General features: G+C 49.3%; 53 protein-coding genes and 2 riboswitches (1 of these 55 only partly in view). Of the genes, 41 read left to right on the top strand and 12 right to left on the bottom strand.

Annotated features, from left to right (window positions below; genetic code table 11):
- Nucleotides 1-21: 21 nt before the first annotated feature.
- Nucleotides 22-125, top strand: a riboswitch (SAM riboswitch).
- 86 nt (nucleotides 126-211) lie between these two features.
- The 9 genes from ACZGCQ_RS11365 to ACZGCQ_RS11325 all read left to right on the top strand — a co-directional run bounded on the left by ACZGCQ_RS11365 (nucleotide 212) and on the right by ACZGCQ_RS11325 (nucleotide 8,764).
- Nucleotides 212-1,240, top strand: a complete 1,029-nt coding sequence (locus ACZGCQ_RS11365; RefSeq protein WP_336798761.1) for a methionine ABC transporter ATP-binding protein — start codon at nucleotides 212-214, stop codon at nucleotides 1,238-1,240.
- The gene (locus tag ACZGCQ_RS11360) at nucleotides 1,230-1,880 is read left to right on the top strand and encodes a methionine ABC transporter permease (RefSeq protein WP_029342774.1); all 651 of its coding nucleotides are present in this window, start codon (nucleotides 1,230-1,232) and stop codon (nucleotides 1,878-1,880) included. The genes ACZGCQ_RS11365 and ACZGCQ_RS11360 overlap by 11 nt, the downstream gene beginning before the upstream one ends.
- Nucleotides 1,881-1,899: 19 nt before the next feature.
- Nucleotides 1,900-2,718 (top strand): MetQ/NlpA family ABC transporter substrate-binding protein, encoded by an 819-nt coding sequence (locus tag ACZGCQ_RS11355; RefSeq protein WP_069940047.1) that lies wholly within the window; start codon nucleotides 1,900-1,902, stop codon nucleotides 2,716-2,718.
- A gap of 22 nt (nucleotides 2,719-2,740) precedes the next feature.
- Nucleotides 2,741-3,946: a M20 family metallopeptidase gene (locus ACZGCQ_RS11350; protein WP_481266322.1), complete on the top strand. Its 1,206-nt coding sequence runs from the start codon at nucleotides 2,741-2,743 to the stop codon at nucleotides 3,944-3,946.
- A gap of 183 nt (nucleotides 3,947-4,129) precedes the next feature.
- Nucleotides 4,130-4,274: riboswitch (FMN riboswitch) on the top strand.
- Nucleotides 4,275-4,433: 159 nt separating this feature from the next.
- Nucleotides 4,434-5,474, top strand: coding sequence for a bifunctional diaminohydroxyphosphoribosylaminopyrimidine deaminase/5-amino-6-(5-phosphoribosylamino)uracil reductase RibD (gene ribD / locus ACZGCQ_RS11345; protein WP_481266321.1), 1,041 nt, complete (start codon nucleotides 4,434-4,436; stop codon nucleotides 5,472-5,474).
- A complete protein-coding gene (ribE, locus tag ACZGCQ_RS11340; RefSeq protein ID WP_029342770.1) occupies nucleotides 5,459-6,085 on the top strand; it encodes a riboflavin synthase in 627 nt (208 codons plus the stop codon). The genes ribD and ribE overlap by 16 nt, the downstream gene beginning before the upstream one ends.
- On the top strand, nucleotides 6,085-7,275 hold the full coding sequence (gene ribA, locus ACZGCQ_RS11335) for a GTP cyclohydrolase II (RefSeq protein WP_481266320.1): 1,191 nt from the start codon (nucleotides 6,085-6,087) through the stop codon (nucleotides 7,273-7,275). The genes ribE and ribA overlap by 1 nt, the downstream gene beginning before the upstream one ends.
- Complete coding sequence (ribH, locus tag ACZGCQ_RS11330) at nucleotides 7,272-7,730, top strand: 6,7-dimethyl-8-ribityllumazine synthase (RefSeq protein ID WP_035395821.1); 459 nt, start codon at nucleotides 7,272-7,274, stop codon at nucleotides 7,728-7,730. The genes ribA and ribH overlap by 4 nt, the downstream gene beginning before the upstream one ends.
- Before the next feature lie 212 nt (nucleotides 7,731-7,942).
- A complete protein-coding gene (locus ACZGCQ_RS11325) occupies nucleotides 7,943-8,764 on the top strand; it encodes a DUF6612 family protein (RefSeq protein WP_286949529.1) in 822 nt (273 codons plus the stop codon).
- A gap of 46 nt (nucleotides 8,765-8,810) precedes the next feature.
- Here the strand turns inward: ACZGCQ_RS11325 and ACZGCQ_RS11320 are convergent, their stop codons facing one another.
- Nucleotides 8,811-10,514 (bottom strand): methyl-accepting chemotaxis protein, encoded by a 1,704-nt coding sequence (locus ACZGCQ_RS11320; RefSeq protein WP_481266319.1) that lies wholly within the window; start codon nucleotides 10,512-10,514, stop codon nucleotides 8,811-8,813.
- A gap of 189 nt (nucleotides 10,515-10,703) precedes the next feature.
- On the opposite strand from ACZGCQ_RS11320, the gene ACZGCQ_RS11315 reads away from it, so the two are divergent.
- Nucleotides 10,704-12,062: an alanine/glycine:cation symporter family protein gene (locus ACZGCQ_RS11315; RefSeq protein ID WP_410501966.1), complete on the top strand. Its 1,359-nt coding sequence runs from the start codon at nucleotides 10,704-10,706 to the stop codon at nucleotides 12,060-12,062.
- Between the two features lie 296 nt (nucleotides 12,063-12,358).
- Here the strand turns inward: ACZGCQ_RS11315 and treC are convergent, their stop codons facing one another.
- The 7 genes from treC to ACZGCQ_RS11280 all read right to left on the bottom strand — a co-directional run bounded on the left by treC (nucleotide 12,359) and on the right by ACZGCQ_RS11280 (nucleotide 21,711).
- The gene (gene treC, locus ACZGCQ_RS11310; RefSeq protein WP_481266318.1) at nucleotides 12,359-13,999 is read right to left on the bottom strand and encodes an alpha,alpha-phosphotrehalase; all 1,641 of its coding nucleotides are present in this window, start codon (nucleotides 13,997-13,999) and stop codon (nucleotides 12,359-12,361) included.
- Nucleotides 14,000-14,020: 21 nt separating this feature from the next.
- Nucleotides 14,021-15,460, bottom strand: a complete 1,440-nt coding sequence (gene treP, locus ACZGCQ_RS11305; protein WP_481266317.1) for a PTS system trehalose-specific EIIBC component — start codon at nucleotides 15,458-15,460, stop codon at nucleotides 14,021-14,023.
- A gap of 184 nt (nucleotides 15,461-15,644) precedes the next feature.
- On the bottom strand, nucleotides 15,645-16,352 hold the full coding sequence (gene treR / locus ACZGCQ_RS11300; protein WP_481266316.1) for a trehalose operon repressor: 708 nt from the start codon (nucleotides 16,350-16,352) through the stop codon (nucleotides 15,645-15,647).
- 181 nt (nucleotides 16,353-16,533) lie between these two features.
- Complete coding sequence (locus ACZGCQ_RS11295) at nucleotides 16,534-19,347, bottom strand: sensor domain-containing protein (protein WP_481266315.1); 2,814 nt, start codon at nucleotides 19,345-19,347, stop codon at nucleotides 16,534-16,536.
- Between the two features lie 168 nt (nucleotides 19,348-19,515).
- Nucleotides 19,516-20,490, bottom strand: a complete 975-nt coding sequence (locus tag ACZGCQ_RS11290) for an ABC transporter permease subunit (protein ID WP_481266314.1) — start codon at nucleotides 20,488-20,490, stop codon at nucleotides 19,516-19,518.
- The gene (locus ACZGCQ_RS11285) at nucleotides 20,483-21,349 is read right to left on the bottom strand and encodes an ATP-binding cassette domain-containing protein (RefSeq protein WP_029342758.1); all 867 of its coding nucleotides are present in this window, start codon (nucleotides 21,347-21,349) and stop codon (nucleotides 20,483-20,485) included. Before ACZGCQ_RS11285 ends, ACZGCQ_RS11290 begins: the two co-directional genes overlap by 8 nt.
- The gene (locus tag ACZGCQ_RS11280) at nucleotides 21,343-21,711 is read right to left on the bottom strand and encodes a GntR family transcriptional regulator (protein WP_029342757.1); all 369 of its coding nucleotides are present in this window, start codon (nucleotides 21,709-21,711) and stop codon (nucleotides 21,343-21,345) included. Before ACZGCQ_RS11280 ends, ACZGCQ_RS11285 begins: the two co-directional genes overlap by 7 nt.
- 156 nt (nucleotides 21,712-21,867) lie before the next feature.
- Here ACZGCQ_RS11280 and prfA point away from each other — a divergent pair, with 156 nt between their 5' ends.
- The 27 genes from prfA (at nucleotide 21,868) to mreB (ending at nucleotide 45,839) form a co-directional block, all read left to right on the top strand.
- The gene (prfA, locus tag ACZGCQ_RS11275) at nucleotides 21,868-22,926 is read left to right on the top strand and encodes a peptide chain release factor 1 (RefSeq protein WP_023469516.1); all 1,059 of its coding nucleotides are present in this window, start codon (nucleotides 21,868-21,870) and stop codon (nucleotides 22,924-22,926) included.
- On the top strand, nucleotides 22,926-23,774 hold the full coding sequence (prmC, locus tag ACZGCQ_RS11270) for a peptide chain release factor N(5)-glutamine methyltransferase (protein ID WP_481266313.1): 849 nt from the start codon (nucleotides 22,926-22,928) through the stop codon (nucleotides 23,772-23,774). Before prfA ends, prmC begins: the two co-directional genes overlap by 1 nt.
- An 8-nt stretch (nucleotides 23,775-23,782) precedes the next feature.
- Nucleotides 23,783-24,769, top strand: coding sequence for an L-threonylcarbamoyladenylate synthase (locus tag ACZGCQ_RS11265; RefSeq protein WP_481266312.1), 987 nt, complete (start codon nucleotides 23,783-23,785; stop codon nucleotides 24,767-24,769).
- A gap of 17 nt (nucleotides 24,770-24,786) precedes the next feature.
- Nucleotides 24,787-25,302, top strand: a complete 516-nt coding sequence (locus ACZGCQ_RS11260; protein WP_023469513.1) for a low molecular weight protein arginine phosphatase — start codon at nucleotides 24,787-24,789, stop codon at nucleotides 25,300-25,302.
- A gap of 5 nt (nucleotides 25,303-25,307) precedes the next feature.
- Nucleotides 25,308-25,748, top strand: coding sequence for a ribose 5-phosphate isomerase B (gene rpiB, locus ACZGCQ_RS11255; RefSeq protein WP_029342752.1), 441 nt, complete (start codon nucleotides 25,308-25,310; stop codon nucleotides 25,746-25,748).
- Complete coding sequence (locus ACZGCQ_RS11250) at nucleotides 25,748-26,287, top strand: TIGR01440 family protein (RefSeq protein ID WP_481266311.1); 540 nt, start codon at nucleotides 25,748-25,750, stop codon at nucleotides 26,285-26,287. Before rpiB ends, ACZGCQ_RS11250 begins: the two co-directional genes overlap by 1 nt.
- A 111-nt stretch (nucleotides 26,288-26,398) precedes the next feature.
- On the top strand, nucleotides 26,399-27,658 hold the full coding sequence (gene glyA, locus ACZGCQ_RS11245; RefSeq protein ID WP_481266310.1) for a serine hydroxymethyltransferase: 1,260 nt from the start codon (nucleotides 26,399-26,401) through the stop codon (nucleotides 27,656-27,658).
- A 75-nt stretch (nucleotides 27,659-27,733) separates the two neighbouring features.
- Complete coding sequence (locus ACZGCQ_RS11240) at nucleotides 27,734-28,402, top strand: response regulator transcription factor (RefSeq protein ID WP_481266309.1); 669 nt, start codon at nucleotides 27,734-27,736, stop codon at nucleotides 28,400-28,402.
- On the top strand, nucleotides 28,399-29,754 hold the full coding sequence (locus ACZGCQ_RS11235) for a sensor histidine kinase (RefSeq protein ID WP_481266308.1): 1,356 nt from the start codon (nucleotides 28,399-28,401) through the stop codon (nucleotides 29,752-29,754). Before ACZGCQ_RS11240 ends, ACZGCQ_RS11235 begins: the two co-directional genes overlap by 4 nt.
- Nucleotides 29,755-29,829: 75 nt before the next feature.
- Entirely contained in the window at nucleotides 29,830-30,858 is a 1,029-nt protein-coding gene (locus ACZGCQ_RS11230) for an ABC transporter permease (protein WP_481266307.1), read from the top strand.
- Nucleotides 30,855-31,523 carry an ABC transporter ATP-binding protein gene (locus ACZGCQ_RS11225; RefSeq protein ID WP_481266306.1) on the top strand — a complete coding sequence of 223 codons (669 nt, stop codon included), beginning with the start codon at nucleotides 30,855-30,857 and terminating at the stop codon, nucleotides 31,521-31,523. Before ACZGCQ_RS11230 ends, ACZGCQ_RS11225 begins: the two co-directional genes overlap by 4 nt.
- Before the next feature lie 153 nt (nucleotides 31,524-31,676).
- On the top strand, nucleotides 31,677-32,636 hold the full coding sequence (locus tag ACZGCQ_RS11220) for a hypothetical protein (RefSeq protein ID WP_481266305.1): 960 nt from the start codon (nucleotides 31,677-31,679) through the stop codon (nucleotides 32,634-32,636).
- A gap of 72 nt (nucleotides 32,637-32,708) precedes the next feature.
- Nucleotides 32,709-33,338, top strand: coding sequence for a uracil phosphoribosyltransferase (gene upp / locus ACZGCQ_RS11215; protein ID WP_058704132.1), 630 nt, complete (start codon nucleotides 32,709-32,711; stop codon nucleotides 33,336-33,338).
- A 132-nt stretch (nucleotides 33,339-33,470) separates the two neighbouring features.
- The gene (wecB, locus tag ACZGCQ_RS11210) at nucleotides 33,471-34,604 is read left to right on the top strand and encodes a non-hydrolyzing UDP-N-acetylglucosamine 2-epimerase (protein WP_481266304.1); all 1,134 of its coding nucleotides are present in this window, start codon (nucleotides 33,471-33,473) and stop codon (nucleotides 34,602-34,604) included.
- A 777-nt stretch (nucleotides 34,605-35,381) separates the two neighbouring features.
- A complete protein-coding gene (locus tag ACZGCQ_RS11205) occupies nucleotides 35,382-35,600 on the top strand; it encodes an AtpZ/AtpI family protein (RefSeq protein ID WP_023469502.1) in 219 nt (72 codons plus the stop codon).
- The gene (locus tag ACZGCQ_RS11200; RefSeq protein WP_336798748.1) at nucleotides 35,555-35,983 is read left to right on the top strand and encodes an ATP synthase subunit I; all 429 of its coding nucleotides are present in this window, start codon (nucleotides 35,555-35,557) and stop codon (nucleotides 35,981-35,983) included. The genes ACZGCQ_RS11205 and ACZGCQ_RS11200 overlap by 46 nt, the downstream gene beginning before the upstream one ends.
- Before the next feature lie 8 nt (nucleotides 35,984-35,991).
- Nucleotides 35,992-36,735 (top strand): F0F1 ATP synthase subunit A, encoded by a 744-nt coding sequence (gene atpB, locus ACZGCQ_RS11195; RefSeq protein WP_029342742.1) that lies wholly within the window; start codon nucleotides 35,992-35,994, stop codon nucleotides 36,733-36,735.
- Between the two features lie 75 nt (nucleotides 36,736-36,810).
- The gene (gene atpE, locus ACZGCQ_RS11190) at nucleotides 36,811-37,023 is read left to right on the top strand and encodes a F0F1 ATP synthase subunit C (protein ID WP_023469499.1); all 213 of its coding nucleotides are present in this window, start codon (nucleotides 36,811-36,813) and stop codon (nucleotides 37,021-37,023) included.
- Nucleotides 37,024-37,150: 127 nt separating this feature from the next.
- Complete coding sequence (atpF, locus tag ACZGCQ_RS11185) at nucleotides 37,151-37,684, top strand: F0F1 ATP synthase subunit B (RefSeq protein WP_023469498.1); 534 nt, start codon at nucleotides 37,151-37,153, stop codon at nucleotides 37,682-37,684.
- The gene (locus ACZGCQ_RS11180) at nucleotides 37,684-38,217 is read left to right on the top strand and encodes a F0F1 ATP synthase subunit delta (RefSeq protein ID WP_029342740.1); all 534 of its coding nucleotides are present in this window, start codon (nucleotides 37,684-37,686) and stop codon (nucleotides 38,215-38,217) included. The genes atpF and ACZGCQ_RS11180 overlap by 1 nt, the downstream gene beginning before the upstream one ends.
- Before the next feature lie 19 nt (nucleotides 38,218-38,236).
- Complete coding sequence (atpA, locus tag ACZGCQ_RS11175; protein WP_023469496.1) at nucleotides 38,237-39,745, top strand: F0F1 ATP synthase subunit alpha; 1,509 nt, start codon at nucleotides 38,237-38,239, stop codon at nucleotides 39,743-39,745.
- Between the two features lie 42 nt (nucleotides 39,746-39,787).
- A complete protein-coding gene (atpG, locus tag ACZGCQ_RS11170) occupies nucleotides 39,788-40,639 on the top strand; it encodes an ATP synthase F1 subunit gamma (RefSeq protein ID WP_047394533.1) in 852 nt (283 codons plus the stop codon).
- Between the two features lie 36 nt (nucleotides 40,640-40,675).
- Nucleotides 40,676-42,094: a F0F1 ATP synthase subunit beta gene (gene atpD, locus ACZGCQ_RS11165; RefSeq protein ID WP_029342738.1), complete on the top strand. Its 1,419-nt coding sequence runs from the start codon at nucleotides 40,676-40,678 to the stop codon at nucleotides 42,092-42,094.
- Nucleotides 42,095-42,120: 26 nt separating this feature from the next.
- Complete coding sequence (locus ACZGCQ_RS11160; protein WP_029342737.1) at nucleotides 42,121-42,534, top strand: F0F1 ATP synthase subunit epsilon; 414 nt, start codon at nucleotides 42,121-42,123, stop codon at nucleotides 42,532-42,534.
- A 315-nt stretch (nucleotides 42,535-42,849) separates the two neighbouring features.
- The gene (locus tag ACZGCQ_RS11155) at nucleotides 42,850-43,083 is read left to right on the top strand and encodes a DUF1146 domain-containing protein (protein WP_029342736.1); all 234 of its coding nucleotides are present in this window, start codon (nucleotides 42,850-42,852) and stop codon (nucleotides 43,081-43,083) included.
- A gap of 251 nt (nucleotides 43,084-43,334) precedes the next feature.
- Nucleotides 43,335-44,639, top strand: a complete 1,305-nt coding sequence (gene murA / locus ACZGCQ_RS11150; protein WP_481266303.1) for a UDP-N-acetylglucosamine 1-carboxyvinyltransferase — start codon at nucleotides 43,335-43,337, stop codon at nucleotides 44,637-44,639.
- A gap of 219 nt (nucleotides 44,640-44,858) precedes the next feature.
- Nucleotides 44,859-45,839, top strand: a complete 981-nt coding sequence (mreB, locus tag ACZGCQ_RS11145; RefSeq protein WP_029342734.1) for a rod shape-determining protein MreB — start codon at nucleotides 44,859-44,861, stop codon at nucleotides 45,837-45,839.
- Nucleotides 45,840-46,106: 267 nt separating this feature from the next.
- Here the strand turns inward: mreB and ACZGCQ_RS11140 are convergent, their stop codons facing one another.
- Nucleotides 46,107-46,976, bottom strand: a complete 870-nt coding sequence (locus ACZGCQ_RS11140; RefSeq protein ID WP_481266302.1) for a glycoside hydrolase family 18 protein — start codon at nucleotides 46,974-46,976, stop codon at nucleotides 46,107-46,109.
- 180 nt (nucleotides 46,977-47,156) lie between these two features.
- Here ACZGCQ_RS11140 and ACZGCQ_RS11135 point away from each other — a divergent pair, with 180 nt between their 5' ends.
- Nucleotides 47,157-48,356, top strand: a complete 1,200-nt coding sequence (locus tag ACZGCQ_RS11135) for a multidrug efflux MFS transporter (RefSeq protein WP_481266301.1) — start codon at nucleotides 47,157-47,159, stop codon at nucleotides 48,354-48,356.
- 44 nt (nucleotides 48,357-48,400) lie between these two features.
- Here ACZGCQ_RS11135 and ACZGCQ_RS11130 read toward each other — a convergent pair whose 3' ends face one another.
- Complete coding sequence (locus ACZGCQ_RS11130; RefSeq protein ID WP_481266300.1) at nucleotides 48,401-51,259, bottom strand: sensor domain-containing protein; 2,859 nt, start codon at nucleotides 51,257-51,259, stop codon at nucleotides 48,401-48,403.
- 226 nt (nucleotides 51,260-51,485) lie between these two features.
- Here ACZGCQ_RS11130 and ACZGCQ_RS11125 point away from each other — a divergent pair, with 226 nt between their 5' ends.
- Nucleotides 51,486-52,274 carry a flagellar hook-basal body protein gene (locus tag ACZGCQ_RS11125; RefSeq protein WP_214808006.1) on the top strand — a complete coding sequence of 263 codons (789 nt, stop codon included), beginning with the start codon at nucleotides 51,486-51,488 and terminating at the stop codon, nucleotides 52,272-52,274.
- Between the two features lie 12 nt (nucleotides 52,275-52,286).
- Nucleotides 52,287-53,069, top strand: a complete 783-nt coding sequence (locus ACZGCQ_RS11120; protein ID WP_481266299.1) for a flagellar hook-basal body protein — start codon at nucleotides 52,287-52,289, stop codon at nucleotides 53,067-53,069.
- Between the two features lie 52 nt (nucleotides 53,070-53,121).
- On the opposite strand, the gene ACZGCQ_RS11115 is transcribed toward ACZGCQ_RS11120, so the two are convergent.
- Both ACZGCQ_RS11115 and ACZGCQ_RS11110 read right to left on the bottom strand, forming a co-directional pair.
- Complete coding sequence (locus ACZGCQ_RS11115; protein ID WP_481266298.1) at nucleotides 53,122-53,970, bottom strand: NAD(P)-dependent oxidoreductase; 849 nt, start codon at nucleotides 53,968-53,970, stop codon at nucleotides 53,122-53,124.
- A gap of 101 nt (nucleotides 53,971-54,071) precedes the next feature.
- On the bottom strand, nucleotides 54,072-56,612 hold the full coding sequence (locus tag ACZGCQ_RS11110) for a HAMP domain-containing sensor histidine kinase (RefSeq protein ID WP_481266297.1): 2,541 nt from the start codon (nucleotides 56,610-56,612) through the stop codon (nucleotides 54,072-54,074).
- A 249-nt stretch (nucleotides 56,613-56,861) separates the two neighbouring features.
- Between ACZGCQ_RS11110 and ACZGCQ_RS11105 the strand changes: the two genes are divergently transcribed.
- A protein-coding gene (locus ACZGCQ_RS11105; protein WP_481266296.1) for an AI-2E family transporter crosses the window boundary here: on the top strand, nucleotides 56,862-57,671 show its 5' portion. The gene runs 348 nt beyond the window's last position; the window shows 810 of its 1,158 coding nt (coding positions 1-810); the start codon lies at nucleotides 56,862-56,864; the stop codon falls past the right edge of the window.

Genomic DNA, 57,671 nt, shown 5'->3' with positions numbered 1-57,671 from the left:
CATACGAATTTCATACCGCAATACTTATCCAGAGAGGTGGAGGGACTGGCCCTGCGAAACCTCGGCAACAGACTCATTATGAGCACTGTGCCAATTCCATCAGACAGATGTCTGAGAGATGAGTGGAGTGGATTCTGCCACTGTGCGGATCCAGGTCTCTTCTTGTTTCTCAAGAAGGGACCTTTTTTGTTGAATGAAGGGGGAAAACGGAATGATCGCATTTCATCAAGTCAAAAAAACGTACGTCACGAAGGATCAGACGATCGCAGCGCTCGACGGTGTCGACCTGACGATCGAAAAAGGCGAAATCTTTGGTGTCATCGGCTTTAGTGGTGCCGGAAAAAGTTCACTGCTCCGCTGTGTCAATCTGTTAGAACGACCAACATCAGGAACGGTGACGGTCGATGGGGAAGATTTAACGCAACTGTCTCCGAAAAAATTACGCCAAGCAAAACAACGGATTGGAATGATCTTTCAGCACTTCAATCTATTGAATGCGAACACAGTCTTTACGAATGTCGCAAAGCCACTCGTTCTCGCAGGCGTCAAGAAAGACGAGATTCGACGCCGGGTGACGGAGTTGCTCGAATTCGTTGATCTCGCGGACAAGGCGGATCATTATCCGGATCAATTGTCCGGTGGACAGAAACAGCGTGTTGGCATCGCCCGGGCACTGGCGACGCAACCTTCCGTCCTCTTATGTGACGAAGCGACATCAGCACTTGATCCCCAGACGACGCATCATATTCTCCAGTTATTAAAACGCATCAATGCCGAGTACGGGATCACGATTCTCTTGATCACCCACGAGATGGGCGTCATCCGGGAGATTTGCGACCGGGTCGCCGTCATTGAAGCTGGAAAGTTGATTGAGTCAGGAACGGTCTTCGACGTCTTTTCGAATCCAAAGACCGAGACGGCAAAAAACTTCGTCCGGTCCGTCATGCATGACGAAATTCCAGCATCGATTCGTCAGTTAATCGAGTCGCGAAATGCACATCCAATCTATAAGATTCATTTTCTCGGACATCACACGGGGCAGCCGCTCTTATCGCAAGTCGCGAAACGCTTCGATGTCGATGTCAACATCTTGCACGGGAGCATCACAGAGTTGCAGGATACGCCGTTCGGCACCTTACTCGTCGAGTTGATCGGTGAGCCGGCTGAAGTAAAACGAGCGTTACACTATATCGATCAGGCACAGGTGACAGTCGAGGAGGTGCTTGCCCATGCTAGTTAATTACAGTGATATCTGGACGGCATTTTTGCAGACGATGACGATGGTATCCGTCTCACTCTTATTCTCGACTTTGATTGGCTTACCACTCGGTATCCTACTTGTCGTCACGCGAAAAGGTGCATTGCTCGAGAACGTCCCGCTGTTCACGTTCTTCAACAGTATCGTCAATATTTTCCGCTCGATTCCGTTCATCATTTTACTCGTCGCGATCATTCCATTGACGCGCTTGATCGTCCAGACATCGATCGGAACCGAAGCCGCCATCGTCCCGCTCGTCTTTTACGCCGCACCGTACATGGCGCGTCTGATCGAGAGCTCGTTACTCGAAGTCGATAAAGGTGTTCTGGAAGCAGCAGAAGCGATGGGTGCGACACCGTTTCAAACGATTTTCCGCTTCCTCCTACCGGAAGCACTCGGTTCACTGATCCTGAACTTAACAATCGCGACGATCGGCTTGATCGGGGCGTCAGCGATGGCAGGTGCGATTGGAGGCGGTGGTCTCGGTGACTTAGCGATCACCTATGGTTATCAACGATTCGACACGAAAGTCATGATCATCACGGTCGGGATTCTCGTCATCTTAGTTCAAGGCTTACAGACGACAGGCAATATCGTCGCACGAAAAATCAGAAGACATTAATCAAGGGAGCGATTCAGCCATGAAAAAAGCAGTAGCAATTGGAGCAACACTAACGACGATTTTATTTGCCGGGTGCGCAGCATCAGGAGAAGACGAAAAGACGATCAAACTCGGTGTCAGCGGTTCGGATACCCAAGTTTGGGACTACGTCGCGAAAAAAGCAGAGAAGGAAGGCATCAAAATCGAGCTCGTCAAGTTCTCCGATTATGTCCAGCCGAACATGGCACTGGCTGAGGGCGAGATCGACGCCAATGCCTTCCAGACGATTTCCTACTTCAACGCCTTCAAGAAGGAACACAAGTTGAAGCTGTCACCGATCGCGACGACCGTCATTGCACCGATGGGGATCTACTCGGATAAATACAAGGACGTCAAAGACATTCCGGTCGGCGGAAAAATCGCCGTTCCGAACGAAGCGACGAACATGGGACGCGCCCTCTTGTTACTGCAAGAAGCCGGTCTGATCAAGTTACCGGACGACTTCGACGGCAACGGTTCAGTCGATAAGATCGTCGAGAATCCGAAGAAACTGAAAATCGTCCCGATCGTTGCCGGACAAACACCGCGCGTCTTACCGGACGTCGCGGCATCGATCATCAACAATGGCATTGCCGTTGACGCTGGCTTCAATCCGATCAAGGACTCGATCGTCCATGAGAACGAGACAGCAAAACCATACATCAATATCATCGCAACACGGACGGAAGACAAAAACAAAAAAGAATTGAAAAAAATCGCGTCGCTTTACCAACAAAAAGATGTCGCGGCTTTCATCAAAAAAGAATACAAAGGTAGTACGATCCCGACGTTCGTTCCACTAAGCGACATCGGCGAATAAATTCAAAAGGAGAGTGGACTATATGACGACACCAGTACGCACGACATGGGTAGAGACGATTGAACAAGACATCGAACAAAAACGAGAATCGTATCTTGAGACGAGTCACCGGATTCATGCGACACCGGAAATCGGGAACGAGGAATTCTTTGCTTCGCGGCTCCATGCGGAACGTCTGACGGCTGAAGGATTTACGGTAGAACTTGGTGTCGCGGGGCACGATACCGCATTCTTCGCGAAGAAGTCGAGCGACCGATCAGGCGCGACGATTGCCTTTCTGGCAGAATATGATGCGTTGCCAGGCATCGGGCACGCATGCGGTCATAATATCATCGGCACGACGAGTGTTGCGGCAGCGATTGCGCTTAGTAAAGTGCTCGATGAAGTCGGTGGAAGTGTCGTCGTGCTGGGAACACCGGCCGAAGAAGGTGGACCGAACGGTAGTGCGAAAGGTAGTTTCGTCAAACATCAGTTGCTGGAAGGGATCGATGCAGCCTTAATGGTCCATCCGTCCGGACAAACACGGATCACGGGTTCTTCGCTTGCGGTCGATCCGCTCGACTTTGCCTTTACGGGTCGTCCGGCGCATGCTGCGGCGTCACCGGAAGAAGGCATCAATGCCCTCGACGCGGTCATCCAACTCTTCAACGGCATCAATGCCTTACGTCAGCAGTTACCGGACGATGTCCGGATCCACGGAATCATCACGCATGGTGGCGATGCACCGAACATCATCCCGGAATACGCAAAAGCGCGTTTCTTCATCCGGGCGACGACACGGGAACGACTGAATGCCGTCACGGAAAAAGTCAAAGCCGTTGCCCAAGGCGCGGCACTTGCGACCGGGGCGACGCTTGACGTCATCGCCTTCCAAAATGAAGTCGATAACCTCGTCTTCAACCGGGCGTTCGACCGTCTGTTCCAAGAAGAAGCAGAAGCGCTCGGTGAAACGGTCCACTTGGACGAACGCCCGGGTCTTGGCTCGACGGATGCCGGTAACATCAGTCAAGTCATCCCGACAATCCATCCGTATATCAAGATTGGACCAGATGATCTCGTCGCCCATACGGAAGCGTTCAAAGAAGCGGCTCGTTCGGAAGCAGGGGATGAAGCATTGATCACAGGGGCAAAAATTCTCGCTCGAACAGCGCTTCGCGTCCTTGCAGATGAACGGACGCGCGGGGCGATTGCTCAAGAATTCCACGACCGGAAGAACGGGTATTTGTAAGCGGAAAACGACGACTGGACACACTGTTATCAGGTGATCCAGTCGTTTTTGCGATGTAGTCGATGACGAATTGGTGAGAGATGACAGAACTGGAGCGAAATCAAAAAAGAGACAAGACAGAAGCATTTGCGCTTTGTTTTCTTGAAAAAGATATGCTAGGCTAAAGTTGTATAACTCAATAATCCAGTTCTTCGGGGTAGGGTGAAAATCCCAACCGGCGGTGATGCGATCAATCGATCGACGAGCCCGCGACCCATGATGTACGCATCATGGCTGACTTGGTGAGATTCCAGGGCCGACGGTAAAGTCCGGATGGGAGAAGAACGAAACGACGCGATTCAAGCTGTTTTCTGAAAAAATGTTTTCAGGAGACGGTCTCTTTCTGCATGAAAAAATGCAGGAAGCGAACCGTGTATTTCGTGAACCCTTCTATACAGATGCCCCTTTTTCAAGGGGTGTCTTTTTTCATTTGAAAGGAGTGAACGCGATGTCACAGATGATGAGTTATGCCATGCAATTAGCACATATGTTACACGGACAAACAAGTCCGAATCCAAGTGTCGGCTGTGTCATCGTCAAACAAGGACGCATCATTGGCTTTGGTGCACATCGGTTTGCCGGTGGTCCGCACGCGGAAGTCGAAGCCTTGCGAATGGCAGGAGAAGCCGCCCGTGGTGCTGATCTCTACGTGACGCTTGAGCCGTGCAATCATCACGGCAAGACGCCACCATGCACGGAAGCGATTCTACAAGCCGGAATCAAACGGGTCTTCGTCGCAACGGAAGACAAACATGCGATCGTCGCCGGTTCAGGAATCAAACGCCTACAAGACGCGGGACTCGAAGTCGAGGTCGGCTTGTTACGACATGAGGCAGAAGCTCTCTACACGGAATTCTGGAAGACAATCGAACAAAAACGTCCGACCGTGACTGTCAAAATCGCTCAGACGATGAACGGGATCGCAGCGACAGGTGAACAACGCTGGATCACGTCAGAAGAAGCACGCGCGAACGGTCGCGCCCTCCGTGGACGCCACGATGCAGTCCTCGTCGGCAGTGAGACGGTCCTCATCGATGATCCGGCACTGACTTTACGCGCGGCGTCAGGCATCGAACCGATTCGAGTAATCGTCGACCGCCGTGGTCGGATCCCGGAGACGGCGCAAGTCTTCCGCGATGGTAAAAATCCAACCTACTGGCTGACGAGTGTTCCGCGGGTCAGTCATGATCAAGTGACGGTCCTCGTCGGTGAATATGAGACGCCAGAAGCGATTTTGAAACGCTTATACGAACAAGACATCCGCAGTGTCTTGATTGAAGGTGGACCGACGATTCAAGCCGCTTTCCTTGAGGCGGATCTCGTTGATCGGCTTGAAGTCTACCAAGCCCCATCGATTTTTGAAGGCGATGCGTGGAATAGTCAACACGATATCGAAGATCGTTTTCAAATCGACCAGGTTGAGACGGTCGGACCGGATCTCCATCTGACGTACATCCGAAAGGAGGAGACGACATGTTCACCGGATTGATTGAAGAAGTCGGGACCTTAAAACGAAAGATTCCGCGACCGAATGGATTAGCGCTTGAAATTGAAGCGCACCGGGTGCTCGAAGGAACGAAGATTGGTGACAGCATCGCCGTCGACGGGATTTGTTTGACCGTCACGTCGATGAGCCCGACTGGTTTTACGGCAGATGCCGTCCATGACACGATCCGGTCAACAGCACTCGGTACGTATCGGGTCGGCAGTCCGCTGCAACTTGAACGGGCAATGCCAGCAGACGGACGCTTTGGTGGCCATTTCGTCAGTGGACACATCGACGGGACGGCACGGTTGATCAGTCGGCGACCGGACGGGGAAGCGATGGTCTATACGTTTGATGTCGGATCGTGGCAAAAGTATTGTATTCCGAAAGGATCGATTGCGATCAATGGCACGAGCCTGACGTTGCAACGCGTCACGCCGGAAACGATCTCGATTTCACTGATTCCGCACTCCCGTCAAGTAACGACGTTTGATCGATTGGCAAGCGGCGCAGTCGTCAATATTGAATGTGACATGATGGCGAAGCACCTCTATCATTTCACACAACACGAGAAGCAGACGGACTGGGCAGCATTCTTAGGAGGCGACATGTAATGAATGGATTCGACTTGATTGAAGAAGCGATAGAAGATTTGAAAAAAGGACGACCGATCATCGTCTGTGATGACGAGGACCGTGAGAATGAGGGCGATCTCGTCATGCTCGCGGAACACGCGACACCAGAAAACATCAACTTCATGATCACGCATGGAAAAGGACTCGTCTGCGTACCAGTCAGTCCGCGGATTGCACAACGACTCGAACTTGCTCCGATGACAGCGAATAATACGGACCCACATGGGACGGCATTCACACTCAGTATCGATCATGAAGACGCGAAAACCGGTATCAGCGCTGAAGAACGGTCGCTAACGATCCAGCGGATGCTAACCGATGGACCGGAACGGTTTAAACGACCAGGTCATATCTTCCCGTTGATCGCAAAAGAAGGCGGTGTCCGGGAACGACGCGGACATACGGAAGCGGGCGTTGATCTTGCCCATCTTGCCGGCAGCGATGAGATCGCCGTCATCTGTGAAATTATTAAGGAAGATGGCACGATGGCACGGGTGGATGATCTACTTCTCTATAAGGAAGAACACGGTTTAAAACTGATTACGATCGAAGCACTCGTCGCCTATCTCGAGCGTCCATTGACGCGGGAAGCGGAAGTGTTGCTTCCGACGACGTTCGGAGCTTTTCGGATGATCGGCTATACGACACAAGACGATAAAGAACACGTCGCTGTCTTGTCCGGTGAAGCGCACGACGGCATGCTCGTCCGGCTGCACTCGGAATGTCTGACAGGAGACGTCTTCGGTTCGAAACGTTGCGATTGTGGTCCGCAACTTGATGCGGCACTCGAACGGATCGAACGAGAAGGTGGCGCCGTCCTCTATTTACGTCAGGAAGGACGCGGCATCGGTCTGATGGCGAAGTTAAAAGCGTATGAATTACAAGAACAAGGACTTGATACTGTCGAAGCGAACCATGCACTCGGTTATCCGACGGACATGCGTGACTATACGGTCGCGGCCAATATGTTGCGCGATCTAGGCGTGACGAAGATCCGCTTGATGACGAATAATCCGGATAAACAACGGGTGCTCGAACAAGAAGGGATCGAAGTCATCGAACGTGTACCCCATCAAGTACCGGCTGAACCAGAAAATCAGCGCTATCTGAAAACAAAACAAACGAAACTCGGGCACTGGCTCGACATCCAAGGAGGACACACATCATGATCTACGAAGGTTTCTTAACAGGAGAAGGACTACGCGTCGCAATCGTCGCAGCACGTTTTAACGAATTGATCACATCAAAACTCGTCGGTGGAGCAAACGACGCTTTCCGCCGCCACGGTGTTGCAGCGGATGCTGTCGATACAGCGTGGGTTCCTGGGGCATTTGAGATTCCACTCGTCGCGGAAAAGTTAGCGAAAAGCGGCAAGTATGACGCAGTCATCACACTTGGCGCCGTCATCCGTGGGGCGACGTCACACTATGATTACGTCTGTAACGAAGTCGCGAAAGGTGTCGCGAGTGCATCACGCGACACAGGCGTACCGATCATCTTCGGTGTCCTGACGACGGATTCGATCGAGCAAGCAGTCGAACGTGCCGGTACGAAAGCTGGGAACAAAGGTTACGAAGCAGCGGTTTCCGCAATCGAGATGGCGAATCTTTTACGGACGATTTAACAAACCAGAAACAGGCTGACGGAAGCTTCCGTCAGCCTGTTTTTTTGCAAAAATCTCACGAGCACTGAACCAAATTTCAAAAAAAGGATAGTAGATTTGAAATTTGAGGGTTCGTTTTGAAGGAGAACGGTAATGGTCTACTAAAGAAACTTTGAAACATTTTCCAATGTTTTTCGTAAATCAGGGTAACGCGTATAAAGGAGGAAATGAATATGAAGAAAACAAGGTGGGTAGCAGCCGGGATTGTCGCAGCATCGATTGGACTTGCCGGATGCCAAGATGGACAGACGGATTCAGGTAGTGGCAGCGGATCTGGTTCGACGAAGTCGGGGGAACTCTCGAACACAGAGCTGTTAAAGAAAGCGACAGCCGCTCAAGAGGACATCAAATCGTTCCACATGGACGGAACAGTCAGCTCTAAAGCAGGTGAGATGGCGATGGATCAGAAGGTTTCAGCAGATATCATTCAAAAGCCACTCGCGATGAAGCAGACGATGACGATGAAAAATCCTGAAGACGGGAAAGACGTGACGATTGAAAGTTACATCGTTGACGATAAAATGTATCTCTCGCAAAACGGACAATGGATCGTTCAAGATGTGTCGGAACTAGGCGAAATGGTCGAAGCGATGGAATCATCGGCATCGACGGAACAAAACTTGCAGCTCCTAAAGAAATACAAAGATAATTGGACAGCGAAAAAAGAGGGCGATGTCTATCAAATCGACGTTAAGCTGAGTGGGGATGACCTGAAAGCCTTCATGAAGGATTCACTCGAACAGACAGGACAGATGGCGCAGATGAAAGATGCGATGGATAGCATCGATTATAAAAAGATGAACTACAAGATGACGTATGATGCGAAGACGTTCTATCCGAAGTCACTCGACATGGATATGGTATTTGCGATTGAAAAAGAGACCGAGTTCAATATGAAGAACGAGTCGACATTCTCGAAATTCAATGAGATTGACGAAATCAAATTACCAGCAGAAGCAAAAGATGCGCAACCGCTCACAGGTGCCGGTCAATAAAAAACAAGCCCCTCTTCTTCTGATCTGAAGACGAGGGGCTTGTCGTTTAGACTTGGAACTGGCGTAAGACCTCTTTTAGTGACTCCGCCTGCTGTTGACTGACGGAAGTCTGGTCATGCACATCCCGGAACGCTTGGACGGAATGATTGATTTGTTCTGACATCGATTGTGTGCCTTGCGCTCCATCGTTGACGGTGACGGCGACATCATGGATGACACCGAGCATGTTTGCTGTCAGTTCCTGGAGTTGACCGGCTTGAGCGGCGAAGTGTTCCGCTGCATCACCGAATAATTGTGCGTCATTTCGATACTGAACGGAGGCGTCTTCGAATAAATCATAGTCCTTAACGACCTTCGTATCGATGAAGGAGAGCATCTCACCGGAAGCAGCGTTTAAATGTTCAACGGACTCGATGACGGAAATCGAGACGTCTTGGATTTGTTCGACGGTATCCCGGCTACTTTCAGCAAGTTTACGAATCTCATCTGCGACGACGGCGAAGCCACGACCGACTTCACCAGCGCGTGCTGCTTCAATCGAAGCGTTAAGGGACAATAGGTTTGTTTGTGCGGCGATTGAGAGAATCGCATCCGATAAGACGGAAATTTCTTTGACGGCTTTCGCACGTGCCATCGCGTCCTCGAGTTTACTTTTCGTCTCGGCAAGGATGTGATTCGCGGTCTGTTTTGCTTCTGTGGCGACGACTTGAAGCGATTCAGCACGCCCGCCGACTTCTTGTGCCCGTTTTCCATTCGCCTCAGCCCCGGAGACGATATCATGAATCGTCGCTTCCATATCGACGGCAGACGAGTTCATCTCTTCAGCTGAAGCCGCTGTCTCCTGCATACCAGCGGATAAGTTTTCAATCGTATGGGAAGTTGACGCCATATCCTGATCGAGTTCGCTGATTCGACCGGAAACGTGACGTGAAGTCGATACGACGTGGGTTGCTGTATCATCAACCTGGACAATGATCGTTCGTAAGTGGGCGATGAATTGATTCATCGACTGGGCGATTTGTCCAATCTCATCATCACGTACGACGTTGAGTTGTGCCGTCAAGTCACCGCCTTGCGTTGCCAGTTCATGCGTTTTCGCCTGCAGTTGACGGAGTGGACCGAAGATTGAGCGTAAAATCAAGATAGTGAAGATGACACCGAGTAATCCAACGACACCAATGATCGTAAATAACATCAGATGTGCCGTATTAGCGGCGCTGGTGATGGCATCCCCATTTATTTTTGCTTGTTGATTATTGTATTTCACGATTTTCGTCAATTGATCAGAAACGGCGAAGTATGAATCCCGGCTGTCCCCTTCATAATAAGTGACCGCTTCTTTTTGCGTTTCCGGTGTACTAAGAGTGAGCAGGCGATCGGTCGTCTCTTCGAACGTCTGCCATTTCTTTGCGAGGTCATCGAATAATTGACGGTCTGATTTTAAGTAAATCGTCTTCTCATATTCAGCAAGATTCGCATTAACGGTCGCTAAACCGTCTTTGACGCGTTTATCATAACCGGCTTTAATCTCTGGATCATTTTCTTGGATGTGTAATAATTCGACACGTCGTAAATCAGATAGAGCGGTATTCGTTTCATGGGACAAATTCAGGCCGGGAATCCAAGACGACGTGATCGTTTGACTCTTTTGGTCAACGCGATTGAGAGAAAATCCGCCGTACAACCCGACGCCGATCAAGCTAAGCAAAAGGAAGGAGGACAATAAGATAAGCTTCGTTTTAATCTTCATGTGATTCGCTCCTTTTTTTGCATGATGAACTATTTATTTTCTTGATTATACCGCCATAAGTAAAAAATTTACTTATTATAGAAAAAAATAAACCTCGAAATAGTTTTATGAAAAAATAGTTTGACAATTATCAGTAAATTCTGAAAAAATGGTAAGGAACTACATATTTCATAAAGGGAGGTAAGACGAATGGGAAATTCATTTAGTGACTGGATCAGTGCGGTGTCCGATATCGTATGGGGACCACCGTTACTCATTCTGTTGGTCGGTACGGGGATTTACTTGACGATTCGCTTAGGATTCATTCAAATTACCAAACTGCCGTATGCGCTGAAGCTTGCGTTTTCAAAGCATCAGGACGATAAGTCAGAAGGTGACATCAGTCACTTTCAAGCGTTGATGACGGCACTGGCTGCGACCGTCGGTACAGGGAATATCGTCGGTGTCGCAACCGCCGTCGTCCTTGGGGGACCAGGCGCGATCGTTTGGATGTGGTTGTCCGGTCTGTTCGGGATGGCGACGAAGTATGCGGAAGCAATCCTTGCCGTCAAATATCGTGTCGTTGATGAAAAAGGGCAGATGGCAGGGGGACCGATGTATTATCTCGAGCGTGGACTGAAGCAGAAATGGCTCGGTGTCTTGTTTGCTGCCTTCGCTTCGATCGCGGCGTTCGGGATCGGAAACGGTGTCCAGACGAACTCGGTCGCCCTCGCGATGAAATCGACGTTCGATGTGCCACTTTACGTGACGGGGATTGCGTTGATGGTACTGACGGGTGTCGTCATTCTTGGAGGGGTCAAGTCAATCGGGAAAGTCGTCAGTCTGTTCGTTCCGTTCATGATTTTTTTCTATGTCGGAAGTGGATTGCTCATTCTCATCATGAACTATGATTTGATTCCGGGTGCGATTTCAACGATCTTCAGTAGTACGTTCTCAAACGAGGCAATCACGGGTGGGGCAATCGGAGCGGCGATTCGTTACGGTGTCGCGCGTGGTGTCTTCTCGAACGAAGCCGGACTCGGTTCAGCTCCGATCGCAGCCGCTGCTGCGAAGACGGACTTCCCGGGGCGTCAAGCACTCGTCTCGATGACGCAAGTGTTCCTCGATACATTAGTCGTCTGTTCGATCACAGGACTGACGCTCGTCATGGGAGGACAACTCGATACGGACTTGCAAGGCGTAGAACTAACGACAGCGAGCTTCGAAGTCTTCCTCGGTCCTGCCGGGAAATACATCGTTACGATTGGACTCGTTATGTTCGCGTACTCGACGGTCCTCGGGTGGTCGTACTACGGTGAAAAATCCATCTATTATCTATTTGGTCAAAAATCAATCCTCCCGTACCGTATCCTGTTCGTCTTAGTTGCCGGAGCGGGTGCGATGACGACGAACTTGAACATGGTCTGGGCGATTTCCGATGTCTTCAACGGATTGATGGCGATTCCGAACTTAATCGGTTTGATTGGATTGTCCGGCGTCGTCATTGCTGAGACACGACTGTTCCGCGAACAGTTGAAACGAGAAGAGGCGAATCGGAAGGTTTCGTAGGATACATGCTCTAAAAACGAGTTCGTGTATGATGAAGTATGAGAAAAAGGAGATCACGTTCCGGGTCATGTACTCGGATGGTGATCTCCCTTTTTTATTTGATTAAAAGAAATTAAGAATGTGATTCCTCGACTCCTACAGGAAGAGAAAGCACAGACAGTGCTTTCGGCAGGGATAGGTAAGACCCGGCAGACCGCAGTGAATGCGGGTGGACGCGGCTTACCTCCCGCCTGTGGAAAGCGAGGATGAAACATTCGTTGTTAGAGATGGTAATCAAGAGAAAAACGAGAGATACATCACTTTTTACGATAAAGCATCAGTGATTCAAAAGGACGTAACGTCAAAGTCTGACTCTCTGTCTGCATCTGCTGATAATTGTGAAGCAACACTGTATAATCCGATCCGTCACGAGGTAACGTGAACGTCGTGTCCGTTCCGTAGAAGTTCGAAACGACAAGCAACTCTTCCTCGCTTGTTGCGCGTTCGTACGCCCAGAGTGACGGGTCGTCTAGTGTCAACAGACGGTACGAACCATCCGTCAACACGTCATACTGCTTGCGGAGCTGAATCAATCGTTTGTAATGGTGGTAGACCGAGTCCGGATCTGCGACAGCCGTCTCGACATTGATCTGATCATACGTCGGCGAGACGGGGATCCACGGCTCGCTTGTACTAAAGCCACCATTCGGTGCGTCCGACCATGGCATCGGCGTCCGCGCATTATCACGCGATTTTTGGCGAATCGCAGCGAGAATCGCTTCTTCCGCTACACCGTTGTTCCGAGCTTCCTGATACGCGTTCAACGTCTCGACATCGCGGTAGTCAGATAGGTCCGTGAAGTCCGGATTCGGCATGCCGATCTCTTCTCCTTGATAGATATACGGTGTTCCTTGTAAGCCATGAAGCGTCGTCGCGAGCATCTTCGCACTTTCGACGCGATACGTGACGTCGTCACCAAACCGGCTGACGACGCGTGGCTGGTCATGGTTGCACCAAAAGATCGCGTTCCAAGCTTGTCCGTTCATGCCAGATTGCCAGTCGGAGAAAATCTGTTTCAGTTGCTTGAAATCAAACGGTGCTGCTGTCCATTTTTCACCGTTCGGATAATCGACCTTCAAATGATGGAAGTTGAACGTCATCTTCAGTTCTTGTTCATCAAGCGACGAATAACGAAGGCAGTGATCAAGCGACGTCGACGACATCTCACCGACCGTCATGAGATCGTGTCCGGCAAAAACTGCTGCGTTCATTTCTTGCAAGTAGTCATGGACGTTCGGTCCGTCCGTATAATACGCACGTCCGTCTCCTGCTGGATCGTTCGGAAGACCTGGCGTCTTCGAGATCAAATTGATGACATCGAGTCGGAAGCCGCTGACCCCTTTATCGCGCCAAAAGCGCATCATGTTGTAAACATCTTCCCGTAAACGTGGATTTTCCCAGTTGAGATCCGCTTGCGTCTTGTCGAACAGGTGCAAGTAATACTTGCCAGCTACCTCGTCAAATGACCAAGCGGGACCGCCAAACTTGGATACCCAGTCGTTCGGCGTATCGCGCCAAATGAAGTAGTCGTGATAGGGACTATCCGGATGACGTCCTTCTTCGAACCAAGCATGTGACGTCGAACAGTGATTGACGACGATGTCCATCATGACAGACAGACCGCGTTGTTTTGCTTCTGCAAGTAACGTCTCAAAATCGTCCATTGTGCCGTAAGATGGATCAATTGCATAATAATCACTGACATCATAGCCATTGTCGTTTTGTGGTGAGGCATAGACCGGCGTCAACCAGAGGTAATCGACACCAAGATCCGCCAGATAATCGAGTTTGGCAGTCACGCCGCGTAACGTACCGGTCGCTTTGCCCTCCGGACTATAAAAACTCTTCGGATAAATTTGATAAACGGCGGATTTGCGCCAATCGGTTGTCGTGATCATGAGATACACACCTTTCTAGAATTACGCTGCTTTTTTCAGGGCAGCTTTTTTTGCGCGTTTCGTTGAAACATAGTGGAACAGGAACGTACAGGCGACAGGGACGATGATCGCGATCACCATGCCGACGATGAACGATAAAATCGAGCCTGGTACGATCGAAATGAAAGCAGGTAGTCCGCCAACACCAATCGCAGGAGCGAGAACGCCACTGACGGCAATGAAAGCTGACGCGATGGCAGAGCCGACGAGTGCTGCGTAAAACGGATACTTGAACCGGAGATTGACCCCGAACATCGCTGGTTCCGTGATCCCGAAGTAAGCAGAGAGTGCCGACGTCGACGCCATATTCTTATCGTTGACGTTTTTCGCAAGGAAAAGCATCGCAAGTGTTGCTGAACCTTGAGCGATGTTCGAAATCGCGATCATCGGCCAGATGAACGTCGTTCCGCTTTGTCCAATCAACTGTAAGTCAACGGCGATGAACATATGGTGCATGCCAGTGATGACGAGCGGCGCATAGAGTGCGCCAAAGAGTAAGGCACCAAGTAACGGAATAGCTTCGAACGTATTGACGACACCGATCGTAATCCAGTCACCGACTTGACGCGTGACCGGTCCAATGACGGCAAGAGCGAGGAAGCCGGTCAACGTGATCGTCGTAATCGGTACGACGAGTAATTGAATCGCATTCGGTACGCGTTGTTTGAGCCAACGTTCAATTGTACTGAGAACATAAGCGGCTGCGAGCACAGGGAGGATTTGTCCCTGATATCCGACTTTTTCAATTTCAAAGAGACCGAAAATGTTGAACGTCGGGATTTCACCTTTTAGAGCACTTTGTCCGTAGTTCCAAGCGTTTAAGAGATCTGGGTGAACGAGCATCAGACCCATGACGATTCCGAGAATCTCACTTCCACCAAAGCGTTTCGTCGCTGACCAACCGACGAGTGCCGGCAGAAAGACGAAGGCCGTGTTGGCCATCATATTGATGAGATCCCAAAGTCCTTGTAAGTTCGGATAACGATCGATCATCGTCTTGCCACCGAACTCGATACCGAATAGATTATTGATTCCCATTAAGAGACCAGCAACGATGATTGCCGGAATGATAGGCATGAAGACATCAGAAAAGACTTTAATTAACTTTTGGAACGGATTCATCTTGGCAGCACCAGACGATTTGACATCTGCGATCGTTGTTGCCTGTAAACCGGTCAGTTGAATGAATTCAGCATAGACTCGGTCGACGTCTCCGGCACCAATGACGATTTGATAGACACCGGCGTTCAAGAACGCTCCTTTGACGAGCGGAACTTCAAGCAAGGCTTCTTGATTAACGAGCTCTTGGTTCTTAAGCGTTAAACGAAGACGGGTGACACAGTGAGCCGCCTGTTCGACGTTCTCCTTGCCCCCGATGTTCTCAATGATTTGTTCTGCAATCTGACGATAGTTTGGTTTCATCTCGATGCTCCTTTTTGGAAGTGACATACTCGACCACTTTTGAAATGAAAACGTTTTCTTATCTGCGCACACTTATCTTAACTTATCTATATAAGTCGGTCAAGAACTTATATAGATAAGTTGAAAAAGAATAAAAAAAGAGAGAATCCGTCATCTACGGATTCCCTCATCTAGTAGCGTATATTCAACGACGGGCAATATCAGTGAACTGAAACTTATCGAGCCGGTGACGCGATTCCGTCCGTTCGAAATGTTGTCCTTCATAGAAATACGTATCGTTCGTGACGACGATGACATGCGTCATATCGTGAAGGTCGAGTCGTTCTTGGTCTTCCATAGTCGCAGGGCGAGCTTCGATTTTTCGTTTCGCGTAGCTGATCTGACGTCCGAGTGTCTCTTCGATGTACTGATAGATCGAACCTTTAGCGATGTCAGTAGTCAGTCCAGGCACGAGTTCTGTCACGAAATGATTGATGTCACGGATGACACGTTCACCATCAATTTGACGAATGCGCTCGACGCGTGTCACGTTCGTTCCTTGTGCCACATGTAATAACGAAGCGAGCTCAGCAGAGGCGGAGAGGACTTCGCAAGACACTACATCCGTTTCAACGGCATGTCGCCCCATCCGGCGATGGGCTTCCGAGAAGCTGACGATCCCATTGAATTGAAACTCAATCGCTTCTTGCGACAGGACGAAGACACCTTTCCCTTGGTGTTTGCGGACGAAGCCTTTTTCTTGCAGGGCATCGATCGCTTTTCGGACCGTCCCGCGGCTCGCTTCGAATTCGTGCATCAATTCCGTCTCAGAAGGTAATTTCGTTTCAGCCGGGAGCGTTCCTTCTTGAATCCGCTGTGCGAGCGCGTGATAGATGTTTAAGTACTTCGGCATATGATCCGTCCTTTACACTCAAATAATGCCTTTAGTGTAGCACGGAACGATTACAGGCATCCAATCGCCTATCACACATGATTTAGAAAAAAGGTAGCAATAAGGGAGTTTACCTAGTCATATAAAGCAATGAACAAAAGTGTCCACTGCTTCATAGGATTTATGAAATTTTCAAATCAGTCTAGATATGATTCAGTCTTTGCATGGCTTCGAATATGTAGTGTGACTCTTTCATATTCATAAAGCGGCATTCGTATTCAGTCAGACCATTCTCCAGTTCAAATGACTGGGTGGGCTGAATGATGATGATGTGATCATCAATTTTTAAGGCAAGTTCGATTTCTTCATGAATCGGCAGGTGAAGTGAGGAATAGAATGAGACGGAATGTAAGGTTCCTTTAGAAATTAGGATATCCGTATAGCCGACATGAATTTGTTTTCCTTTTAATCGGTGAATCGTAATGGAAGCCGTTACGGTTAATTGATGTGCAGTGACGCTCATTGCTTCAACAGCACTGACTTGACGTTCCTTAAGAGTAGACTCGAAATCGGCTTTAGGAAGAGGGCGGCTAAATAAATATCCTTGAATCGTCGTACAATCCAGCTGACGCAAATAATGCAACTGCTCCATTGTTTCTACACCTTCGGCAATCACGTCCATTCCGAATTCGTTAGCCATGAACAATACACTTCGAACGACCGACTGTGTTTTTTTATCATGCGCCAAGGATGTAGCGAATTGTCGATCGATTTTAATCGTATCAATCGGATACTGTTGTAAATAAGAAATAGAAGAATAGCCTTTTCCAAAATCATCAAGTGCAATTCGAATGCCCATGGCACTCAGCATTTCTAAAGATTGATGGATTTTGGCGTTATCAAAAAGTACATCCGTTTCGAGGATTTCGATTTCAAGCATTCCAGGTGAGATATCAAAACGGCGTAATGTTTCCTTGACGGTCTCAGCGAAGTTTCCATACATCAACCGTTTCGGAGAGACGTTGATGGAAACCGGAACAGCCGGAAGACCTGCTAGTACCCATTGATTAATACTACGGCAAGTTTCTTCAAGAACCCAGTCTGCGATCAAGATATGCATATCACTCTCTTCAGACAAAGGAATGAAATCATTCGGAGGAATCCGTCCCCATTCTGGATGTTGCCAGCGTACGAGCGCTTCCGCTCCGACGATGATACCGGACCACGCATTCACTTTCGGTTGATATTCCAAAAACAATTCATCGCGACGAATCGCGGTACGCAGGCTGTTTTGCAGTTGATGTCTGCGATACGTCTCGATATTGTATGTAGAAGAATAGACACTGTAGGAATTCGTCTTCGCACGACCAAGCGCGATATTGGCTGCCTTAATCAATTCATCTGGTTGAGAAGCATCTTCAGGATAACGACTAACCCCGATCGTCATCGAAGGGTACCACTCGTAGGAATCCACTGCGATTTTTTCTTTGGAGCTTTTAAGGAAACTTTGGCAGACAGTATGAATGTCTGTTTCACTGACAAGGTCCGGGAGTAAGACGATATATTCATCTCCATACAAGTGACCGACATAAGTTTCTTTGGATAAATGATGTAACAGACGTGTAGCAGTTTGTGTCAACCAACGATCTCCAATTTTATAACCGAAATCATGATTGATAGAACGCAGTAAATTGTAGCTGACTGTAAAGACGCTGAAGCACTCATATGTATCGATCCAGTGTTGAAGCTGTTCAAGGACAAGCGAGCGGTTCGGCAGACCCGTCACTGGATCATGCATTGCGAGTTGGAAGATTCGTTCTTCCTGATGTTTTAATTGTGTGATGTCTTGGACGACACTTTGATAGGCGATGACGCGATCCATTTCGTCACGTAGGGGTGTACGATGCTCAAGGATCCAAAACAGGGTATCTTCGATTCGAATCCGATAAGCGATTTCAACATCGTGACCCGCCAAGATCCGGGCGTGTGCTGATTCGAGTTTCGTCTGGTCTTCCGGAACGACGATCTCTTGTAGCCATTCGATAGGGCGTGATTTGTATTCAGATAATAATCCGTTGAATAAATTTTCAAAGCCTTGCGTGGAAAAATCGATTTTTTTCTCTGCTAAATTAAACCGATAGATGGCACTTGTAGCAACTTGTTGGAACGTCGAAAGTTTATGACGTTTGTCATGTAGTTGCTGATTTAATTGTTTGCGATCAGATAGATTATAGATGGCGCATGTGATTTCAGCGTTGTCTCCGTCTTCCGGGTTGCGATAGGCGCATCGGCAAAATACATCCTGATAGCCGTCTTGTGAGTGTAGAACACGTGTTTCGATTTCAAGAGGATCAGTGGTTTGTTGAAAGCGGAGAATATCTAGATAAGCTTGAAAAGCATCTATGTTATCCGGATGAATCAATCGTAAGATACTCTTTTTATCAAATCGATCCAGTTGACGATCGGAAATACCGAGTAATTGACCAAAAGAATGAGAAAAGCGTAATAAGTAACCTGCTTGATTGAATGTGGCAGTCGCGATGCCTGGCAGGCTCTCGACGAGCTGATGATCAAAAGTGATCGATTCCATTTTTGACTTTAAGTGACGTGTTTGGGTGATATCTCGAGCAATACCGTACGCTCCAACGATGAGTCCTTGATCAAAAATCGGAATGTTCGCAATCAGCATATCTAAATAATGACCAGACTTGTGACGAACACGAACGATATAGTTCACGCTTTTTCCTTGTAAGACTTCTAGGAAATGTTCGTTCGCAATAGTATGATCATCCGGATGAATGAAATGATTTTTGTGGCGCAACAAATCCTGTTTTGTATAACCAAGTAACAACGTTGTTTTTTCGTTCAGACTCGTCGTGACGCCTGAAAGATCCAATGTATAAACAGCGTCCGGATGATGTTCGATGAAGTTTGCATCGATCGATGTCGTAGACGTTACATCAGAAGAGGATTTTTTTGGAGAAAAAAGTGTTGATAGTCCTTTTTTTAGCGGCAAGGAAATCCCCCCTCGGTAAAGTATTCAAAATATATTATACAATTTTATTATATAACAACTATTTGGTTTTGAAATCGCCATTTGTATGTTTTTGAAATTAATACAAATTAATACAGTTACTTAATAAAAAAACCGGAGTTGAATAAACTCCGGTTTAATCATTTAAAATTAACGACTCCACCCAATCATCCGACGATAAGAGCTAAACGTCGGCCAGGCGAGAATCGCGATTGCGAGCCAGTACAGGAACTGATTCTCAGATGAGATCAGACCGATGATGCCGGCAAGTAGAATCGTCGTATAAATCGAGAAGGTGATGATGAGTGCTGGATGTAGCTTTGGGAAAATCGTGAAACGTCCGAGTCGTTCGTTCGCACCTTTGACATAGAGGCTACTACCAAAAATCAGTAAGACGACCGTTAAGGCTACGTTGAACAACACAGCATAGGTAATGTTAAATTCGGTATTGTACTCGAAGAAGAGCGCAAACGGCGTCGTGATCGTCATCAGGAAGCTTATTGGTTTGTCTAACTCTTCATAGCCGACGCTAAAACCAAGCTGAGCGACGGCATAGATGCTGAAGTACGTGAAGTAGTTCAAGAACAAGAAGAACGTGCCAAGTAAGAGCTGTCCGATGATGTCACCGGCAACCGTTCCGGCGAATAAGAAGATCGTCAAAATCGTCACATCAAATAGAAGGAACAGACCAAAATCTTTTAAGAGTGATGAGAGAGTGACGTAATCAAACGGATCGATACCAAATACTTGCAGTAATAACCAGCTGGCGAAAAAGCCGATGATCGGGAATACAATCAACGTCACAGTACCAATCGCCCATTTGATCCAAAACAGCCAGACCTTCGGAAACGGCAACGCGTGTAAGATCAGACTGCGACCACTTCCACGCTCGGAACCGAGCATCAAAATCGCAAAGACGGCGATCAGAATGGCAGCGAATCCAGTGAAGAACGGACTGACGAGGACAGCTTGAATCGTTTCGGTTTGATAAGATACTTCGTATGTTTCAAAGTCGTTGATGATGGTATAGCTACCAAAACCATAACTGAAGATTGCGAGCAGAATGAAACAAGCGAGTGGCCAAATGCCTTGCTTGATGTGATAGCGGATCAATTGCTTAACCATGTCGTTTCCCTCCAAATGTCCCTAAGAAGTAATCTTCCATCTGCACTGGCAAAGCATCCTTTAAGAGAGGACGCGTCGTTTCAAGATACTGCGCGCCTGCATCGGATAAAACGAGTAACGTCACGACCCGACCCGTTTGGGATAAGACATGGAGATCGGCATGACTGAGCTCTGGAACATCTTCATAGACGACTTGCCATTTCTGCATGCTAGCTTTGGCATCATCGAGTGCCTTCGGTTCGCGGACGAGGTGTTTTTCAATCGTCATGACACGGTCGGCAAGGGAATCGAGTTCTTCGAGTTGATGGGAAGCAATCAGAACGGCTGTTTGACGCTCTGCGAGTAATGAGACGAGTTGTTTCAGATAATCACGTTTATTGATCCGATCAAGTCCATCGGTTGGTTCATCGAGCAATAGAACGGGGGCATTCGTTGCGAACGCGAGTTGGAGAAGGAACAATTGCGCTTGTCCCTTCGATAAAGAAGTGACGCGACGTCCGCGATCGAGATTCGACGAGCGGCAGTAGTTTTCGATATACGTCTTCTCGAAGTTTGGATAAAAGACGTGATAGAAGTTGATCAGTTCACCGAGCGTCATCTGGCGGTAGACGGAAACAGAATCCGGAACGAGGAAAAGGTGCTCCCGCGTCTTTGGAACGTGATGGATCGACTCACCATTCCATTCGACCTTTCCACGGGTCGGCTCGAGCGCTCCGACGAGTGTTTTCAGTAATGTCGTTTTTCCGGCACCATTACGACCAATTAAGGCAGTAATCGTTCCTGCCGGCAGGGTGAAGGATGCATTTTCATAAATCATGGTACGGTCAATTTGTTTCGTCAGATGAGAAACGGTCAACATGAGGAATCCTCCCTTATGTGTAAGATGTGTTGGTATAGTTCTTCGTTTGAGATGGATAATTCGTCGGCAATGGCACAAAGGCGGATGAGTGGATCTTGGATGGCGGCTTGTTTGACTTCATGAAGTGGGATGTCTGAGATGAAGGAGCCTTTGCCGCGCATCGTGACGATGAAGTTGCGGCTCTCGAGTTCCTGATAGGCGCGGGAGACAGTGTTCGGATTGACAAGGAGTGTACCGGCAAGTTCACGGACGGATGGCATCTGTTCGCCGGAGCGGAGTAGACCACGGGCAATCGAGCGGATGATTTGAGCGACCAACTGTTCATAAATCGGTAACGGACTTTTCGGATCAACGGTGAACATTTCTTCACCTCCTTAAGTGTACTAATTCAATTAATACACCAATTATAGGAATTTAAAACCTGTCTGTCAACGTTTCTTTTCAAGAAGACGATGACGCCATCGATCGCAATATTTGCTATACTGACGACAGAAGAATCGCCAGGAAGGATGACCGAGATGTTGGATCGATTGAGTGCGTTAGAGGACCGTTATGAAAAACTGAATGATATGTTGGCTGATCCAGCCATCATTAATGATACGAATCAATTGCGTGAGGTCTCAAAAGAGCAGTCACAACTTGCGCCGACCGTCGAGACGTACCGTGTTTATCGCGAGAAGATGGAAGCTTATCAAGAGGCACGTCAAATGTTGACGGATCCGGAGATGCGTGACCTTGCGAAGGAAGAAGTCGCGATGCTTGAGCCGGAGATCAAAGAGCTCGAAGCTAAGCTGAAAGCTTTACTGTTACCGAAGGATCCGAATGACGACAAGAACGTCATCGTCGAGATTCGTGGTGCGGCAGGGGGAGACGAGGCAGCCTTATTTGCAGGTGACCTTTTCAAGATGTACTCGAAGTTCGCTGAGAAACAAAACTGGAAGATCGAGATCATCGATGCGAGCTACACGGAACTCGGTGGCTACAAAGAGATCATCTTCATCGTCAAAGGAACGGGTGCTTATTCGAAGTTAAAATACGAGAACGGGGCACACCGTGTCCAGCGCGTTCCGTCAACAGAATCCGGCGGGCGGATTCATACATCGACGGCAACGGTCGCCGTGTTACCGGAAGCAGAAGACGTCGAGGTCGAGATCCATGATAAGGATGTCCGCGTCGATACGTTCACGTCGAGTGGACCAGGGGGGCAGTCCGTCAATACGACACAGTCCGCTGTCCGTGTCACGCACGTGCCGACGGGAATCGTCGCCAGCTGTCAGGATGAGAAGTCGCAGATTAAGAACAAGGAAAAAGCGATGAAGGTCTTACGGGCGCGTGTCTACGATAAGATTCAACGTGAACAGCAAGCGGAGTATGATGAAAAACGGAAGTCGGCTGTCGGTACGGGTGACCGTTCAGAACGGATTCGGACGTATAATTTCGCTCAAAACCGGGTGACGGATCACCGGATCGGCTTGACGATCCAGAAGCTTGATCGAATCTTGCAAGGCGAGATGGATGAAGTCATCGATACGCTCGTCATGGAACATCAGGCGCGGGCATCGGAGGCGGCGAACTGATGCGGATCGCGAAACGTCTAAATGATGCAAAAACGATGATGGAACAAGCAGGACGCGAGGGTTCGAGTGCCGAATGGTTACTCATGCACGTCTTGGATGTCGACCGGACCGGACTCCTTGTCCGCCTGTCCGATGAATTGACACCGGAGCAAGATTTACGATTCAGTGAATACTTGCTCGCTCATGTCCACGGGGTACCGGTGCAACATCTAATCGGCTATCAGCCTTTTTATGGACGAGATTTTAGTGTCACACCGGATGTCTTGATTCCACGACCGGAAACGGAAGAATTGATCGTCTTCGTCACGGAGCGTCTCAAACACGAGACGTTCACCGCGGGGCAGATCGTCGACATCGGTACCGGTAGTGGAGCGATCGGAATCACGCTTGCGCTTGAACTCGATCAACCGGTCACGACCGTCGATATTTCACCAACTGCAATCGAGGTCGCAAAGCGTAATCAAGCAGCGCTTGGTGGAGACGTGACATTCCTTGAAGGAGACTTGCTAGCACCACTCGCGGACGATTCCGTGCGTGTGCTCGTCTCGAACCCTCCATATATCGAGGAAGAAGAATTACTCAGTGAGGTCGTATTCGACCATGAACCACACCTCGCCCTGTTCGGCGGAAAAGACGGTCTCGTCTTTTACCGACGTCTCGTCGAGGAGAGTGGACGGGTCCTACGCGACGATTTCCGACTGATTGCGTTCGAAATTGGACACAATCAAGGACCAGAAGTGCAAATGATGTTAAAAGAACGTTATCCAAATGCGGAAACGGGTATTTTAAAAGATATAAACGGTAAAGACCGTATCGTGTATGCGGAACGAAAGGATTGTACAGCGTGAAGACGGAAATGATTGACTTACAGACGATGGATGAAGCAGTTCGGTTATTGCAGGAAGGAGAGGTCGTGGCGATGCCGACCGAGACCGTCTATGGTCTTGCAGGGGACGCAACGAACGAAGCGGCTGTTCGGCGAATCTTCGCCGCGAAGGGTCGACCTTCTGACAATCCACTGATTGTCCATGTCGCATCCGTAGAACAGGCACATCAGTTCGTCACGCACATTCCAGATGTCGCGGCACGTTTGATGGAGGCGTTCTGGCCAGGAGCCTTGACGATCATCCTCGAATCGAACGGCACCGCATCCACACTCGTCACAGCAGGACTAGATACGATCGGATTACGGATGCCAGACCATCCGCTCGCGCTTCAGTTAATCGAGGCAACAGGGTTGGGTCTCGCAGCACCGAGTGCCAACCGTTCCGGAAAACCTTCACCGACGTCATCTGCGCACGTCGCACATGACCTCTCGGGACGCATCGCTGCGATCATCGATGGAGGGGAAACGGGCATCGGGGTCGAATCGACTGTCATCGATTGTACGATGATGCCGCCGGCGATTTTACGACCGGGTGGCGTGACACGCGAACAACTCGAGACAATCATCGGTCCTGTCACACTCGATCCTGCCTTATCGATGAAAGATGTTACACCGAAGGCACCCGGAATGAAATATACCCACTATGCGCCGGAAGCAACACTGTCCGTCGTCGAAGGGGATCTCTCATTCTTACAGCAACTCATCGATGATGCACGACAAACCGGACACAAGACGGGCGTTCTCCTGTTTGATGGCGAGGACGTCGACGCAGATGTTCGCTGCTCCCTTGGTGATTCGATGGAGACAGCGGCACAACGTCTTTACGATTGTTTACGGCGATTTGATCAGACGACGGTGGATCAGATTTTTGTACGAGACCTATCAGAAGAAGGGGTGGGGCTTGCGGTCCGCAACCGCCTCCATAAAGCAGCAGGTGGTCGGGTCATTCGCCCTTGAAGAAGGAGGATACGGAGATGAGCACACGTCGCGTTTTATTCATCTGTACAGGAAATACATGCCGTAGCCCGATGGCGATGGCGTTACTACGCTCGAAGGTCGCTGATCAGGAATTCGATGTCCGTTCAGCAGGACTACGTTCGATGCAAGGATTTGATGCGTCCGAGAACGCCTTACAAGTGTTACGTGAACGCGGTATCGAACTCGAGCACTATACGCAAGTCTTTGATGATGTACTCGGACGCTGGTCCGACATCATCTTGACGATGACGCGTCAGCACAAGCAGGAAGTCGGTGAACGCTATCCGGAACTGAAGGAACGGACGTTTACCTTATACGAATACGTGACAGGGCTTGAACGGGACATCAACGATCCGTACGGCGGATCGATGAACGTCTACCGGCAAGTACGTAATGAACTCGAACCCCTCGTCAACCGTCTTGTGTTAAAATTGACGCAGAACGGAAACGGAAGAAAAGCTCCGGATACACGGAAACTTCCGAAAAAACAACCTAAACAAACGGGGGAATAGTAAAGATGAAAGTAGCAATCGGCGCGGATCATGGCGGTTTTAAGTTAAAAGCAGAAATCAACGATCTCTTACAAGAGCTCGGCATCGACTATACGGACTTCGGTACGCATTCAGCCGACTCGATCGATTATCCGGATGTTGCGATTCCAGTCGCTGAGGCAGTCGCGAACGGAGAGTTTGATCGTGGTATCTTGATTTGTGGAACAGGCATTGGAATCGGAATCGCAGCGAACAAGGTCAAGGGCATCCGCGCAGCACTCGTCCATGATACGTTCAGCGCGAAAGCGACGCGTCAGCACAACGATTCGAACATCCTGACGATGGGCGAACGCGTCATCGGTCCAGGACTGGCTCGTGAGATCGCACAACTGTGGCTTGAAACGGAATTCGAAGGCGGACGTCATGAGAACCGCGTTTGCAAAATCTCAGATTATGAGGTGAAGTAATGGACTTGACACGCATCCAGCACGATTTAGAAGAAGCACTGAACGCTCTGGATGAACGATTTTCCTTAAAAGGGAAATTGCTCGTGGTCGGCTGTTCGACGAGCGAAGTCATCGGCAAACAAATCGGCAAAGCCGGTTCACCGGAAGTCGCGGACGCCTTGTTCGATGTCTTCGACGCCTTTCGTCGGTCGCATCAAGTCGATCTTGCCTTCCAAGGCTGTGAGCATATCAACCGAGCATTGACACTTGAGCGGCAAACGGCAGAACGACTTGGACTTGATCCAGTAACGGTCGTTCCCGTTCCGGAAGCAGGTGGATCGATGGCGAGTGCTGCGTATCAACGCTTCTCGGCACCGGTCGTCGTCGAAGCGGTTCAGGCAGACGCCGGAATCGATATCGGCGATACATTCATCGGCATGCACTTGAAAGCTGTCGCGATTCCAGTGCGCTTGCCGCACAAGGAAATTGGTGAGGCACATGTGACGGCAGCCGTGACACGACCGAAATTAATCGGTGGAGCACGTGCTAAATACGAATGATTGATGCAAGGGGTTGCACACCCCTTGCTTTTTTGATGTTGTTTTTAGGGATGCCGGGAACGAAACATTCGTGTTAAGATAGGTCTATCGAAATGAAATGGGGGAATTCAGATGGAACAAACACCGCTTACGTATCTGAAACAACAAGATGAGGCACTCTTTTCGGCAATGCGCCAGGAACTAGGTCGTCAACGGGATAACATCGAATTGATCGCATCCGAGAACTTCGTCTCGCAAGCTGTCATGGAAGCACAAGGCAGCGTCTTGACGAACAAGTATGCAGAAGGTTACCCAGGTCGTCGTTATTATGGTGGCTGTGAGTATGTCGATCTCGCTGAGAATTTAGCACGCGACCGCGCGAAGGAAATCTTCGGTGCGGAGCACGCGAACGTGCAACCACACTCAGGTGCACAAGCGAACATGGCGGTTTACTTCACGATTCTCGAGCAGGGCGATACGGTCCTCGGGATGAACCTCTCGCACGGTGGCCATCTGACGCACGGTAGCCCCGTCAATTTCTCCGGTGTCCAGTACAACTTCGTAGAATATGGTGTCGATCAAGAGACAGAGATGATTGATTACGACGTCGTCGCGAAATTAGCAGAAGAGCATAAACCAAAATTAATCGTTGCGGGCGCATCGGCGTATCCGCGCGTCATCGACTTCAAACGTTTCCGTGAAATCGCAGACAGCGTCGGTGCTTACTTGATGGTCGACATGGCACACATTGCAGGACTCGTCGCAGCAGGTCTGCATCCGAACCCAGTCGAGCATGCCCACTTCGTCACGACGACGACGCATAAGACGTTGCGTGGTCCACGTGGTGGGATGATCCTTTGTAAAGAGGAGTATGCGAAAGCAATCGATAAAGCTATCTTCCCAGGAATCCAAGGTGGTCCACTTATGCACGTCATCGCCGCGAAAGCTGTTGCGTTCGGTGAAGCTCTTGCACCAGAGTTCAAGGACTATATCAGTCAAGTTGTCACGAACGCCAAAGTTCTCGGTGAGGAATTGACGAAGCGTGGACTCCGGATCGTCTCAGGCGGAACGGACAATCACTTGCTCCTCGTCGACTTGCAACCGCTCGGTATCACAGGGAAACTCGCAGAGCACGCGCTTGACGAAGCTGGTATCACGGTCAACAAAAACACGATTCCGTTCGACCCAGCGAGCCCATTCGTCACAAGCGGGATCCGGATCGGAACGGCTGCGATGACATCACGTGGCTTCAAGGAAGCCGAGATGAAAGAAATCGCTGAGTTGATCGAACTCGTCTTGAATCACCCAGAAGAAGCAGATGTTCTCGCACAAGCACGTGAGCGTGTCGTTGCTTTGACAGGTCGCTTCCCACTCTATCCAGAGCGCGGATGACCGTCATCCCCTTCATCCTTTTCATTATGAGAAGGGGAAGGGGATTTTTTGTTTGTCTAAAAAAGGAGGAGTACGATGTATATTCTAGTCGCAGAAGATGATCCACATATTCAAGCACTCGTCGTATCGACGTTACAAGCCGACGGTCATTCCGTCCGAGCGACAGCGGACGGGAACGAAGCGCTTGCTTGGATCGAGACAATGACGTTTGAAGCAGCCGTACTTGATGTCTTGCTCCCTGGGCAGACCGGTCTAGTCCTGTGTGAGCGGTTACGGCAAAACGGGGACATCCCAATCTTGATGCTGACGGCACTCGGAGAACTGACAGATAAACGGGACGGATTTGCAGCAGGTGCCGATGATTACATCACGAAACCGTTTGATCCGGAAGAACTATTGTTTCGGCTCCACGCTGTTGCTCGGCGCTATCAAAAAGCGGCGCAACCTGTTCTGCATCTCGGAGACGTCACGATCGATAAACGCAGTCAGCTCGTGACGATCCAGTCGACCGATTGGACACTCCCGCGGCGCGAGTTCGAGTTGTTGCATCAGTTGGCGAGTTTCCCGGGACGGGTCTTCAGCCGTGAGGAATTGATCGAGCACGTCTGGGGACTCGATTTCATGGGAGACGACCGGACGATTGACGTCCACATCAAACGACTTCGTGGACGCCTGAAGGAGACGCATCAGGTGAAGATTGAGACCGTTCGCGGACTCGGGTACCGGTTGGAGGTCGAGGCATGAGATCTCTTTATACGAAGATTGTCGGACTCGTCTGTATCGTCTTACTCGCGTCCGCCCTACTTGCTCTTTTGATTAGTAATATTGTCTACTATTCGTTCTGGCAGGGCAGCTATAGTCAAAAAGTCGAGGAAGCGGTCGAGACAGCGGTCGATTATTATGAGACGCACGGTGACGGAAAGACGGAATCGTTTTACCGGATGTTACAAGCGACCGGCTTTCAACTGTATGTGCGAACGAACGAGGGAACGGAGCGTTACGGAAACCCCTTTCGCGATGAAGCACTCTCGAGTCAAGTCATCGATCAAGTGAAGGACGGTCAACCGTATTACGGGATGCGCGAGTATCCGTTCCATCTGTTCCTGCTCGGTCTGTTTGATAACGAAGTCATCAATACGTACGGGACGTCGGTCAAGACGGCGCAAGGCACAGATGCGATCTTCGTCCGTCCGGACTTAAGTCGGCAGATCCGTGAGTTGCATCTGTTCGTTGGTCTGTTTCTCGCACTGCTTGTCGTGATCAGCTTCCTCTTGCTTGTCTTCTCGATCCGGTATCTCGTTCGTCCGATCCGGCGCCTGACAAAAGCGACGGAACAGATGGCAGACGGCGACTACGGAATTCGCGTTGGAACAAAAGCACATGATGAAATCGGTGAGCTGTCCCGACGCTTTGACGAGATGGCGACGGCAGTCGAAGCGTCCGATACGGAACGGCGCCGGTTCGTTGCGAACGTCTCACATGAATTCCAGTCGCCGTTGACGACAATCGCCGGTTATGCGGGACAACTCCAAGTGACCGGAGAAGACGTCAGGAAACGGGCGATCATTCAACAAGAGGCGGAGCGGATGTCGGAGCTGACGCGTCAACTGTTGATCTTAGCGAAGCTCGATGAAGGACGACGTTTTAAGCGGCAAGCACTCGATTTGCGCACGAGTCTAGAGACGACACTCGCAACACTTGCTTTCCAGCTTGACGAGAAAGGGATTGCTGTCGCACTCGACGTCCCAGTAGCGATGCAGATTCAAGCAGATGCCAGTGCCCTGGAACATGTCTTCCAAAATGTCATTCGAAACGCCGTCTCGGTCTCAGTCGAAGGGGCGACGATCCATATTAAAGCAGAAGATCAAGCGGATCAGGTCATCGTCCGAATCAAGGACGAAGGACCAGGTATGACTGATGAACAAATGGAACATGCCTTCGAACGTTTTTACCAAGGCGATGCTGCTCGAACGTCACGGGGAACGGGCCTTGGGCTTGCGATCGTCAAAGAGACGATGCGCCAACTTGGTGGGGACGCGAGCTTGTCGTCTGACTCATCCGGTCTGACTGTGACATTGACTTTTTTACGCGTATGATTCTTGCGTTCATGTTCCGTTCATATTGCAGTCGTATCATCAATTCTGTAGCGAACATACAGGAGGGATCACGCGATGAAATTAGGATGGAAAGAACTCGTCCGGATGAAAGGACGATTCAGTTGGATGACGATTGTGACGATGTTGATCGTCTTATTGATTTTAATGATTACCGGTCTTGCGGATGGACTTGCCTATGACAATGGAGCGGCTGTCCGTAATCTATTGGTCGAGCAATTTGCGCTGAGTAAAGATGCGGAAGGGCAACTGACGCGCTCCTTTCTAGAGGCGGATGAGACACCGAAGGGAGCAGAAGCACTCGGTGTCCAAAACATGGTGCTTGAGAAGAAGAATGGAACGAAGGATGATGTGACGGTCTTTGCTTTGCCGCAAGCGACACAATACGGTCCGAAACAGTTGCAGTCGTTACGAAAAGGCGAAGTTCTGGTCGATGCCGCGTACGCGGAACAACGCGGAACACGTGTCGGTGATACGATCACTGATTTTCGGACGAAAGAGACGTTTCGGATTGCCGGTACAGTGACGGACGGACGTTATAGTCACGCACCGGTCCTCTGGATGACGGATGAATCGTGGCAAGCATGGCAATCGAAGATGGGCACGTCATATGTCTCAGCGTACATCGGTCAGTCGTTGCAAACGGATCAAGCGGTCTTTTCAAAACAAGCAGTCGTTGAGAACGTACCCGGCTATGCAGCGGAGCAAAACTCCTTCCAGATGATGCGGGTTGCACTCGTCGTCATCGGAGCATTGATTCTGACAGCCTTCTTCTATATCTTGACGATGCAGAAGATGAAACAGCTCGGTGTCTTAAAAGCAATCGGCATCCGGACCCGGACGATGGGAGCGAGTCTGCTCGTGCAAGTCATCATTCTGACGAGCCTCGCCTTCGGTGTCAGTGTCGCTATCACCTATCTGACGAGCCGCTACTTACCGTCTGATCTTCCATTCCGTTTTGAATGGTCGACCAGTCTGATGTACGGCGGCATTTTACTCGTAACAGCGATCCTTGGAGCACTCGTTCCGTTACGGATAGTCAAAAAACTTGAAGCGGCAGACGCGATGGGAGGAATGAACGGATGATTCGATTAGAACAGATTGAGCAAAGTTATGGTGAGATGACGGTTCTGCATGACATCAACTTACAAGCAGAAGCGGGTGAGTTGATTGCTCTCGTCGGACCGAGTGGTAGCGGGAAAAGTACATTGCTCCAGTTGCTTGGATTGTTACAGACACCAACGAACGGTGCGGTCTACTTCGATGATACGTGCGTCAGTGAAGCGTCGGATGAAGAACGTCGTCGTTTACGACTTGAAGAGGTCGGATTCATCTTTCAGGAATCGCATCTCGTACCATTTTTGACGGCGGGAGAGCAACTCGAACTGGTCGCCAAGGAAGCTGGGCGAACGGTTGACGCGACGTCGGCACTCGCTGTGTTCGGACTCGAGCACCGGAAAGACCATTTACCTCACGCTTTATCAGGTGGCGAACGTCAACGTGTGGCGATTGCCCGGGCTTTCGTTAATGAACCACGCCTTGTCCTCGCGGATGAACCGACGGCGAGTCTCGATTACCCGAACGGTCGTCGGGTGATGGAGTTGTTACAGCAACAAGCGCATGAGTCGAACAAGACGGTCATCGTCATCACCCATGATGAACGGATGCTTGACGTCTGCGACCGGATTTGGCGGATTGAAGATGGACGGATTACGGAAGCGAAAGCATCTCGGTCCTTCTCGCATAGCTAACTCACTACCCTATTGTTTTCGTACGACAACGTACAGAAAAGCAGTAGGGTTTTTTGATGATTTGTCCATAAGATAGGGGAAACGGACCATTTGCGGAAGCGTTATCTTTGTTATACTTAACCGTAGTGAAAAAAGATAAAGGTGGAAATGAATGTGAATCTGACAACCTTGATTCAAAAGGAATTACAAGCCATTCAAACCGATCAACTTACGGAATGGTTTACACATAAAAGTCAGGAACGCCGCGAATATCAAAGGATGCTCGAAGACTTCAAAGCAATCGTCATCATGCAACGGGCAGGGTTCTATGAACAAGCAGATGCACGCTTCGAACAGTGGAAGACCTTACCGATGCCAGCAGAAGTCTATCGTTATCGTCTGGCGATTGCAGGAAAAGCAGGTGGAAAACGTCTTGTGCAGAAACGACTGTCATCGTTTCCGATGACGGTTCAGAATCATTCGCAATTGAAAGACTGGAAGAAACTCGGAAGAATAAATCCGTGGTGGCTCGGTGGAGTTGTAGCCGTCGTTTCTTTCGGCTTGATTTGGACACAGTTGGATAGCGAACCTGCTACAACACCGGTCGCGACGAAACAAACAGAGGTCGAGCAACAACTCGCAGCGCTACAAGCAGAAGTCGAACAGCTAAAAGAAAAAAATGAGCAGCTGGCAAGTGAGCAAGAAAAAGCGCAAGCGATTAAGCCAGAGAAGAGGGAGACTTCTTCCGAAACAAAGCAGACGCAACTACCTCCGAAAGAAGCACTTGAGCAAGGGATTTCTGCTGTTCAAGCGAAGGACTACAAACAAGCAGACAGCGTCTTGACCGGATCCGTCTTGACGAACAAAGAGACGGCAGGTATGGCACGCTTCTATAAGTTGATCGCTGATGGGAAGTTGAAGCAGACGACGCAAGCGGATTATATCGCCTACCGAGAAGATTTTCCGAAGTCTGGATACATGAGTGACGTCCTCTGGATGCAAGCCGTCTACGAACAAAAATATAAAAAAGGCGACTACCGAGCGACCTTACAAGAACTCGCGAAACAACCGGACAATGAATGGTCTTACGCGGCAAAAGCAATTCTATCAGGGAAGAGTACGCTCGGGAACTGACGAAAAAACAGTTCCCAAGCAGTGCGCTTTTAGAGTACAATGCGAAAAGAGAATGGAGAGGAGATGCAAACAATGAGTAAAGTACATGTATTTGATCACCCATTGATTCAGCACAAGATGACGATCATGCGTAAAGTCGAAACAGGAACGAAACAATTCCGGGAACTTGTCGACGAGGTGGCTTCATTGATGGCATATGAACTCACACGTGACCTTCCACTCACAGATGTCGCGATCGAGACACCGGTCACGAAGACGACGCAGAAGATGATCGAAGGCAAGAAACTCGGGATCGTCCCGATTCTCCGCGCTGGCCTCGGTATGGTTGACGGGATGCTCCGCATGATGCCGAACGTTAAAGTCGGTCACATCGGTCTTTACCGTGATCCGGAGACACTCGAGCCAACGGAATACTACCTCAAGCTTCCAACAGACGTCGCAGAACGTGATTTCGTCGTCGTTGACCCGATGCTTGCGACAGGTGGTTCGGCGGCAGACGCCATCTCCTCACTGAAGAAACAAGGGGCGAAGAGCATCAAGCTCGCATGTCTCTGTGCAGCACCTGAAGGCGTCAAACGCGTTCAAGAAGAACACCCGGATGTCGACATCTATCTCGCGGCACTCGACGAGAAGTTGGACGACCACGGATATATCGTCCCAGGACTCGGTGATGCAGGAGACCGTCTCTTCGGAACGAAGTAAGAAGTAAAACACAGCAAGATATACGAAAAGACCGCAGACAATGATCTGCGGTCTTTTCGTTGCTATTTCGTAAACTGCGCAAGACTACTGAAATATGCTTTAATGAAAAAAGGAAAAAAGGAGGAAGTCACCATGCCGATTACAGTCATGCCGATTTTCGGGACACGACCGGAAGCCATTAAGATGGCACCGCTCGTCAATGCCCTGAAGCAACACCCTGCTTTTGATGTTCATGTTACGATTACTGCCCAGCACCGTGAAATGCTCGATCAAGTGCTCGATTTGTTTGAGATTGAACCGGATCACGACTTGAATATCATGAAGCAACGTCAGACACTCGTCGATATTACGACGCGTGGTCTTGAAGGACTCGATGCGATCATGAAGGAAATCAAGCCGGACCTCGTCCTCGTCCATGGCGACACGACGACGACATTTGTCGGAAGCCTTGCTGCCTATTACAATCAGATTGCGGTCGGTCACGTCGAGGCAGGACTGCGGACATATAATAAATACTCGCCGTTCCCGGAAGAGGTCAATCGTCAGTTGACGTCGACGCTTGCGGACTTACATTTCGCTCCGACAGCACAAGCTGCAGCAAACCTCGCGTCTGAGAATCGTCACACCGGTGTCTACATCACGGGGAATACGGCGATCGATGCGTTGCAGACGACCGTCCAAACCGATTACGTCCATCCGATGCTTGAGACGGTCGGGGACCAGAAGTTGATCTTGATGACGGCGCACCGTCGTGAGAATCAAGGCGAGAAGATGCATCAAATGTTTCGAGCGATTCGTCGCCTCGTCGATGCGTTCCCGGATACGCATGTCGTCTATCCGGTCCACCTCAACCCGGTCGTTCAAGAAGCAGCGAAGACGGTCTTTGAGGGGCATGACCGGATTTCGTTGATTGCTCCGCTCGACGTCTTCGACTTCCACAACTTCGCGAGCCGTGCCCATTTAATCTTGACTGATTCAGGTGGCGTACAGGAAGAAGCGCCGTCACTTGGTGTACCTGTTCTCGTTTTACGGGATACGACGGAGCGTCCGGAAGGGATTACTGCCGGAACCTTGAAGCTTGCCGGTACGGAAGAAGAGACGATCTATCAGATGGCGACCGAACTGTTGACGAACGAAACACTTTATCAAGAAATGGCGCATGCCTCAAACCCGTATGGCGACGGTCATGCGTCAGAACGGATCGTCCAAGCGATCCTGCATCACTTCGGTCAAGGGGAAGCTCCGGTACCGTTACTCACACAATAAGAAACGACAATCACCCTCCGAATCGCTTACATTCACTTGCTTTCCTCAGGCGAGACGTGAGCCGCGCCTCCATCGTCCTTAGACGAGGAGTCGGGTCTCACTTGTCTCTGACAGCACAAGGATTTGTGCTTTTTCCTGTAGAAATCGCGTGAAATAAGCGATTCTTTTCTGTTTCAGTACATCTATGACGGCAAAATGTTTAGTTTAGAGGAATAATATCTTTAAATCTTACCATTTCCGCTAAAATCAGCCCATTTGTTTAGAAAATGTAAAACCAGATGACCTTGAAACTGGAAAGGAAACGATGACGATTTAAGCTGTGACGTACCGCACGATTGAAAAAATGGAAATCGTTGAAATGTATTGTTACAAACAGATGTCAGAGCTGTTTTTATGTCCCGATTCGGAAGCGTTTTCAATTGTGAACAAAAAATGTTTTTTCACAAAATCGACACAAATCAATTTTAGAGGTCTTGTTTCGGTTGAACGGGCACGATATAACGTTACTATTCAACGGTTTTGTTCACCATATGAACAATCTCTTTAACCGTTGATAGTACTACATATTTTCTTCACATCTTCGTGAAATGACTTGCACGGATGACATCTGTGAAAACCTTATCAATCGTTGATATGTATAGGTTTTTCGGCTCTGTTTTTATTGTGAATTCATTTGACTATGAAAGCTGCTTCATTGTATTCTTGACTAGTATGAAAATCCGCAAATTGTGGGAAAGAAAAAGAACTCACAATTGGGAAAAAAGGGGGTCGTCTCTAGTGCGCCAAAGTGGGCTCGCGAAGAGTATGGTCATGGCCTCGCAAATTTCGACGGCACTGGCTGCACCGATCGTCATTGGCTTTTTGGTTGGGAACTATGGGGAACAACAACAATGGTGGGAAAAAATGGGTGCGACGTTCGCCGTGTTCATCGGGATTTTCATCGGCATTCTTTGCATGATCGCCATGATCAGGCACTTGTTAGGGGAGAAGACATGAACATCATCCTTCAAGATGCGTTGTATCGTGCGTACTTACGATGGTTTGGACTCTTTTACGGAATCCTAGCTGTCCTGCTGCTCATCGGACGCCCGAGTGATCCAGTCATCTATGGACTAGCACTTGGTGGAACTGGCAGCTTTCTGATCTTGACGCTTCAACGACTCAGCGTCGATCGGATGTATCGTGTAATCGAGACGGGGCGTAAGCCAGTGTCTCGAGGGACCGTTTCACGCATGGCGGTCGCGGTACTTTGTGTGATGATCGGTTTGAAATATCAAACTGAATTGTCATTAACTGCGGTGGTAATAGGCCTTCTCGCCGGCCACGTCATACAATTTTGTGAGTTCTTGACTCACGAACTCAAGCGGGAAAAGAGGTGAATAGTCAAATGAACCACGAAATGCCACTTTACGAAATCCCACTCTGGGGTGACTTCGTTCTGTACGGTAGCTGGACGAACTTGATCACAGTATTGATTGCTGCTGCTCTCGTCTTCTTGATTGCCGTGGCCGGTACGCGACGTCTTGTGATGAAGCCAACCGGTGCTCAAAACGTGATGGAGATGTTCCTTGAATTCGTTCGCGGAATCATCAGCAGCACGATGGACTGGAAAACAGGGGGTCGCTTCCTTACGTTCGGAATGACATTATTCCTGTTCATCCTTGTGTCCAACATCATGGGTCTCCCATTCAACGTCGTGACGGGACACTACATTTGGTTCAACTCACCAACTGCAGATCCTTACGTGACACTGGCACTTTCATCTCTCGTAGTAGTATTAAGTCATTACTACGGTGTGAAGATGCGAGGCTTCGGCGCTTATGCGAAAACATTCATGACGCCGATGTTTATCATTACCATCATCGAGGAGTTTGCAAACACGTTGACGCTCGGTCTTCGTCTTTACGGAAACATCTTCGCTGGTGAAATCATGATCGGAATCATTCTTTCGATCGGTATCGTCTCTGGTACGAACGATTTCCAATTCCTCGGACCAATCGGCGCGATCATCTCGGGTATCCCGATGTTGATCTGGCAAGGATTCTCACTCTTCATCGGTGGTATCCAAGCGTACATCTTCCTTATCTTGACGATGGTTTACATCGGACATAAGGCAGCGCACGACCATTAATTCGAAGGTAAAGCATCCGCTTTTCCGATAACAGCACGACAAATCAATGAACATACTCTAGGGAGGCAATTTATCATGAATCTTATTGCAACAGCGATCATCATCGGACTCGGCGCACTCGGCGCAGGTATCGGTAACGGTCTTATCGTAAACGGTACAGTATTAGGTCAAGCACGTCAGCCAGAACTCAAAAACGAACTTCGTCAAACAATGTTCATCGGTATCGGTCTTGTTGAGGCACTTCCAATCATCGGTGTAGCGGTCGGTTTCCTTCTTCTCAACTCTTAATCCACGATTAACGAGAACGGACTACATAGGGCGCTATTCGTTCAAGGTTTGAGTGAACCGTCACGGGAGCTTAGGCTCCCTTATGTAGATATTGAAGTTGAACCAACCACGAGGGGAGTGTAATCGAATGAATCTAACGTATCTTGCGGCAGAGGCTGGCGGCGAAGGCAACCAACTCTTACTAGCCAACATGATCGTCACGATCGTCGTTTTCCTCTTGCTCCTCATCCTCTTGAAGAAATTCGCATGGGGCCCGCTCGTCAACATGATGAAAGCGCGGGAAGAGCATGTGGCTAGCGAGATCAACTCGGCTGAAAAGAGCCGTAAAGACGCTGAAGTCTACGTAGAACAACAACGCGAAGAATTAAACAAGGCGCGTACGGAAGCACGCGACCTTTTAGAAGCATCACGCCGTCAGGCAGAAGCAGAGCAAGCACGTGCGATGGAGCAGGCACGTCTTGAATCCGAAATGAGTAAGGAAGAAGCTCGCCGTGCAATCGAACGTGAACGCGCTGAAGCACAAGCTGCTTTGAAGAACGATGTCGCTCTTCAAGCAATCGCTGCAGCACGCCACGTCATGAAAACACAGCTTGCGACAGACGAAGCCGCTCAAAAAGCACTCGTCGATCAATTCCTTGCTGATACTAAGGGCACGAACTAATGCGTGATCACGTAGCGGGACGCTACGCAAAAGCGCTCTTCGATCTTGCGCTTGAGCACCATGTGCTCGAGCAAGCAGAAGCTGATGTGCGGACGCTCGGCGAAGTGCTCCACGCAACACCAGAGCTCGCTTCGGTTTTAGATAACCCATCGATTTCTGCTGAAGAGCTCAAGCAAGTTCTTCAAACAAGCTTCACTGGCTTCAACACGATCGTCTTGAACACATTGCTTGTCATGGTCGAAAACGACCGGGCGGCAGAGATCGTTACATTACCGGAACACTTCATTGCATTGTTGAATGAACACCGCAATGTCGCGACGGCAATCGTCACGAGTGCATACAAATTGTCGGACGAGGAACTCACGAAAGTGAAAGAGACGTTTGGCCAAAAATCAGGTAAAACGCTTGAAGTCGAGAACGTCGTCGACACGCGTGTCATCGGAGGACTTCGCGTTCAAATCGGTTACACGACATATGACGGTACGATCGAAACTAAACTAACGCGCCTTGAGCGTGAGCTGTTAAAAGCGTAAGAAAATAGGGGTGAAACGCATGAGCATTAGAGCTGAAGAAATCAGCGCCCTGCTTAAAGCGCGTATCGCGCAGTACGGTTCTACGATGGAAGTGAACGAGACAGGTACGGTCATCCAAATCGGTGATGGTATCGCTCGTGCACACGGACTCGACAACGTCATGTCGGGAGAGCTCGTAGAATTCGCTAACGGCACAATGGGCTTGGCGCAAAACTTAGAAGAAGGCAACGTCGGTATCATCATCCTCGGTGACTACCTTGAAATCAAAGAAGGCGACTCTGTTCGCCGTACGGGCCGCATCATGGAAGTACCAACAGGAGACGCACTCCTCGGACGTGTCGTCAACCCACTCGGTATGCCAATCGATGGTCTTGGTCCAATCGAAACAGAACACTACAACCCGATCGAGCGTAAGGCGTCTGGCGTCATGGCGCGTAAATCGGTACACGAACCACTTCAGACAGGAATCAAGGCGATCGATGCCCTCGTTCCAATCGGTCGTGGACAGCGTGAGTTGATCATCGGTGACCGTCAGACGGGTAAAACGTCGATCGCAATCGATACGATCATCAACCAAAAAGAAGAAAACATGATCTGTATCTACGTCGCAATCGGACAAAAAGAATCAACAGTCCGTGGCGTCGTCGAGACGCTCCGTAAAAACGGTGCCCTCGATTACACGATCGTCGTTTCGGCAGCGGCTTCACAGCCAGCTCCACTTCTTTACCTCGCACCATTCGCAGGTGTCGCGATGGGTGAACACTTCATGGACCAAGGCAAACACGTTCTTGTCATCTATGATGATCTTTCAAAACAAGCAGCTGCTTACCGTGAGCTTTCACTTCTCTTGAAACGCCCACCAGGCCGCGAAGCTTACCCAGGGGATGTCTTCTACCTCCACTCACGCCTTCTTGAGCGTGCGGCGAAGTTGAACGACGAGCTTGGCGCAGGTAGCTTGACTGCCCTTCCGTTCATCGAAACACAAGCGTCGGATATCTCAGCTTACATCCCGACGAACGTTATCTCGATCACGGATGGTCAAATCTTCCTTCAATCGGATCTCTTCTTCTCAGGTGTCCGTCCCGCGATCAACCCGGGTCTCTCGGTATCGCGTGTAGGTGGTTCGGCTCAAGTAAAAGCGATGAAGAAGGTAGCGGGTACGCTCCGTCTTGACCTCGCATCTTACCGTGAGCTTGAAGCATTCGCACAGTTCGGATCTGACCTTGATAAAGCGACTCAGTCGAAGCTTAACCGTGGTGAGCGGACAGTTGAAGTCTTGAAACAAGACTTGAACCAACCACTTACTGTCGATAAGCAAGTCATCATCATCTATGCCTTGACTCGTGGTCACCTTGATGATGTTGCTGTAACGGATATTCGTCGTTTTGAAAAGGAACTCAACCTCTGGCTCGATCAAAACCGCAAACAACTTTGCGATGAGATCCGTAAGACAGGTAACCTTCCAGCAGACGAAGAGATCGTAGCAGCAATCTCAGAATTTAAGAAAACGTTCCAAGCGACGGTTTAATCCGGCGGAACGCTCTTGATACTAACAAGGTGGTGAATCGAAATGGCATCGTTGCGCGAGATACAAACGCGGATCAACTCGACGAAAAGTACGAAACAGATCACGAAAGCGATGAACATGGTTTCGGCGTCGAAACTGAACCGCGCTCAAGCACATAGCGCGAAGTTCCAACCTTACATGCTGAAAATGCAAGAGGTACTCGGAACCATTGCGAATGGCACGACAGGTGCGAGCCATCCGATGCTCGAGAAACGTCCCGTCAAAAAGACGGGCTATATCGTCATCACATCGGATCGCGGCTTAGCTGGTGCATATAACGCCAACGTGCTGCGTGAAGTCTACCGGGAAATCAAAGAAAAGCATACTGCGGACAGTTACGTTCTCTTCGTGGTCGGTAAAGTCGGTGTCCAGTTCTTCCGTTCACGCGGAATTACGGTCACGGATGCGATCACAGGCTTGAACGATTCTCCTTCGTATGTCGACGTCGCTGAAATCGTGAAGCGCACAGTGAGTGCGTTCACGCTCGGCGAAATCGACGAGCTCAAGCTGTGCTACAACCACTTCTTATCTGTCATCAGCCAAGAAGTGAAAGTCGAAACTCTTCTCCCACTCGGAGAAATCGAAGCTTCGTCTTCGACGACTTATGAGTACGAGCCAAGCGAGGAACAAATCCTTGCTGAACTCCTCCCGCGTTATGCGGAGAGCTTGATCTTCGGTGCGCTTCTTGACGCGAAAGTAGCAGAACATGCGTCACGTATGACAGCAATGCAAAGTGCGACAGATAACGCAGATGACTTGATCGGTCGATTGACTCTCGTCTACAACCGAGCTCGACAAGCTGCAATCACGCAAGAAATCACAGAGATCGTCAGTGGGGCTGCTGCGCAGCAGTAATCCCGACTGGCGTAACGATAGGTAGGAGGAAACACGATGAACGAACTCGGTTTAAAAGGCCGCGTCGTCGCGGTCATGGGACCTGTCATCGACGTTAAGTTCGAAGGACACTTACCGAACATCTACAACGCGCTCCGTATTCAATATACGCCGCAAACTGTAGAAGAAGTGGCTATCGACTTGACGCTTGAGGTCGCCCTGCACCTTGGTGACGACGTCGTCCGTACCATTGCGATGGACTCAACGGATGGAGTACGCCGTGGAATTGAAGTAATCGATACGAATGCTCCAATCTCGGTACCCGTCGGAGAAGCGACACTTGGTCGCGTCTTCAACGTACTCGGTAACCCAATTGATGAAAAAGAAATCGCTGCTGACGTGGAACGTCTTCCGATCCACAAAAAAGCACCGACTTTCGATAACCTTTCAACGAAAGTTGAAATCCTCGAGACTGGAATTAAAGTCGTCGACTTGCTCGCTCCTTACATCAAGGGTGGTAAGATCGGTCTCTTCGGTGGTGCCGGTGTAGGTAAGACCGTCCTCATCCAGGAATTGATCAACAACATCGCCCAAGAGCACAGCGGTATCTCGGTATTCGCAGGTGTTGGTGAGCGGACGCGTGAAGGAAATGACTTGTTCCACGAGATGACGGATTCAGGCGTTATCAAACAAACAGCGATGGTCTTCGGTCAGATGAACGAACCACCGGGTGCACGTCTTCGTGTTGCCTTGACTGGTTTGACGATGGCAGAATACTTCCGTGATGAGCAAGGGCAAGACGTTCTTCTCTTCGTTGATAACATCTTCCGTTATACACAAGCAGGTTCTGAGGTATCAGCCCTTCTCGGTCGTATGCCATCTGCCGTTGGTTACCAGCCAACACTCGCAACAGAGATGGGTATGCTCCAAGAGCGAATCACATCAACAAACAAAGGTTCGGTTACATCGATCCAAGCGGTTTATGTACCAGCCGATGACTATACTGACCCGGCTCCTGCGACGACGTTTGCTCACTTAGATGCAACGACGAACCTTGAGCGCCGTCTCTCTGAGATGGGGATCTATCCTGCCGTGGATCCACTTGCTTCGACATCACGCGCCCTTTCACCGGAAATCGTCGGCGAAGAGCACTACGGTGTTGCACGTCAAGTTCAGGAAACACTTCAGCGTTATAAAGAACTTCAAGATATCATCGCGATCCTCGGTATGGACGAGTTGTCAGAAGACGACAAATTGACTGTACACCGTGCGCGTCGTATCCAGTTCTTCTTGTCGCAGAACTTCCACGTAGCTGAGCAGTTCACAGGACAAAAAGGATCGTACGTCCCAGTTAAGGACACGATCCGCGGCTTCAAAGAAATCCTCGAAGGTAAACACGATGACTTAACGGAAGAAGCATTCCGTCTCGTCGGTCCGATCGAAGATGCGATTGAAAAAGCGAAGGCGCTTGTCTAAGTGACAAAGCATAAGGGGGACTTGAGATGAACACACTTCATGTCAATATCGTCACCCCGGATGGCGAAGTGTATGATGGCGATGTCCGTATGGTCGTTGCGAAGACGATTTCTGGTGAGATCGGGGTTCTCCCGCACCACGTCCCACTCGTGACACCACTCGACATCAGCATCTTGAAGTTGCGCCACGAAGATGGCGGACGCACGTTGATCGCTATCAGCGGTGGCTTTATGGAAGTGCGCCAGGATACTGTAACGGTTCTTGCGGAAACTGCGGAGCAAGCAGACAAGGTCGACTACGACCGGGCTGCAGCTGCGAAGGTTCGTGCAGAACGTCGTCTCCAGGACACGAAATTATCAGAACTCGAATTCAAGCGTGCTGAACTTTCACTGAAACGAGCAGTTAACCGTCTCAGCTTGAAAGACTACGGTCGCGATTGATTTGATGAAACCCCGGTTCCGTTCGCGGAACCGGGGTTTTTTTGTATAAAACGTCAATGATTTTTCGTATGGCAACCGTTTTCGCAACACGATGAAGGATACAGGTTTAAAATACTGCAAAAATGTAAAAGTACAATATATGCCTCGTCTTCACGAATTCTTCAACCTTTTTTCAGTAGAAGACCAAATTTATCTTCAATAAATATATTTTATACGCTAAAATTAATTCAGCGTGTTCTTTTTTGTTTGCGCAATCATTCATTTTATGAAATCATAGTAGAGTTGAAGAAACTATGAAGAAGAGGTGCAACGAAAGTGACATCTATTGGTGTGAGTGCGTTAGTTAGTATGCTGGTCTACATCGTGGCGATTTTGCTCGCCTGGTGGTCCTTGTTACCAGTCAAATGGGAGAAAATCCTGCAACATCCTAAAGGACCGCATGCGGTAGCCTTGCGAACGATTCTAGCGATTGCACTCGGATCCATCGTAGCGCGCTTTTTACTGGATTATGCCGGCTTTGCACAACGTCTTCAGTTTTTAATCGGGTGAACTTGTAACTGCATTGTAAACCCTGAAATGGTAATTTGTTTTAACATGGAACAGGACACTGCTCTTTCAATGAAGGAACACAGTCATTTAGCAATCATCTAACATTACAATCGAAACGTCGTATTGGCTTTGGAGCAAGAGATCAACTATAGGGAAGTTTCTTTTCTAACATTCGTTGAATTCCAACTATGATCCTCACCAATCACGAATTGAACATACTAGAACAGAAACGAAGCAGAGGAGTAGGGAGAATGGAAAAAATCGTTGTCCGTGGCGGACGTAAATTAGCTGGAACAGTCAAAGTAGAAGGTGCAAAGAACGCGGTCTTAAAAACACTTGTCGCGACATTGCTTGCATCAGAGGGACAATCGGTTCTTCAAAACGTACCACGTCTAGCAGACGTCTATACAATCAATAACGTCTTACGCAACTTGAACGCAGAAGTCGAGTTCGATGCAGAAGCAAACACGGTGACGGTCAATGCTGAGCCGGACCTCAAAGATGAGGCACCACTTGAGTACGTTCGTAAGATGCGGGCTTCGATTCTCGTCATGGGTCCATTACTCGCACGCCTCGGTCGCGTACGTGTTGCAATGCCAGGTGGTTGTGCGATCGGTTCACGTCCAATCGACCTTCACTTGAAAGGATTCGAAGCAATGGGCGCAAAAACGATCATCGGAAACGGATTCGTTGAGGCACAAGTCGACGGTCGTCTCCAAGGTGCAAAAATCTATCTTGACTTCCCATCAGTCGGTGCGACAGAGAACATCATGATGGCTGCGACACTCGCAGAAGGAACGACAGTCATCGAGAACGTCGCAAAAGAACCAGAAATCGTTGACCTTGCTAACTTCTTGAACGCAATGGGCGCAAAAGTCCGCGGTGCAGGTACAGAAACGATCCGCATCGAAGGCGTCGAGAAATTACACGGTGCAACACACTATGTCATTCCTGACCGGATCGAAGCAGGTACGTTCATGATCGCAGCAGCGATCACTGAAGGGGATGTCGAAGTCATCGGCGCTGAGCGCGAACACCTTCGTCCACTCATCTCGAAGATGGAAGAGATGGGCGTTAAGATCACGGATACGGAAGAAGGTCTCCGTGTCGTTGGTCCAGCAAAACTTGAAGCAGTTGACGTCAAGACGATGCCACACCCTGGTTTCCCGACAGACGTTCAAGCACAAATGATGGCACTCGTCCTCAAAGCAGGCGGCACATCGGTCATCACGGAAACAGTCTTCGAGAACCGTTTCATGCACGTTGAAGAATTCCGTCGTATGAACGCTGACATCAAGATTGAAGGTCGTTCATCGATCATCAACGGTGGCGTACAATTACAAGGCGCGGAAGTTCTTTCAACGGACCTTCGTTCAGGGGCAGCACTCGTCACAGCAGGGTTGATCGCTGAAGGCGAAACACGCGTTGGTGCACTTCACCACATCGACCGTGGATACGTCGACTTCCACTTGAAGTTACAAGCACTTGGTGCAGACGTAGAACGTGTGACTGAAGAAGTAGCAGTCGTTGAAGAAACAGCTGCAACAAAACTTTAAGCACTTATATAAGAGCATCATCCCATTTCGCGGGATGGTGCTCTTTTTTGTCGTCTTTTGAAAAGGACGACAATGAAATCCGAAAAGAGGAAAAAGAAAGTCGTTTCGTGATGGGGCATATGCTAGAATTGAAAGGTATGTATACATAAATGGGTTAGACGTCCAAACGACGTTCTATATTTTGGAAGAATAGCCAGTGGGTAAAGGAGAGCACACGAGATGTTTTCAAGAGATATCGGAATCGACTTAGGGACGGCGAACGTCGTCATTCATGTCAAAGGTAGAGGCATCGTCCTCGATGAGCCATCGGTCGTCGCGATCGATAAGGCAACAGGTAAGATTCATGCGGTAGGTACGGAAGCACACTTGATGGTAGGGCGGACGCCGGGGAACATCGTGGCCATTCGACCACTTCAAGACGGTGTCATTGCCGATTTTGAGATGACGGAAGCGATGCTTCGCCATTTCATCGATAAGATTGAAGTCCGTAAGATGTTCGGTGGAGTCCGGATGTTGATTTGTACACCAGCAAGCATCACGACGGTTGAGGCGAAGGCGATTCGTCAAGCCGGTGAAAAATCAGGCGCAAAGACAGTCTTTCTCGAAGTCGAGCCGAAGGTCGCAGCAGTCGGTGCCGGTATGGACATTTGGATGCCAGCAGGGCACATGGTCATTGATATCGGTGGCGGAACGACGGATGTTGCCGTACTTTCGATGGGTGATATCGTATGCGGGGAGACGATCAAGGTCGCAGGAGATCGTTTCGACCACGACATCATCCGTTCGATCAAGGATACACATAAGCTCATCATCGGAGAACGGACGGCACAAGCCGTCAAGACGACGGTTGCCACTGTATCAGAAGACGGACGGAGCGAACAGATGGATATTCGCGGACGAAATCTCGTGACGGGTTTACCACACAACATCACGGTGACATCGGAAGAGATGCACGATGCGCTGGCAGAAGCAGCGATGGAGATCGTCGAGGCAACGAAGCGTGTGCTCGAGAAGACACCACCGGAGCTTGCAGCGGACATCATCGATCGTGGTATCATCCTAACGGGTGGGGGCGCGTTGCTGGACGGAATCGATCAACTGCTTGCAAAAGAACTTGGTCTACCGGTTCTGATCGCAGAAGATCCGATGTTATGTGTCGCACGCGGTACAGGAATCATGCTTGATAACCTCGGAAAGTAAGAAAAGCGAGATGGATTAAAACGTGGTTCTTCTCAGAAATGGGAAGAACCGCTTTTCATGTTTGGATGATGTGGAAGAAAAGAAAGACTTGCTCCATTTGACCCGCTTTCCTCAGGCGAGACACAAGCCAGTCTTCACTGTTCGTATAACAGTGAACCCGGGTCTTGTTTGTCTCTGACAGCGCAAAAATTTGCGCTTTTTCCTATAGGAGTCGGATCAATGATAGCAAGTCTTTTTCCTGTGCCTTCGTTTCAAATCTTTATGTTCTCACTGTGTACTACGCATGAACGCTTGGTAGGATTCAAAATCATGATAGACGATCGCACTTGGCGGTAGTGAACTAGCCATCGTCTGATTGACGAGCTGATTCAACTGCGTTCGTGTCTTACCGTAAAACGTGATATCCGGCGTCTCTGGAAGTTCGGTGAACTCGATCGCATACGATAAAGTATGATTGTTGCTTGCGGCATAGAGTGCATCGGTCATCGTGATGGCGCCAAGTCCGTTACCACCACCGTAGACGGTCCGGTAACTCATCAACGTGACTTCGTCAGCAAGATCCATTGCCCATTCGCTGAGAGGGCGACTGTTCGCATCCTGTACGGTATGGAACCAGAACGGGAGGAACAGTTGCAGTGGTAATCCTTCAGCAGACGCTTTCTCGCGGAAGGCGAGTAAGATGCGTTCATAGGAGGCGATGACACGTGGCTGGTCCGTCTCCCACTCCGGTAAGGCATACGGTTCGAGATCAACACTGATGCCATCCGGATGACTGATCGTTTCTTGCTGATAGGTCGAAATCCAGGCTAACGGATCCTCGACGTTTGGTCGAGCTGTCGTTCCTTCGTTTGTGATCCAGCGCGGCTGTCCGAATAGAAAATAGACTTTGATTCCGACAGCGTGCGCTTTTTCAACGAATGTTCGGTAGAGAGTACGGTCACCCTCGACAGCGACATGCAGATAGACACGTTTCATCTGTCTGTTTGCCAGCTGATTGATCTTCGTTGAAATGGATTTGGCCTCTGGGATGGACCAGATGACCGTGTGACGAGTGACGGAAACGGCAGCTGAACTCTTGAGTGGTAGTCCGAATTGAAGTAACGATAGACAGACTACGCCAATCAAAAAGCGTTTCATTTCAATTTCACTCCTTCGTGTGGATTACCTTACTATCGGACGTTGAGCAGTTGCTTATATGCATCAAAGGTCCTGTTCTACACTTTGACAGTTCAAATCCTAGACATTTCACAATGTGAAGTGTATATTAAAAGTTGTTGCATTGAAACGAATTGTCAAATAAAAGGAAGTGATGCCACAATGCCATTGTGGAAAAGAAATTTAGTAGTCGTCTGGTTCGGTAGTTTTTTGACCGCTGCCGCCCTCAGTCTTGTATTACCGTTTTTGCCTTTATTCATTGAAGAACTCGGTGTCAACAGCCGACAAGATATTACGACCTGGTCTGGTATCGCCTTTGGTGCAACCTTCCTCGTCGCTGCGATCGTCTCACCGATCTGGGGACGTCTCGCCGATCGAAAAGGACGGAAGCTGATGTTGCTTCGTGCAAGTCTTGGCATGTCGATTGTCATGTTCTTGATTAGTTTTGTTCAAGACGTCTATCAACTCGTCTTTCTACGTCTTGTCATGGGAGCCGTATCCGGATTCATCTCAGCCGGTATCACACTCGTTGCTTCCCAAACCCCAAAAGAGAAAAGTGGCTGGGCGCTCGGCACCCTGTCGACCGGTGGGATTGCCGGTGGATTGCTAGGACCTCTCATTGGAGGATTCCTCGCCGACGTTGTTGGGCTTCGACCCGTTTTTCTCTTTACGAGCGTACCGCTCTTCATTACCTTCCTCGTGACCTACTTCTTAGTTAAAGAAGAATTCGTCCCAATGGAAGTCAAAAAAATGGCGTCCGCGAAGGAAATCATCCAGTCGCTCCGTCATCCGGAACTCATCTTGAGTCTCTTTTTGACGACGTTTCTGATTCAGTTCGCGGCACAATCAATCAGTCCGATCCTGTCGCTCTACGTACGGGAACTCAGTCCGGGGACAGAACGTCTGGCGTTACTATCCGGGATCGTCGCTTCAGCACCAGGGATCGCAGCTTTGATCGCAGCGCAACGACTCGGTCGTCTCTCCGATAAGATCGGGGCAGAGCGTGTCTTATTCTTTGCATTACTTGTCTTTGCCGCTTTCTTGATTCCGCAAGCGTTCGTCACGGATACAAGTCAATTGATCGTCTTACGGATGGGAATCGGTTTTGCGACAGCAGCACTGATGCCGTCGGTACAAGCACTGCTTCGGAAGAACACGCCAGCCAATGCGTCAGGACGCATCTTCGGGTATAATCAGTCCGCGCAGTTCATGGGGAACTTCCTCGGACCACTGGCAGGTGGACAGATTGCTGGTCACTTCGGTTTTGAAGCCTTGTTCCTCTTCACCGGCTTGATCGTCATCACGAATGCCGTACTCGAGCGGACGCAGACCGCTGTCTTGAAAAAGAATCCGAATAACTAAGGAAAGCTTCCATTCCCGTTTGATTAAGGGGATGGAAGCTTTTTTTATACAGTCGATTGTTCGAAGAAGTCGTCGACGCGCGAATGATGGGAATGATTCAACTGTTCTTGGACGATGAGAGACAAGGCGCGGACTTGGAAGTCAGCGACGTAATAGAAGAGACCATTATCGAGTTCAGAAATCGACGTCGGTTCAATGAAGATGTCGGGATGTGTCAGGTGATGCAATTGCAGGGAGAGTTCCAGTTTATGCTTCACCGGCAATCGAATCGAGGAATAGAAAGAAATCGTTCGATTCGTACAACGATTGATCAAGATTGGGGACGATCCGACTTGGATCGCCTGTCCATTCAGCTTCGAAATCGTCACCTTCGCATGCAGACTAAGAATGGGCTCCTTCGGTGGAGCAGTGCCCGTATCTTTCGGATAGAGAATACCGTTCTCAAGCAGTTGCTTAAATGTTTCGATATCGACAGGTTTACTGAAGAGATAGCCTTGAATCATGTCACATTCTAAGTCTCGATAGAGGTTCAGTTGTTGCATGTTCTCGATGCCTTCCGCAACGACGGTCAAACCGAACTCCTTTGCCATGTAGATGACGCTTTTAATGACAGAGAGGCTCTTTGGATCATGTTCGGCATGAATCGCAAACGACCGATCAATTTTCAGGCAATGAACCGGATAACGCTGGACGTAGGAAATCGATGAATAAGCTGTTCCGAAATCATCCAGTGAGAGTTTGACGCCGAGATCGACGAGACGTTCGAGTGTCTCGAGGACTTGTCCGCCTTCAAGCAGCACGTCGGATTCAAGTAGTTCAATCTCTAACAGATGACCCGGAACACCATGTTTTTTTAAGTGCTGTTCGACGACGTTCGCAAAATCACCGTAGAACAGTCGTTTTGGCGACAAGTTAATTGATAGGGGAACGACATGTTCCGGTTGTTCATCGAGCAGATCACGAATCAATCGACAGGCTTGATCGAGTACCCAGTCCCCGATGTGGATATAGAGGTCACTCTCTTCCGAAAGCGACAGGAAGTCCTTTGGCGCAAGTCGTCCCCATTCCGGGTGATCCCACCGAATCAATGCTTCCGCACCGACAATACGTCCACTCCAACTATCGACTTTCGGTTGATACTCAAGGAACAGCTGGTTCTGACTGATGACATGTCTCAAATCGCGTTCGAGTTGATAACGGCGATACATCGTGATGTCGAGTTTCGATGAATAGAACTGGAAGTTACTTTTAGAAATCGACTTCGCACGTCGGAGTGCCGTATAGGTCTGTTTAATCAGTTCTTCCGCTGTATGATCATGATGGACGGAGTAGGTGATGCCGATGAAGACCTTCGAAAACAATTCGTAGGATAAGACGTCGAACCGGTGATGCGTCAGCTCAAGCAACTGATTCGCGAGTCCGATCGCGCGTGTTTCATCGATTTTACCCTTTAAGATGATAAGGAATTTATCACCAAATAGATGACCTATGAATACTTCTTTTTTGATAAGCTTCTTCACGGCTGCACTCGTCTGGCGGATCCATTCTTCCCCGATTTCGTGACCGAATCGCTCAGCGAGACGGCTGTGTTGATTAAACGTGACCGTTAATAAAGTGAATGGCGAACGATGCGTCAACAAGTCACGAACTTGTTCTAACGTAAAGGCGTGATTGGGTAAATCGGTGATTGGATCATGCATCGAAAGGTGCCAAATCTCATGTTGTTGTTCTTTCAGACGCGTAATATCAGTCGAGACACCGTAATGACCGAGAACTTCACCATGTGCATCGATGATCGGGATGCATGTCTCTTCGACCCAGAACTGGCGATCGGGATAGTTCAAGCGATAGACGAGTCGGACGACTTCACCTTGCCGAATTTTCGGATAGGCCTCTCGCATGAGGACGAGGTCTTCTGATGAGACGAGCTTCGTCCACAGTTGATGATCCTGTTCAATCCGCCGGAGATAATCGGTATACGGTTCGAGGAACCCGGCAGCATGAAACGTTACAGTATTGTCTTTATAACGATGCTCATAAGCGGTCGTGTGGAGCGACGTGAAGAACTTCTTCAAAGAGGCGATGGCAAGATCCCGTTCTTGCTCGAGCTGGATGAGCGGTGTCGCATCCTTGAGAATGAAGAGGAGTGAACTCGGAATCGTATCCGTCTGAACGACACCTTCACAGTGGACGATCTTTTGGAATTGACCTCTACGACCCATCCGTAACTGCATCGAGAACGTTGGAATTTTCCCCATATGCAACGCGAGACTTTGTTCGCGAAAAATCGTTCGATCCTCTGGATGGAGTTCTTCAAGAAAGTCATACGTATCCATCTTCGCTAAATGTTTTTTGGAAAGTTGTAATAATATAGCGAGAGAGGGTGATGCAGCGATTTCTTTTGACGTTGGGAAGTATTCAACGAAACTGACACCGTCAATCGAGTTCGTCAATTTATCTTTCATCAATAGACGCTGATAATCAGTCCGAAGTTCCTGTTGATGTGATACATCACGGGCAATCCCATAAAGACCGATGATGACACGTTGATCGTAAATCGGGATATTCGTAACGTTCAATGTCAACCAATGTCCGTCTTTATGTCGAACCGTCGTCGTGAAGTGGACGGTTTCGCCCGAATAGACCCGTTTCTTAAACTGTTTGACTTCCTCTACATCATTTGGCTTTAAAAACGTTTCGAAATGGAGTTGCTTAAGACGATCCCGATCGTAACCGAGCATAAGGGGAAATTTATTGTTGAAGGAAATGAAGTGACCCTTTGTATCCATCGTATAGACGGCATCTGGATGGTTCTCTAAAAAATAAGTGACGTCGGACAGTGTGTATAAATCTAAAGACCCAGGCACGGTTCGTTCAGTAGCACGTTTTTTAAAGAAGCTCATAGGTTTCACCTCGAGGATCATGTTTTTGTTAGCTATAGCATAACAATTTTTGTCAATTTTGAATATGTAATCTATTGAAAAAAAGGAGAACGTGATTCTAATAGGTCTTTCGATTCATCTCTGATGAACATTCCCTTTTTGTTCAAAAAAGCTCATAATTCACGTTAACTCGACCGATATACTGAGAGGAAAGAATTGAACATGAAGTCAATGAGGAGATGAACGCATGCTACGAGGAATGTACACGGCGTCGAATGCGATGCAGGCATTACAACGCCAACAGGAAATGCTCAGCAACAACTTGGCGAATGCGCGGACGCCGGGCTTCCGCGCTGATCAGGCGTCACTCCGGACGTTTCCGGAGATGCTGATTCAGCAGACAGCAAACAATGAACGGACAGGTGTGCGGGGAGTCGCGACGGTCGGAAAACTCGCGACTGGTGTCTTCATGCAGGCAGCGACCCCGAACTTCACCCAAGGTTCGATCACGGAGACGGGGAATGCGACAGATTTACAAATCAGTTCGCTTGAAGGGGCACCGCTCTTTACGATCCGTCACCAGGATCCGCTGACAGGAGACGAAGAGACCCTTTATACGACGAACGGACAGTTCGCCGTCGGACAAGACGGGCTACTCCGGACGACAGAGAATGATCTTGTCCTCGATACGAACGGACAACCACTCAACGTCGTCAATGAAGACTTCCTCGTTGACGCGAACGGTGCTGTTACAGATGGGAACGGTCAAGCAATCGGAAACTTGGGTCTTGTCGTAACGGATCAACCGGAGACGCTCGAGCGGACAGGAAACGGCTTGTTCCGTTCTGCTGATCCGTTGAATGCCGGAAACGTCCGAGTCGATCAAGGTGTACTCGAACTCGGGAACGTTGAAGTGGAACAGACGATGGCAGAGATGAATGCCGGTCTGCGCCAGTTCGAAGCCAATCAAAAAGTCATTCAAGCGTACGACCGGACAGCGGAGAAGGCTGTTTCCGAAATCGGACGCGTTCGCTAATAGGAGGATACGATGCAATCAATCTATACATCCGCAAGTACGATGGGACAGTTGCAAAAGCAGCTCGATACGACCGGTCAAAACCTGGCTAACGTCGATACGAACGGCTACAAACGTCGGGATGCTCAGTTTAATGAACTGCTCGTCCGTAATATTAACAACCAAGCGACAGGCTTTACGCCAGGTCCGTTGACGACACCAGAAGGACTTCGACTCGGTGTCGGAGGCTACGTTGCAAACGAAGCGACGCGCTTTGGCGTCGGAACGTTCCGGACGACGGACCGGAAACTCGATGCGGCACTTGGTAACCCACATCATTTCTTCGGTGTCGTCGATACGGATGGTGTAACGAAGTTCACGCGAGACGGGAACTTTCAGTTGTCGCCACAAGCGAACGGACAAGTCCTGCTAACGGATGATGCCGGACGTTCTGTCATCAACCAGGCGAATGATCCGATCGTCTTGCCGGCGAACGCGACCGAGATTGAACTGAACAAAGACGGCAACATCACGGGAATCCTAAACGGAGATCGACGTGTCCTCGCTCGAGTGGGTGTCGCGGACATTCCAAACTACGGTGAGTTGACGGAAGTCGGTGGTGGTTTGTTCACAGCAACCGGACAATACCAGAATGCAACGGGAAATCCGTTGACGGTCGGTCGGCTTGAGACATCAAACGTCGATATGGCGCTTGAAATGACGAACTTGACGCAGCTTCAGCGGGCGTATCAGTTTAACTCGAAAGCGTTGATGACGAGTGATCAAATGATGGGGATCGTTACGTCGCTCAAATAACAACACATGAAAAGGGTGATGCTTCTCAGATCGAGAGGCCTCACCCTTTTCGTTATTTTTTCTGTAAGGCGAGATAGATCGCAGCCATGTCTGCGTCGCCAAAATCAGGTTTCGCTTCAGCGTAGCTAGCGTCCGTCGCTTGTGCAAGTGGTAGCTCGAGCCGTTGACGTTTTGCTTCAGTCGTGATCAGCCCGAGATCCTTCGCCATCAGACGGAGTGGAAAGGCAGACGGGAAGTCGTTCTTTCGGTACATGTCACGTTTGCCGGTGAAGAGTGGCGTATTCATTCCGGAAGCACTGATCATCTGAATTAGCTTCTCTTTCTCAAGACCTGCACCTTCTCCGAGCAGTAACGTCTCCGCGACCCCTTGCCCGACGACAGCGAGTAAGAGATTGATGGCAAGCTTCGCCGCACTACCTGAGCCATGTTGTCCAAAATGAATCGTTTCTTTGCCGAGTAAGTCGAGATACGGCTGACAAGTCGCGATGACTTTCGCGTCACCTCCAGCAAGCAAGACGAGCTGACCGTTTTCTGCGACCGGAACGGATCCCGACACAGGTGATTCGAGATACGTTCCATTACTCTCTTCGACGAGGCGCGCCATGTCTTTCGTTTCCTCTGGTGAAATCGTGCTCAAATTGACGATTGTTTTATCAGCGAGATCCTCCTGTACGCTTTTGAGAACGGACACGACAGCCGGTCCGTCTGCGAGCATGACGAAGATGATATCACTCTGACGCACGACGTCCCGTGCTTCTTTGACAGCTGTTGCTCCTCTTTCAGTCAACGGAGCTGTTTTTTCATACGTCCGGTTGTAGATGATTACGTCATGCCCCCCATCGAGCAGACGCTTCGCCATCGGTATACCCATGTGTCCTAACCCAATCCATCCAAGTTGCATGTTAATTCCTCCTTCTCCTAATGCGCTTATGACTATACCCCGCCCTTCATCGAATCTAACGACAAAAAAGACCGTCCACGTGATGTGGACGGTCGCGTCATTTAATCTTCATACGTGAGGATCGTCGAGATGACAGCGATTGGGAAACGAATCGTAAAGGTCGATCCGACACCGATGACGGATTCGACATCGATCGTTCCGTTGTGGTGTTTGACGATCTCCTTACAGATCGACAGACCAAGACCAGTTCCGCCGATTTTCCGTGTCTCGGAGTTATCGACACGATAGAACTTGTCGAACAATTTCGGAAGGGCATCTTGCGGAATCCCGATACCCTCATCTTGAATCCGGATTTGGGCGAAACCGAGTTCATTTGTAATCCGGATCAAGATCGTACCACCACTCGGGGAGTACTTGACGGCATTACTGAGTAGGTTGTTGAGCAACTGCTTCATCTTTTCCGCATCGCCGTCGATCATGATCGGACCACGTGCCTCGAAATCAATCGTGTGCGTTTCGTGTGAGACATCATAGAACTCGATCAAGTCCTGGGCAAGTTCGACGACATCGAACGTCGTCAGTTCGTAACGGTGTTCACTCGACTCCATGCGCTGGACGTCGAGGAAGTCATTGACGAGCGTCGTCAGGCGACCAGTCTCCGAGTGAATGGTCTGCAAGTACTTCCGTTGCCGTTCTTCTTCGAACCGTTTGTTGAGCATCAGCTCCGTGAAGCCATAGATCGAAGAGAGCGGTGTCCGCAATTCATGCGAGACGGTCGAGACGAATTCTTCCTTCATCCGCTCAGCTTCTGTTTCCTTCGTGACGTCGCGGAGGACAAGCATCGTACCGACCCATGTGCCGTCGACTTCGATTTTCTCAGCGTAGATCTGGATATAGGTACTCTGTTTGCGAATCGAGACAATCAAGCTGTCTTTCGGTAAATTCAGTTCGACGATCTGCTCGATGTACCGTTCGAACGCTGCTGGTTCATCAATGATATCTGCTAACGATTGCATCGCTTGCTCAAACGCAGAACGTTCTTCGTCTTCGAATGATGTCGGAACTTCCGGGAACAACGTCATCAGTGGTTCGTTGACGAGCAACTCATCCGTCTCATGTTCGATATAGACGACAGCTTCGCGAATCGAATTCAACAATTGCGTCGTCTTGTTCTTTTCGCGGATCATTTCCTCATAGATCCCCATCCGGAGGAGTGAAAGCGACAATTGATGTGAGAACGACAGGATGTCATTCATCTGCTCCGTCGTAAAGGCATCACGATAACGAACGAGATAGATACAGGCGATCATGTGCTCTTTTGACGGATCCATGACAGGTACTGCGACTTCGTACATATAGTACGGATACGGGAGCGGACTCTCGTGCGCGACCTGTTTCGATGAATGGACGGGACGCTTCAAGAGACGTGCGCGGTGCAAGAGGGATTGGTCATCAGAGACAAGACGACCGACCATCTCTTCCGTCATGCCGTAATCAATCGTCGAGCGAACTTCTTGTTGATCAAGGAACAACAGGGCGCCAATTTCAGAATGCGTAATCGAGACGAGCTTCTCGATGATTTCCGGATAAGCGGTCAATGTCTCACGAGAGGCAAGCGTTTCGGTCAACTCATTGCGATACTTCAGATGTTGTTCACTCCGAAGTGTGATATCAAGTGCTTCTTCGAGTTCTTCCTGTTGCGCTTGCAATTCTTCTTGCTGTGCGACGAGTTCTTCTTGTTGCGCTTGAAGTTCTTCGTTCTTCGCGATCATATGGATCTTATTGTCAGCAATCGAAGCGGCCATCTGATTGAAGGAAGCCGTCAGCGTATGCAGCTCGTCCTTGCGTTTAGGCAACGGAATCGCTTGGATGTCTTCCCCCGTCGCAAGGAGTGCACTATCGCGAGACAGTGTATTGACCTGCTTCGTGACGCGGCTGATGAACGGACGAACGAGCGAGAAGAGGACGAGAATCAAGACGACGAGGTTCGAGAGCCAGATGAACTGTGCAACACGCATTTCGCCTAGAAGATCGTTCTTTGCGTCGACTTCTTTCCCTTGAATCAACGTCAGATAATCCGCAAGTAACGTATCAATCCGTGTCATGTCGACATCGGCATCTGATAAGCTGACCGATCCACGTAACGTACCGTTTTCGGTGAACAGGTCTTTCCCGTTGGAAAGAGCAGCAAGCGTATTCGGATCAACGAAGTCTTCATTGATTTTCCCGTCTTTTTTTCCTTCAACGTATTCGTTCAGGAGTGGAAGCGATGTTCCGAAGTAATCGTCATAGATTTGACGCGTCGCTGTCGCATATTCCTTTCCTTGCTCATATACCGCATACTTTTCGAACCATGTCGTCAAGCGGTTGATTTCCTGTTGATTTGCCTTGACGGCATCAAGTGTTTCTTGTGAGCCAGTCAATAAGTAGGATTTGACGTTGCTTTGCGCGACAGTCCATTCGCTTGCGAGTGCATTGGCATTCGTCCGTCGTTCGCGTAAATCATCGAACGTCGCATTCGCTTGATCGATTTTCTTCTCCGTATAGAAGTAAACGATTCCGGACGTGATGCTGAGTGCGACAAACACCATATAAAAAGCGAACATCAATTGGCGACCGATGGTATGATTGATCCATTTCACTGAGGTATCCTCCGTATTCTATTTTACATGTATTAAAAAGATTGCTTAAATGCCGAATACACTTATCTTACGCAGATTTGAAGGTCTCGGCAAATCTGAATCTGCAAAATTGACTAAAACAAATATATCATATATGTGTTAAACGATAACGAACTATATATTTTTTAAGAATAAGGATTAGGAAGCATCGTTTTAAGGAAAACTAAAGGGGATATTGAACTTTATTCTTTTACGTAGGGAAGTGGTTAGATGCAAAAAATGTTTGAAAACAAATGGTACCGATTCGCCTGGTGGGTCATGACGTTACTGATCATCGTCTGGATTGGCGATCATGTGACGTTCCTATTCCGACCGGTCGCGATTCTGCTTCAGATGGTCGTACCACCCCTCGCGATTGCCGGGATTCTCTATTATGTCCTGCTACCGATCGTCGAGTTGCTTGAGAAAAAGATGAAGCGGCGACCTGCTGTCTTGATCGTGCTCGTCGGTTTGATTGGTATTTTAACGACACTCGGATTCATCTTTGGTCCGATGCTGTCGGAGCAGATCACGCAGTTCGTCAATTCGATTCCGACACTTGCGACACAGTTCCAACGGCAATTAGTCGATGTCCGGGATCAACTGGAAAACAGCGCCGCCTTTTCACGCTTCTTGTCAGGACCAGATAACTTGTTCAATAAGTTCTCTGGTAACATCTCGGAATATGCGTCGACGTTCCTGAAGAACATCGGCACGGGTGTCGGCGGATTCGTCAGTGTTTTGACGACAACAGTCGTGACGATCGTCATCATCCCGATCATGTTGATCTATATGTTGCTTGATGGCGATAAGTTGAAAGGCAATCTGGTTAAATTGATGCCGTATGAGTATCATAAGGAAACGAAAAAAATCCTCGGTGACGTCCATTTGACGATCATGAGCTATATCCGCGGGCAAGTCATCGTCAGCATTGGTGTCGGGATCATCGCCTATATCGGATATCTGATCATCGGGATCGATTATGCGTTGTTGCTCGCCTTGTTTGCGACATTGACGAACATCATTCCGTTCCTCGGTCCC

It is taken from the genome of Exiguobacterium sp. HSB13, from assembly GCF_056764755.1.
The sequence above is the reverse complement of the archived record's forward strand: the minus strand, read 5'-3'. Positions and strand labels throughout refer to the sequence as shown.

What these genes read in the sequence shown, in the direction of transcription:
- ACZGCQ_RS11365 (WP_336798761.1), top strand. Translation starts at nt 212, where the DNA reads ATGATCGCATTTCATCAAGTCAAAAAAACGTACGTCACGAAGGATCAG.
- ACZGCQ_RS11360 (WP_029342774.1), top strand. Translation starts at nt 1,230, where the DNA reads ATGCTAGTTAATTACAGTGATATCTGGACGGCATTTTTGCAGACGATG.
- ACZGCQ_RS11355 (WP_069940047.1), top strand. Translation starts at nt 1,900, where the DNA reads ATGAAAAAAGCAGTAGCAATTGGAGCAACACTAACGACGATTTTATTT.
- ACZGCQ_RS11350 (WP_481266322.1), top strand. Translation starts at nt 2,741, where the DNA reads ATGACGACACCAGTACGCACGACATGGGTAGAGACGATTGAACAAGAC.
- ribD (WP_481266321.1), top strand. Translation starts at nt 4,434, where the DNA reads ATGTCACAGATGATGAGTTATGCCATGCAATTAGCACATATGTTACAC.
- ribE (WP_029342770.1), top strand. Translation starts at nt 5,459, where the DNA reads ATGTTCACCGGATTGATTGAAGAAGTCGGGACCTTAAAACGAAAGATT.
- ribA (WP_481266320.1), top strand. Translation starts at nt 6,085, where the DNA reads ATGAATGGATTCGACTTGATTGAAGAAGCGATAGAAGATTTGAAAAAA.
- ribH (WP_035395821.1), top strand. Translation starts at nt 7,272, where the DNA reads ATGATCTACGAAGGTTTCTTAACAGGAGAAGGACTACGCGTCGCAATC.
- ACZGCQ_RS11325 (WP_286949529.1), top strand. Translation starts at nt 7,943, where the DNA reads ATGAAGAAAACAAGGTGGGTAGCAGCCGGGATTGTCGCAGCATCGATT.
- ACZGCQ_RS11320 (WP_481266319.1), bottom strand. Translation starts at nt 10,514, where the DNA reads ATGAAGATTAAAACGAAGCTTATCTTATTGTCCTCCTTCCTTTTGCTT.
- ACZGCQ_RS11315 (WP_410501966.1), top strand. Translation starts at nt 10,704, where the DNA reads ATGGGAAATTCATTTAGTGACTGGATCAGTGCGGTGTCCGATATCGTA.
- treC (WP_481266318.1), bottom strand. Translation starts at nt 13,999, where the DNA reads ATGATCACGACAACCGATTGGCGCAAATCCGCCGTTTATCAAATTTAT.
- treP (WP_481266317.1), bottom strand. Translation starts at nt 15,460, where the DNA reads ATGAAACCAAACTATCGTCAGATTGCAGAACAAATCATTGAGAACATC.
- treR (WP_481266316.1), bottom strand. Translation starts at nt 16,352, where the DNA reads ATGCCGAAGTACTTAAACATCTATCACGCGCTCGCACAGCGGATTCAA.
- ACZGCQ_RS11290 (WP_481266314.1), bottom strand. Translation starts at nt 20,490, where the DNA reads ATGGTTAAGCAATTGATCCGCTATCACATCAAGCAAGGCATTTGGCCA.
- ACZGCQ_RS11285 (WP_029342758.1), bottom strand. Translation starts at nt 21,349, where the DNA reads ATGTTGACCGTTTCTCATCTGACGAAACAAATTGACCGTACCATGATT.
- ACZGCQ_RS11280 (WP_029342757.1), bottom strand. Translation starts at nt 21,711, where the DNA reads ATGTTCACCGTTGATCCGAAAAGTCCGTTACCGATTTATGAACAGTTG.
- prfA (WP_023469516.1), top strand. Translation starts at nt 21,868, where the DNA reads ATGTTGGATCGATTGAGTGCGTTAGAGGACCGTTATGAAAAACTGAAT.
- prmC (WP_481266313.1), top strand. Translation starts at nt 22,926, where the DNA reads ATGCGGATCGCGAAACGTCTAAATGATGCAAAAACGATGATGGAACAA.
- ACZGCQ_RS11265 (WP_481266312.1), top strand. Translation starts at nt 23,783, where the DNA reads ATGATTGACTTACAGACGATGGATGAAGCAGTTCGGTTATTGCAGGAA.
- ACZGCQ_RS11260 (WP_023469513.1), top strand. Translation starts at nt 24,787, where the DNA reads ATGAGCACACGTCGCGTTTTATTCATCTGTACAGGAAATACATGCCGT.
- rpiB (WP_029342752.1), top strand. Translation starts at nt 25,308, where the DNA reads ATGAAAGTAGCAATCGGCGCGGATCATGGCGGTTTTAAGTTAAAAGCA.
- ACZGCQ_RS11250 (WP_481266311.1), top strand. Translation starts at nt 25,748, where the DNA reads ATGGACTTGACACGCATCCAGCACGATTTAGAAGAAGCACTGAACGCT.
- glyA (WP_481266310.1), top strand. Translation starts at nt 26,399, where the DNA reads ATGGAACAAACACCGCTTACGTATCTGAAACAACAAGATGAGGCACTC.
- ACZGCQ_RS11240 (WP_481266309.1), top strand. Translation starts at nt 27,734, where the DNA reads ATGTATATTCTAGTCGCAGAAGATGATCCACATATTCAAGCACTCGTC.
- ACZGCQ_RS11235 (WP_481266308.1), top strand. Translation starts at nt 28,399, where the DNA reads ATGAGATCTCTTTATACGAAGATTGTCGGACTCGTCTGTATCGTCTTA.
- ACZGCQ_RS11230 (WP_481266307.1), top strand. Translation starts at nt 29,830, where the DNA reads ATGAAATTAGGATGGAAAGAACTCGTCCGGATGAAAGGACGATTCAGT.
- ACZGCQ_RS11225 (WP_481266306.1), top strand. Translation starts at nt 30,855, where the DNA reads ATGATTCGATTAGAACAGATTGAGCAAAGTTATGGTGAGATGACGGTT.
- upp (WP_058704132.1), top strand. Translation starts at nt 32,709, where the DNA reads ATGAGTAAAGTACATGTATTTGATCACCCATTGATTCAGCACAAGATG.
- wecB (WP_481266304.1), top strand. Translation starts at nt 33,471, where the DNA reads ATGCCGATTACAGTCATGCCGATTTTCGGGACACGACCGGAAGCCATT.
- atpB (WP_029342742.1), top strand. Translation starts at nt 35,992, where the DNA reads ATGAACCACGAAATGCCACTTTACGAAATCCCACTCTGGGGTGACTTC.
- atpE (WP_023469499.1), top strand. Translation starts at nt 36,811, where the DNA reads ATGAATCTTATTGCAACAGCGATCATCATCGGACTCGGCGCACTCGGC.
- atpF (WP_023469498.1), top strand. Translation starts at nt 37,151, where the DNA reads ATGAATCTAACGTATCTTGCGGCAGAGGCTGGCGGCGAAGGCAACCAA.
- ACZGCQ_RS11180 (WP_029342740.1), top strand. Translation starts at nt 37,684, where the DNA reads ATGCGTGATCACGTAGCGGGACGCTACGCAAAAGCGCTCTTCGATCTT.
- atpA (WP_023469496.1), top strand. Translation starts at nt 38,237, where the DNA reads ATGAGCATTAGAGCTGAAGAAATCAGCGCCCTGCTTAAAGCGCGTATC.
- atpG (WP_047394533.1), top strand. Translation starts at nt 39,788, where the DNA reads ATGGCATCGTTGCGCGAGATACAAACGCGGATCAACTCGACGAAAAGT.
- atpD (WP_029342738.1), top strand. Translation starts at nt 40,676, where the DNA reads ATGAACGAACTCGGTTTAAAAGGCCGCGTCGTCGCGGTCATGGGACCT.
- ACZGCQ_RS11160 (WP_029342737.1), top strand. Translation starts at nt 42,121, where the DNA reads ATGAACACACTTCATGTCAATATCGTCACCCCGGATGGCGAAGTGTAT.
- murA (WP_481266303.1), top strand. Translation starts at nt 43,335, where the DNA reads ATGGAAAAAATCGTTGTCCGTGGCGGACGTAAATTAGCTGGAACAGTC.
- mreB (WP_029342734.1), top strand. Translation starts at nt 44,859, where the DNA reads ATGTTTTCAAGAGATATCGGAATCGACTTAGGGACGGCGAACGTCGTC.
- ACZGCQ_RS11140 (WP_481266302.1), bottom strand. Translation starts at nt 46,976, where the DNA reads ATGAAACGCTTTTTGATTGGCGTAGTCTGTCTATCGTTACTTCAATTC.
- ACZGCQ_RS11135 (WP_481266301.1), top strand. Translation starts at nt 47,157, where the DNA reads ATGCCATTGTGGAAAAGAAATTTAGTAGTCGTCTGGTTCGGTAGTTTT.
- ACZGCQ_RS11130 (WP_481266300.1), bottom strand. Translation starts at nt 51,259, where the DNA reads ATGAGCTTCTTTAAAAAACGTGCTACTGAACGAACCGTGCCTGGGTCT.
- ACZGCQ_RS11125 (WP_214808006.1), top strand. Translation starts at nt 51,486, where the DNA reads ATGCTACGAGGAATGTACACGGCGTCGAATGCGATGCAGGCATTACAA.
- ACZGCQ_RS11120 (WP_481266299.1), top strand. Translation starts at nt 52,287, where the DNA reads ATGCAATCAATCTATACATCCGCAAGTACGATGGGACAGTTGCAAAAG.
- ACZGCQ_RS11115 (WP_481266298.1), bottom strand. Translation starts at nt 53,970, where the DNA reads ATGCAACTTGGATGGATTGGGTTAGGACACATGGGTATACCGATGGCG.